Genomic DNA, 43,288 nt, shown 5'->3' on the forward strand with positions numbered 1-43,288 from the left:
CTGCTAAAAGCAGAATACATAAGCCCTATAAGGGTGACATTATTGCATTAAGGCAGGAGTTTGAAGCTATTACTAACCTAAATCCTAATATTGTTATCATAATTTTAACCCTACGGAGCAAAACAGTCTGCGAAGTCAGTACTTCAATGATATCATTAAAACTGTATTATCCTGTAAGATCACTATAATTGTAAATTTCCTATTAATAGATGTCCACCAAAGTCCAACGGGACGACACTTCGGTAACTTAGCTCATGGCACTGCATCCAAGCCCTGGAAGGGTGACATTATTGCGAAAAGTTAAAAGCTCGAAGTGGGAAGATAAGTCAGGATAGAAGGTCAGACTTTAGCCTAAGAAAATTAAATTCTTGTTTCACAACCACCCCGCCCTTCGGGCGTCCCTTCTTTTTGTAAGGAGGGAAACTGCTTCGAGCAAGCTAGGAATGTTTTGTAATTTCAGATGCTGTCGCCAGTTGGCAAAGAGCTTCCGCTAACTAGCGGATGATGGGTTTGTCTTAAATCTAGGCTCTCCCCTATACATACTCCTTCAAAATAGCCTTCCAAACTTTCTCCTGATCATATTTCTCTAAAATAGAGGCTCTGGATTTAGTTGCTAAGACCTGTCTCTTTTCCGAATTGCTTAACAACTCTTCCATAGCGGATTTGAGTTGAGCGGTATCTTTAACAGGCACTATCAAACCATTTTCATTGTGAGTAATGATTTCATTACTACCATTAATATCGGATACTATACATGGCAATTCCATAGCGGCTGCTTGCAATACCACATTTGGGAAACCTTCTCTGTAAGACGGAAATACAAAAACATCAGCTGCGGCTAAAAACGGGCGAATATCTTTTTGAAAACCTACATGAACAATGTGATCATTTGTTGAGATACCTTCTTTAATTTCAGCTTTTACGGGCTCTCTCTCATCTTCAAAAGCACCAACTAATAGAAGATAAACTTCTTCCTTTATGCCCAAAAACGCTTCCACTAATTCATGAATACCTTTGTCTTCCACTATTCTCCCTACAAAAGCAAACACTATTGCTTCTGAAGGAATACTATGCTCAGTTCTTAGATTTGAAATTATTTTTAGATCAATATTTTCCTTGGCAAAATATTCAGTATTAATTCCATTTGAACTCCCCTCTCCTTTAATCTTAAACTTCCTTTCATAAGCAGGGAATTCCTCAATCATATAGTCTTTGAGTTTATAGGAATTGGGATAAACTTTATGTGCACAGAAATAAGTAACTTTTTCAGTAATCTTTAAAATGATTTTAGTCAAACCAGTAGCTTCCATTAGCGGCATGCCTGCTACGGTATGCATCCTAAGCTTAACACCTGTGAAATTAGCTGCCATCATGCCCAATAGCCCTGCTTTTGGAGTGTGGGTGTGGACTATATCCGGCTTTTCTTTCTGAATTAATCGAATGAGTTGCCAAAGCGCTTTTAGGTCTTTAAATGGACTTAAAGTACGTGTAAAATCGATAGGAAAATGTTTAACGCCTTCCCTTTCTACTACTTCTTTAACTTCCGGACCATCAGCACTGGCGGTAATTACTTCATAGCCGTTTTCCTGCATATACTTCAGTTGTCCTTTCAATAGGATATTTAAGGATATTGGGACTGTAGTAATGCGGAGGATTTTCTTTTTCAAGTGCAGAGGTGTTGAGGTTTTGATGTTTTTAAGTTTTATTCTGCTAAGATGCTAATTTTTGATTTCTATAGAAACTATAATTAAATGAAAAGCATTTTTAAAACGACCAAAGGTCGTGATTGAACCGCAAAGACGCCAAGACGCAAAGAGCTATACTTAAGAATTAGTAATTTGATAATAATAAATTCTAGTCTTAGCATCCGATTCATGTTTAACTGTAAATAATAACTTTTATTTTCCTTTGCGCCTTTGCGGTTAGTCCACAGCCTTAGGCTGTAAAAGCTCCAAAATCTCCCCCATATTCAAACTCTCCATGCCGTATTCTTTCTGCAAAAAGCTATAATGACTTAAGATCTCTTTCAATCCAGCCATATTCTCCTCAGAATGATTCCCGAAATTATGCGGATGCCACCACAAATGATAAAACTCTCCATTTTGAGCGGCAAGGGTCATTTCCTTTTTAATCCTGTTGATTTTCTTTTGGTTCAAGAATGATTCCTTTGGATTATAAGGTCTCAGTAAGCGACTTGCTGGCAGCAAATAAACACCTTCCTGCTTTTTGATGGCATCTATTCCATAGGAAGTCTTGCCTCCAATATTGAAATAAGCATCTAAGCCACGGTTTAAGCGTTTCCATTTAGATTCATTTAAAGCTCCATCTGCTGTATTCCACCACCAATCAACAGGGTTTGAGCGTATAATTCCAATTCCATTATCTTTACAAACTTTCAAATAAGCTGCATTAAATTGATTTCGAGGAAATACTAAAGATTTCAATGACTTTCCGTATTTCTGAGCAGCTTTCTGGATAGCTTTTGAATCTGCATCAAATTGCTCGGTGCTTTGTCCTGCTTCATTGCAGTAATAGTGGGCAAAACTATGAGATGAAAGCTCCTGCCCTTTTCTTTTGACAATTTCTCCAATTAAGGAATCGGCATAATGGAAAGGATCTTCTTTTTCATTTTCGCCTATACCAGTATTTTGCATAAAATGATAAGCTGAAAGCGCTTCTTGAGCATAATTTGGTTTCAGTTCCGGACTATTTTCTTCTATTTCTGTTTTATTATGGTGCATTAGCAAACCAACCGTAGCCCAGCTCACATGCACTTCATGTTGCTCAAATAAACCCAAAAGCTGTGGAATGAGCTTACGGGTATTTAGAAAATACTGCTTTTTTGCTTCATCTAAGGGCCATTTTTCAAATCCGCCCCAATGCAGTTCAAAGTCTAGTGATATGGTGAATACTGATTTCAAATAGTTCTTTTACTACAAATCTATTAATTATTACCAGCAAAGCTGGTTTTTTGAACCACAAAGTCACAAAGAAATAAATTAGGAATTATGAATTTTGAAATTACGAATTGATATGTCATTACTAGCTTTTTAAAAATGAAAATACAGAACCGTAGCCATTTTAATATTTTTTCTTTGTGAAAACTTAGTGTCTTCGTGTCTTTGTGGTTAACCCTACAGCCTATGGCTGTCAAAACACCTCCAGGTCACCCAAAGCAGGATGCCAATTATTAAATCCCTGAAATTCAGTCAAATCTTTTTCTGCCAAGGTTCTTATAGTCACATCAGGGCCCAAGTTTTTGTTTTGCTTTAAGATTCCAGGTAGCTTTATTGGCTCGAAACCGCTGATGCTCATATAATCAAAATCGTTTTGATAGTATACTTCATCTAAGAGTTGTTCTATATCCTGTTTTTGACCAAATACATCACAAATTCTCAGCTCTACTCCTAGCCCTCCAGCTTTTAATCGAAAAATCACGCAGGCATTATCATTGAAATGCGCATAATATGGTATGATCGGAACTTCTTCATATCGCCATTTCAGATAGTTCAAACTGTAGGCCGTACCCCAAACAGTACTTTCTTTAAAATTAAATTGAAATTGATTCAAGGCTTTTTGCAGATCATATTCAGCCCCATTTGGCAGTTCTAAAAAACTTGTTTCGTTCTTTCCTTTTAGCTTTGCAATGGCAATTTTGATAGGTTTTTTAATGCTTATTTGAATAGGGAGTTTACCTGCTTCCTCCCAGCCCATTTTTAAATAACCTGGCTTACTTTGATTATTGGGGGTGTTAAATACCAGATGAACTCCGTCTTTTTCACATTGCTCCAGCAAACCTAGAGTCAATTTTTTGAATATTCCTTTGCCTTGATGCGCAGGATCTGTAGCAGTATCTACTGCTCTAATTGCTTTAAAGATTTGCCCTTCCTTTTCCCAATTCCATTGCATAAAAGCCCGCACTCCAATCAGCTTCCCTTCTTCCTCTGCGACCCAAACGGGTGAAGCACCAAAAGGATTATTGATGTGTTTCCATTGCCAATAGGCTTCAGATTTAGGCATAAGCGATTCGCCCAGACTGGATTTCAGTAGCTGGACGATGTTGGTAACGTCTGATTTTTTAGCAGGGCGTATGTTCATTTCTCTCTAGTAAGCAGCAAAGCTGCAGTATAACCACAAAGACACAAAGGCACAAAGTTTATTTTTAAAGAATCTATTAATTCTCATGCAATTATTCCATTAAAAAAAGTCTAAAGCTCTTGGTAGCATTTGGTAACCAGAATCTTTTTTTCTTAGTGCCTTCGTGTCTTTGTGGTTCAATCCAGCCTTTGGCTGTTTTTATAAATAACCATTGATGACTCTTTTGATCCCATCTTTGATCAGTGGGACATTAAAGTTCATTAATAAGCCTAATTTGTTATTGGTAAGTTTTAAATAAGTTAATAACTGTGCTTTATGGATAGGCATAAAAGAATCAACACATTTTATTTCAATTATTAGCTTATCTTCAACCAATAGGTCAATACGATAGCCTAATTCAATTTTTTTATTTTTGTAGACGACTGGTAAAACGACTTCCTTCTGTACCTTTAGACCAGCATCTGTTATTTCGGAAAACAAACATTCCTGATATACATTTTCAAGTAAACCAGCACCTAATTCTGTATGGACTTGATATGCTGCATTCACTACAATTTTAGATAATTCATTCTCGCTCATTAGAGATACAGTTTGGGTTGAAATAAATATTTCCGTAAACTTATTAATAACTTTAATCAATAAAAAAGCGGAAACTCTTAATTTTATTTCCTTTGTGCCTTCGTGTCTTTGTGGTTCAATTCAGCCTTTGGCTGTAGCTAAATAAACCTCTTCCAATTCATCCACCATCCTTTTCAAACTAAATGCCTCTTCAACCCTTTTTCTAGCATTTTTCGCCAATTCAATTCTCAATTCATCATCCCTCAGCATCTCTAATTTACCAGCCAGTTGTTCCCAGTCATCAACACCCACCATCAACCCACTTTCTCCATCTTCTACTACTTCTTTAACTCCACCAGCATCAGTTGTCACAATGGCGCATTCCATGCTCATAGCCTCAAGAAGTGCAATGGGTAAGCCCTCAAATTCTGAGCTCATCATAAAGACATCCATAATGGAGAACCAGTCTTTGGTATTAGTCTGCAGACCGGGCAGGAATAACTGCTTCTCTAAGCCTAATTCAGTTCGTAATTGCAATAATTCTGCTGCAAATGGCCCATTACCCACTATCACCCCTCTGAGGTTTGGGTTTTCTTTTGCAGCTTGATGAAATACCTTTATCCATTCCACTAAACGCTTCTGAAACCGGAAAACCGCAATCGTGCCCACAATCTGAAGATCATGGTTATCTCTTTTGTGTGAGATTAGCTTTTGTAAAACCTCTTTTCCATTGTCAAAAGGCAATTCCTCGGAAGCCTCTTGATTCGCTCGAAAAGTGATAGCCGTTGACTCCTCAGCTAGCGCTTCTACTTCCTCAGCAGTTTGATCTAAAGACTTTCGTTGAAAGTAATCAGTATTTACTCCATTGAGTACCGTTTGGACAGGCACTTTGGGATTTATATTCTGCTTAATAGAAGTTTCCACATCACTACTTACGGCAATAGCTTTAGATTGCCAGTTGAACGTCCATTTATTGAGGTAAAACGTAGCTTTATGATAGCGTTCTTGTTTATTATGCTCAGTATAAACAAGTGGAATCTTATTACTTTTATGCAGAAAACGAGCTAAAAAGCCGGCCCAGGGCAAATGCGCATGAATCAAATCGATCTTATGTTGTTGTACATAGCGATCCACCTTATCAATCTGCCGCATCAACTGCATATTGTTTTTAGCTGCAAAGCAAGTGACTGTCCCGCCAGCACTTTCCAAAGCCTCTACCATCTGGTCTTTCCAGGGCAGGAAATAGATATAATGGAATTCAAATCGCTCTTGATCGTGAAGCTTCAAGGTTTCAGGTAAAAGCATCTCTGCCCCACCTCTACCAAGGGATTTTATAATGTGAAGAACTTTTATTTTCATTGCAATTGCGACTTAAACCGCAAAGCTAAAGCTTTTTTTGAACCACAAAGACACTAAGTCACAAAGAAAAATTTAACCACAAAAGATAAAAAAAAGAAAACAACCTGTCCCGACCACTCGGGAATGTTTATCAGCTAAAGCTGATTGCCGGAACCACAAAGGCACAAAGACACTAAGGGATTTCAGAAAAGCTGAAACACATTTAATTTTTACATTAAGATGCCGTAATAAATTATGCGGTTAGTTCCAGAGCTTTATCTCTTTTTTTATTATTTTTCTTTGCGCCCCTGTCTGCCGTCAGGCAAGTTGGCGTCTTAGCGGTTAGTCACAGCCTTTGGCTCTCATCAAGATAGATTACTTTTTTTTAGCTAAATATTGTAATAAATATTCCACTACCCATTCAGGGGCATTTTTGTTGTGGAAAATTAATTGCATATCCTTCTTCTCCAAAATTACAGAATTTTTGAAGGAAGTACTGTCAATTACATAGGCTCGATCAGCTATTGAGAAAGCTGATTTTAAAAGAGCTAAACTTTTATAGTAACGGTCTATTATTTTTTGATTATCAACATCATGACCTCCTTTTTTCACTCTTTTTAGCACTCTTTACACGTTGATTTGAGGGTCTATACCCCTCATCCGCTAACCAGCGGAAGCTCCCCTAAAACAGGGGAGCATCAGTGCGTGCAAAATATCCATAGGTTTAATCTCTTAAAATGTTTGTTTTTAAACACCAAGACAATAAGGATGAAAATTGAAATATAGATTATTTCTTTGCTCGAAGCAGCTCCCCTCCTTAAAAAAGGAGGGGTGTCCGAAGGACGGGGTGGTTGTAAATAATTAAGTACTTCTCCCTAGGTTTTCAAAATAATTCTCTATTTTTTGGGCAACTGTTTTTGGAAGGTAAGACGATATTTCTAGAGAGTTATTCTTTCTTAAATCAACCTCTATTACATCAGCATTAATAAAATATCCTATGCTAAATTGTGAATTTATCTCTTCTATTAGAGTAGATTTACCAGAACCATTTGGACCGGCAAATAATCTGAATTTTGGTTGCTTATCTTTGATACTCAAATACTAAAATCTTCAATATTCAGTTCTTTATAACCAAACTCCGCTTTTTTTAACCGCTCTGTTCTACCATCAGGATAAATTTTTACAACGTACCCATCTCTTACAGTAATTCTGGCTAATTTATGAAGCTCCATGTCTTCTTTATTAATAGCCTTATAAGCCTTACTAATATTGCGTTTAAGTGCTTCTGTTGTTAATTTTTTCATGTGTATAGGTTTATTTTAAACGGTCACATGGAATCTTTGATAAAAATTCAGCTTTGTGATGTTAAATATTCAAAGCTGAATTTTTATGTCGATTTCATAATAATGTGTTCTTACTTGATGTATTAACAATTATATTTCAAATATAGTTTTTCAATCTGGATTATCAAGATGTTGACTACAAAGCTTTTTTTAACCACAAAGGCACAAAGACACGAAGTTGTTTTAGCTAAAGCAAAAACACAATTAATTATTACCTTAAGATGTGCAGATCAAATTGGGCGATTAGTTCCCGAGTTTCCCGATGAATACGGGACAGGTTAGCGGTTAGTCCAAGAGCTTTAGCTCTCCTTATTATTTTCCTTAGCGTCTTTGCGCCTCCCGACTTGCAGTACGGGACAGGTTATGCGGTTAGTTTTAGAGCTTTAGCTCTTCTAATTATTTTCGTTTGCGCTTTGGCGTCTCCCGACTTGCAGTGCGGGACAGGTTTGCGGTTACTAGCAGTTTTTTTCTTTGTGCCTTTGTGTCTTTGTGGTTAGTTACAGCCTTTGGCTGTTTTTATTATTTAAAAGCTTTGCTGTCTTAGCATTAAGACTGTATTTTTGTCTCATGTTATACGGCATCATCATCATTCTCCTCTCCTACTTTATCTCCATGCAGGTGATAGACCGACTGATGCCGGTCAAAAGAGGGAAAAGTTTATCCCGCATGCATCAGGAACTCGGTCTACCCAACCACAGCGCCCAAGACAATAAATTCTTAAAAAAGCTATTTTGGTATCATCTCTTTTTGTCATTGGTTTATTATGTATATGCAGTTTTCAACCCATCTGATTCTGCTTTTTACTATACAAAAGTGAGTGAATACAGAAAAGGTCCAGATTGGTTTGACTTTTATGGCACTTCTACCACTTTTATAGAATGGACTGGTTATCCCTTTATTAATTGGTTTGGATTTACCTATGAAGCCATGATGGCTTTATTTGCCTTCTTTGGCTTTTTAGGATTTATTTATTTCTATAAATTTTTTAGGGAACGTATAAATTTCAAAAGTACAATTTTCGGATTTGATATGCTACACCTCTTTTTCCTTATTCCTAACCTGCATTTTTGGTCTGGCTCTTTCGGGAAAGGTTCTTTTATATTTCTGGGAATTAGTTTACTTTTCTATGGACTCAATAATATCCCTAAAAGGTATTGGGTTTTACTCGTTGGTGCCTTAATCACATATCATATTCGGCCTCACATATTATTTGTTATTCTAGCATCTTCCTTAATAGGGTTCACTTTTAGTACCAAAGGATTAGGATACACTGTAAAATTCCTAATGATTGCAGTAGCTACTGTAGCTTTAGGGTTTATTTATCAGGATGTATTGAACTTAGTTGGACTTGAAACTGATACAATTTTCTCAGAAGGCTTAAATATGGATAATCGTGCCTCTGAATTAGCCAAAGCAACTTCCGGATTAGATATTACTACAATGACTTTACCAGAGCAGGTATTTACCTTTCTTTTCAGGCCGCTCTTTTTTGATGCTCCAGGAATGTTGGGCATCATCGTTTCTTTTGAAAATGTATTTTTATTGTTGGTAACGCTGGTGTTTATCTTTAAGGGTGGGATTTGGTATATTATCAGAGGGGACTTTGCTGTAAAAACTGCTTTCTTTAGTTTTATTACGGTTTCTATTGCACTAGCTCAGATTTCAGGAAATTTGGGGATTGCCATTAGGCAGAAAAGCCAGGTGATGATGTTGTTTCTTTTCGTGATCATTCAGATGTATGATGATAAAAAGAAGCAGGCTTTTAGGGCAAGAATGAGGGCTGCTAAAAGAAAGGCTGCAGCTGCTGAGCCGGCTAAAGCCGGTGGCTAACCACAAAGACACAAAGACACAAAGAAATTCTGCTAAAGCTGAAAAAACTAACTGCATAACTTATCCAGTACTGTATTCTAGTCATGAGGTGCCAAGACGCCAAAAAAAAAAATGGCTTAACAATTCTAGAATGATTGATTGCCATTCTCAATCTCAAATTCCTTACACTTTTAAAAAAAACTTTGTGTCTTCGTGTCTTTGTGGTTCCATCACAGCCTTAGGCTGTCTCAATCAGTTTAGCCAATCCTTCTTTTAGATTGAATTTGGGATTATAGCCTAACTCTTTCTTAATCAACTCAATATCTGCTGCGCTTTTTTTGATATCTCCTTTTCTGGCTTCTTGGTATCTTGGCTCTTTGGAGTAATTAGTTAGATTTTTTAACACATCATACAATTCATTTAGAGAAGTCGTTTGTCCGCTCCCTACATTATATAGACCGAAAGTCTTTTCAGATTGAGCTCCTCGTAATAAGGCTTGCACTACATCTCCTACAAATACAAAATCACGGATTTGCTCGCCATCACCAAAAATTTGAATATTCTCTCCTTTCTGCATTCTGCTTAAAAAAATCGAGATCACCCCGGAGTAAGGAGAATTAGCTCTTTGACCAGGGCCAAAAACATTAAAAAATCGAAAGCCCATACTCGAAATGGATTCCCATTCATAAAAGGCTTTCGCATATTGCTCATTTAGTAATTTACTCAGACCATAAGGAGATTGCGGATTCAACTGGGCTGTTTCGTAAATTGGCATTTGGTTTTGCTCGCCATAAACCGCAGAAGAAGAAGCGTAGCATATTTTCTTTACTTTTAAGCGCTTCGCCAACTCCAACATATTAATAAAACCACTTTCATTGGTTCGATGCGTTAAAAAGGGCATTTCAAAGGATTTAGGCACACTCACCACTGCTGCCAAGTGAAAAATATAGTCTAAATCGGTGATAGATTCCACTGCTGAAGGTTTAGCAACATCCTCATTGATAAATTCTACTTCTGGTAAAGCAAGGAACTCTTCAATATTGCTTAGCATCCCAGTTGCTAAATTATCGATGATGTAAAGTTTAGCAGGTTTCTGTTTGATGATTTTTTTAACAAGATGATGCCCAATAAAGCCTGCTCCACCTGTTACTAAAATATGTCTATCTTTTAAAAAACTATAATTCATTTAAATTGATTTTTAGAGCTAAAGCTCTTTTTTGAACCACAAAGACACGAAGACACAAAGGTTTCACAAAGAAAATTTTAATAAAAAAGTGGTTTTAGCGTAACGATGTATTTTTTGAACTGAATTATTAATTAACCAATTATTAATTAATAATTATTATTCTTAGTGGCTTTGTGACTTTGTGGTTAGTTCTATAGCCTTTGGCTATCAAGTATTTCTTTGTAGTAAGATGAGAATTTTTCCGCTATGACCTCATTCCTGTACTCCTTCTGCACTAATTTGTAAGCTTCTTTTACTCTTTTATTAGTTTCCTCTGGATTTTGTATCGTTTTTTTAATCTCTTCAACAAATCCTTCCTCATCTCCTTTCTTCACCAAAATACCTGTCTCTTCATTTTTCACTACTTCTCTTACTCCGCCCACATCATAGGCCACTACAGGAGTTTGGCCGTAAAAAGCTTCTAATACCACACCCGGTAAACCTTCAATTATGCTCGGCAAAACAAAGACATCAGCATTTTGGACGAATTGCATAGGATTAGTTTGAAAACCCAAGAATTCAACTGAATCAAAGATACCCAAACCTTTGGCTATCTCTTCAGTCTGTTTCCGTAAAGGACCATCTCCTATTAATTTTAGCTTTGCTTCAGGGTAATCAAGCAATAACCGCTTGAAAATATTTAATAAACCTTTATGATTCTTCTCAAAACTAAAGCCTCCCACATGCACTAGTTGTATTTCATCTTTTTTCCCGATTCTTACCTCTCGGGATCTACGCTGCGCTTCGATTTTATTTCCCGATTCGTTTGTCCCTAGACCTCCGCTTTGCTTCGACTCTATCCCTATCGGAATAACTCTAGACTTTCCTAAAGTCACTGGAAACAACTGATTCAAATCCTTCCTCGATTGCTGGCTAACAGAAGCAATGGCATCTACTTTTTTATACAAAAACCCATTTAATATTTTTACGATAGGATTTTTGATATACAAACTGACCATTGAAGCATTTCTGAAAACTATTGCTTGTTTCCAGCCAAATAATAATCGCGATAAGATCGCATATTTCAAGGTATCTCCTGCATTGGCTTGTATAAGATCAGGCTTTTCATTTTTAATCACATTAGTAAATGCTTTGAACCCACTATAATCTAACCAACGAACTTTGGCCCTTAAATTTAAATGAACTTGTTTCCCGCTAAAGCTCAACTGTCCTTCTCCTTTAAACAAGGAAACTAATATTACTTCATGGCCTTGGTCTTGCAAATGATTGCTCAGCTGGCTTGCAAACATCTCTGCACCACGTAGCTGGGGTTTTTGTATGATTTGAAGGATTTTCATGCTAATAGTTATTGAGAGCTAAAGCTCTACGGAACCGCAAAGACGCGAAGGCACAAAGAAAATTTAACCACGACTTGTCCCGAATTTATCGGGAAAAGACATAAAAGAAAACAAAAGTTATTTAGCTAAAGCTAAATTAACCTGAGGTGAAGAGGGTTTAGCTAAATCTGATTTGAATTCAGCATGCCTCACGAGGAATAGGATTTAAAATCTTCATAAACAGATGATATTCCATCTTGTAAATCAATTTTATAATTCCAGCCTAAAGCGTTTATTTTATCAACATTCATTAACTTTCTTGGAGTGCCATCTGGTTTAGAATCGTCCCAATCAAGTTCACCCTCAAATCCAACAATTTTCTTGATCAGTTCGCCCAATTCTTTAATTGTGATTTCTTTACCTGTGCCGATATTGACGAAACCTTTTTCATTAAAATTATTCATTAAAAAATAACACGCATCAGCCAAATCATTTACATGTAGAAACTCTCTTTTAGGCGTGCCACTACCCCATAATTGCACGGAACTTTTGTTGTTTGATTTACCTTCATGAAATTTCCTAATTAGTGCCGGCAGCACATGGGAAGTTTCCAAATCATAATTATCATTTGGGCCATATAAGTTCGTAGGCATTGCAGAAATAAAATTGCAACCATACTGATCTCTGTATGCATCACACATTTTAATTCCTGCGATCTTTGCAATAGCATAAGGCTCATTGGTTGGCTCTAGCTCCCCCGTCAACAAATATTCTTCTTTGAGCGGCTGTGGTGCCAATTTCGGATAAATACAGGAAGAACCCAGAAAAAGCAATTTAGTAACATCATTCAAGTAGCTTTGATGAATTACATTGTTTTGTATCATCAAATTATCGTATAAAAATTCCGCTCTATATTTATTGTTGGCTAAAATCCCACCCACTTTAGCTGCGGCTAAAAAAACATATCCCGGTTTTTCTATTTCAAAAAAATCAGCCACGGCAAGCTGGTTTCTTAAATCTAATTCTTTTGAAGTTCTTGTTACGATATTTTGAAAGCCTTCTTTTTGCAATTTCCTATGAATGGCAGACCCTACCATTCCTCTATGCCCGGCAATATATATTTTTGAATCTTTATTCATTATAATTATTCACTTTATGACCTCCTTCGATTAAAAGCATGTCCTTTCTAAATAGTTCCAGATCTGATTTCATCATATCTTTAACCAAAGAGTCTACGTCATGCTTTGGTTCCCACCCCAGTTTTTCTTTCGATTTGGTCGGATCTCCTAACAACAAATCTACTTCCGTAGGCCTGTAATATTTAGGATCAATTTTTAAAACGACACTACCCTCTTTTAAATTAAATTCAGACGTTCTGCACTTCTTAATTACCGCTATTTCATTTACCCCTTCGCCCTTGAATTCCAATTCAATACCGACATAATCAAAAGCTTTAATGACGAAATCCCTAACAGAAGTCGTTACTCCGGTAGCTATTACAAAATCTTCCGCAACATCTTGCTGCAATATCCTCCACATGGCCTCAACATAATCTTCCGCATGACCCCAATCTCTTTTAGCATCTATATTGCCCAAGTAAAAAGCTTCTTGTAATCCTAAAGCGATTCTCGATACGGCTCTGGTGATTTTTCTGGTAACAAAGGTTTCGCCTCGCAAAGGAGATTCATGATTGAATAAAATACCATTACATGTAAACATATTATAGGCCTCCCTATAATTAACTGTTATCCAATAGCCATAAATTTTAGCTACTGCATAGGGTGATCTGGGATAAAATGGAGTCTTTTCTGACTGAGGAGTTTCCTGAACTAAGCCGTACAACTCCGAAGTCGATGCCTGGTATATCCTGGTTTTATCTTGTAACCCTAAAAGCCGTACAGCTTCTAAGATCCTTAAGGTACCCATTCCATCTACATTTGCTACATATTCGGGAGTCTCAAAACTGACTTTAACATGAGACATTGCTCCCAAATTATAGATTTCATCTGGCTGCACCTCTTTAATGATTCGGGTAATATTCATACTATCTGTTAGATCCCCGTAATGCAATATAAACCTAACTTCTTTTTCGTGAGGATCTTGGTAGAGATGGTCAATTCTATCCGTATTGAAAAGAGAACTTCTCCTTTTGATCCCGTGCACTTCATAGCCCTTTTTTAATAATAATTCTGCTAAATATGCTCCATCTTGACCGGTAATTCCTGTGATCAATGCTTTTTTCATCTGTTTATATTTTGTTTTTTAATTGTCAGATGCAACCTTTGACGATTAAAATTATCATTTCGAATATATGGCAATGATAATTTTAATCGTGTCGGTTTCATAAATATATATTTCTTATTATCAGTAATTTTATTTAAAATATATCTTACCTGGATAATTCATTTTTAAAATAGTCAATATTTTTAATCTCAGATGCATCCACTTCATTTAATATTGCCAATTCCAGGGATACCCAATCACTAAAATGAATCAAATACAACAACTGAGATAATTTCGAATTTCCTTTGGCAGTTATTTCAATTACATTACTTTTTTTACTGATTATTTCCTGAGTGATTTTCAAACGTTTTTTATTACGTTCATTATCGAAATCGGAATGAAAAATTAACACTGCTATTTTTTCAAACAGGAAGTCAGGTTTATTCCATCCCATTATCTCATTATGGTTCATTTCCGGAGTAATATTAGAATGAGCTAATTGCTCACTATTTTCAGCTAATTGTTGAGTAAATCTTAAACTCACAGGCGATAAGAAATCAGAAGAATAAACTATAGCTAATCTATCTTTCAATAGTGTTGCTGTCTTTTTCGCTTCTGTTTGTATCTCTTCCTGATAAGAAATAAGTTCTTTAACAGCATCATTTACTAATGCTTCTACATTTCCTTGCTTTTCAAAGACCTCTAAGGTTTCTAATAAGAATAAAATTGCAACTATAGGATACCCTATTCCAGCTCTTGGACATTTTGAATCACCGGGAAAAACATGTTTTGGAATATCTAATATTTCAGAAATATCAAGCAATTCTCCACCGGTTGTGATGAAGAAACAATTCTTAGTTTTATCAATGGCTTTTTTTGTTATTGTAAGGGTCTCCTCAGTATTTCCGCTATATGAACATGCTATGAAAAGCGTATTTTCATCTACCCAGTAAGGTAATTCATATCCTTGAATCATTATGATAGGTAACCTACTGTATTCATTGGTAACCGCTTTCACTATGTGGCCTGCAAAAGCAGAACCTCCCATTCCACAAATTGCAATTTTATCAATTCCATTGAATTTATCCTTTACTGAATCTATCTGATTCTTTAAACTTAGTGCATCAGTTAACTGATTTGGGAATTCTTTTATTAAATTTTGCATCATTTTATTACAATTCTACTTGAAATTAAATTATTAGAGCTAAAGCTCTTTTCTTTTGAACCACAAAGGCACAAAGACACAAAAATGGCCAGCTAAAGCTGGTTTATAACCACAAAAGAAATGGAAGAAAACAAAGGCAGGTAAAGGTTCTTTAAAATATTTCGTCAAGACGCGAAGATTCTGTTTACGCCACGACAAATTAATCAACAAAATATCACTATCAATTCTGAGATAACTGTGATCAACTCCTAATTATAAAATTCGTAATTCTTAATTAGAAATCCTTTGTGCCTTCGTGTCTCCCGACTTGCAGTGCGGGACATGTTATGTGGTTATTCACAGCCTTTGGCTGTTTTTTTGTTTCCTTAGCGTCTTTGCGCCTTTGCGGTTAGTTCACAGCCTTTGGGGCTGTTTCTGTTTACCAATAGCTCATCATAAGTGCTTTCATATTCCTCCGCAATTTTATTGATATCAAAGTTTTCAGCTGCAAATTGATAAGCCTTTTCTATTTTTTGAGTCCAATCAATGCCTTGAGCCTCTAACATTGTGTTAGTTAATGCTCCTACATTGCCAACAGGAAATATTAAACTATTCTCCGTACTTACACATTCCAAATTTTCAGGAATATCAGAAGCTATGATTGGTGTTTTTGACATCATAGCTTCAATTAAAGCCCCTGGTAAACCTTCATAATGAGAAGGGAAAACAAAATAATCAGCTAATTGCAATAGTTCAGGTATATCGGATCGATTACCTAATAATTTTACTTTTGAATTTAGATTTAATTCATTGATTCTCTGCACCAAAGCATCTCTGTATTGCCCATCTCCTGCAATTAGGAGTACTGCATTTTTCTCTGTTCTCCTATACTGGTGAAAGGCTTCTATTAAATCTAGCTGCCCTTTTCTATCCAATAGACGACTGACATTTAAAAATACTTTTTCATTAGAAATTTTAAGGTCTCGCCTAATGTCATCTGACCTAACTTTTTGATTGAACACTTGAAGGTCTCTTCCCCTAAAAATCACCTTAATTTTATTTAGAGGAATATTTAAAGCTTTAGCATTTGATCGCTTTATGGCGTGAGAATTAGAAATAAATAAATTAACCTTATTTGCAGAACGTCTATCTAAATTTTCTATATATTTTAATTTCATCTTCTGAATAATAGTCAGTTTTTGATAACGAACTTTAGCATAAGAATTATTTACTAAGCTGTTAATTAGAGGTAAATCTAATTTCTTTGCTAATATGCGAGCTACCTGATCAGATCTAAAGAGTGTTGAATGAATTAAATGAACATCAAAGTTTTCAATAACTTTTTCAACCGATAGAGCCATGCTTTTGAAATTATAATCCGGCTTCAGGTTTAAAGAGATTATCTTTATTTCCTTTTCTTCAAATTGAGACTTTAGAGTATCCCCGGCAAATAATTGAATAAAAATGGGCTGGTATTTTTCAAAACGAGAAGTAATGGCTAATAGACTTTTTTCTGCTCCTCTTGTTTCCAATGTATCAATGATGAAAACTATCATTACTTAACAATATTATTTATATAATTCTTACTACCCTTATAATTAATTATTTTTGCAGGGTTACCACTAACTACTGCATCATCTGGGATGTCAAAATTCACAAAGGCTAAAGGAGCTATCAACACATTATCTCCAATTTTTATATTTCCAACAATAACAGAATTTGCACCTATCCACACTTGATTGCCTATTACAGGAGTTCCCTTTTTTATACCCCTATTTACTTCGCCAATTGTAACTCCTTGTGCGATATTACAATTATTGCCCAGAATAACTTTTTGATTAATCACAATATTACCAAAATGACCTATATAAAACCCATATCCTATTTTGGTTCTATGCGGAATTTGAAACCCATATTTTACTTTAGTAATTTTTAGTAATATTCGACCTACTAATCCTAATGGATTTATAATTGAAAAACTCTGAGACAATCGAAAATAAACACAAAAGCGAAAACCAGGACTTACGAATAGTGCTTTTAGAAATGAACTTTGATATCTATAAAGATCACCTATAAGAGCTAATTTAAATTTTTTCATAGGTATTCCATTTGGAGGAATCTAATGAAAATATAGTTTGAAATTTCGCAATATCCTCTTTAATATTAGATTTTATAAATAATTTTGATTTCTCTGTGAGAATTGGACGATCAATCTTAATAGACATAAAATACCAGAATAAATGATATAAATCTGTGAATTTATTATTCCCAAAAAGTTTATGAAAAGTATCATGAAATTTTATAAGGTATTTTTTGCTCGATATATTGTACGCCTTAAAATGTATCTCCTCATATTCAGCATTTAAGAAATTGCACAAATCTTTTAAAATTGCTGTTGGATTTTTAATAAAATCTTCAAACAAAACAACTTTAATATTTCTGCTATCGAAAGTCTCTAGATAAGGTTTTATCTGAAAAAAATAACTACTTGTCAAAATATAATCTTCATTGCCTATTAATTCCTTTTCAACGCTTTTACTATTCAATCTATCTCGATAAATATTGTGATGTAAATGAGAAACAATTCTATCTATTGGATCACGTACAATATAAATAATTTTCATATCAGGATTGAACTGTTTCATATTTCTGACTGTTTCCGGATACAAATGGAGTCTAGAATAATTTGGGGATGTTTCACCTAAAATAGGCTTATCACTAGGAAATTGATTTAAATACCAGTCAAACCCTTTATTAAAATTATTACTAAAAAAATTAGGCTCTTTGGTCACAGTAAAACCAATCTGAGAATGTACTATTAAATTTCTATCGATGGTAGAGGTTCCTGATTTCATTGCTCCAATTATTATAAATTCAGGTGTTTTATTCATGTTCATTCAATCCAATTAACCTAATAATTATTTAACTTCAAAACTATAAACAATTTTAATATACTTTCTATCTTAAAATCTTTTCATTAGTTCATCTTCGGTATTTTGATACCAGAAAAAAAACTGTATATATTGCTATAGAATTGAGTGTAACAATTATATATAATGAATATAAGATAAACAGAAAACCCCCTTTTTAAGCAAATCTTCTTCAACTATTTTTTTTTACTAAACTTCGAATCTTTTGCAGAAATGTCAGCTTAATTTTAGTCTTGTAATCATGCTGAGATAGATTTAAATAAAAAATATATAAATTTGAGATATAATTTAATATTTAGAGGATTGTATCTAATACTATTTTTAAGTAATTCAATTGATTTTTTTTTATCACCTAATTTAAAAGACGCATAACTGGCAACATTATAATAAGATGAAATCGTTTTTTTAGGCAAAACTGAATTTTTATACTTATCAATAATTTTTAAAGTTCCCATTTGTACAGCCCGCCAATCATTTTGAATTCTCTCACCAGAATGCTTATAAATAATAACTAAAGATTGAGTGGAATAAGTAGAAGATAAAAAATTAGTATTTAAGTATTCTAAAATCCTGATACCTAAATCTGTATGTTGTATTGATCTTAAATCACTATCAAACCCACCAATTTCAATAAAAATTAATTTTTTCAATAAGTAGGCTCCCGCATTAAATCGGGTTATATGCCCACCTTTGATATACTCATCGTTTGAAGGAGTATGATGAGATGTTTTGTCATTATATTTAATTGTAACGCCAACTGAATATAATACTGACTTAGGATTAGAAAGTATCATATTAGCAAAAACTTTTAACCAATCCAGTTTAACTTTATCATCACTATCAAGGAACGTAACCCAGTCATAACTTGCCTTTTCTACCCCCACATTTCTAGAATGAGCGGCACCTGTATTCTCCTTTTGAATATATTTTATTCTTTTATCTGCCAGATATAATTTAACCACTTCCTGCGTATTATCAGTGCTTCCATCATCTACAATGATTAACTCCCAACTTGAAAATGTTTGATTTTTAACACTTTCAATTGATTGGGTAATTAAGTGAGCCCTGTTGTAAGTAGGAATTATTATAGAAATCATCTTAGTTTATAAATAGTGATAAATATTTTACTATAATTTCTCATTCAGTAACACTTTGAACATTTTACTACTTCTTTCTAATTTTGAATAAAGAGCTGTTTATTCCGTTTTCTGCTTTTGATAAATTCTTTTCTTAATTTTAACATTTTAAAGAAGATGCGAAAAAAATCACGATTTGATACTATGCCTTTCAACAACTTTGCAATAAGAACTCTAGTATTAAAAAGATAGCTCTTTACTAAACTGGGGTTATTAATGTCCAAGAGACCCACCTGAAATTTATTTTGATGTTCTAATGCTAAACCTGTAGGGTTTTTGCTACCCTTTCGTATTTCACGATCGTGATAGATGACAGCATTTGAAACAATACCTAACTTAAACTGATGAAAACGCAATCTGCTAATGTAATTCGTGTCTTCTCCATATAGGAAAAACAATTCATCGAACAGCCCAACTTTTTTAATTGTCTCCCTTCTCAATAACCATGCAGCTGCATTGATAAATCTTACCTCATAAAGAGATTTCACCTTTTGAAGATACAGATCAGAAATAAAACCAGGACATTTTTGTGGATCAATATAATTAGCAAATTTAAAATCAAGGGCACCTCCTCTTCCATTGAGGTGCATTGGACTAAGAATACCAAAGCTGGGATTAGATTCAGCAACCTCTATAAGCCTAGATAACGTGTGAAGGTCAACCCAGGCATCTTGATTTAAAAGAAATATATAATCCGCATTTTTTTCATATGCTTTCTTGATGCCAACATTATTAGCTTTACCAAACCCAAGGTTATTTTCTGATTGAATCAAATCAACTTCAGGGAATTTAGTCTTAATGGCTTCTTGAGTACCATCAGTGGATCCATTATCAATTACAATAGTTTTAAATGGGGTATCAGGTGATTTTAAACTACCTAGACACTGATTGATCCACTTTAAACCATTATAAGTCACAATTATACAATAAATTCTTTTCATACTGTTGACATCATTAAATCAAGATTCTCTAATATTTTCTGCTAAGTTCAGAAATAAGATGATAAAGATCATAGACTAAAAATTGTGGCTTAAATATAATAAGTTGAAAAAATAAAAGGCTTTACAAGTGAATTCTTTTTCCGAAATTGAATTAGTTTGAAGAAACCATACGATTTTCTATATCTCTACAAAAGTTTTAGGTAATGAGAATAAATCAACTCTTTATTACAATTAATCCGAAGAGGCACAAAATACTTATCTTTTAGTAAAATCGCTCCCAATTTCATCCTATCTTGACGTGAAGTAGAAATTTCAGATTAAGAAGTGTTTTTAAAAGTACGAGATGCCATATGCAATCAAAATTTTACCATTGGTTCATCTAACTACTAAAATATGACAAACAATAGTAAGAATCTCTAATAAATTATAGTTATAAAAAAATATTTAAAGAAAGTTGTCCTGTTCAACTGGGAAGCTATTTATGAAAACTCATAATTTTTTTCAGTAAGTTTTACCACAAGCTACCGTAATATCTCTGTTTTTTACAAAAGTGCCTTTTATGGTGATATCAGAAATAATAATAGCTACCTTTTCTGGATTCTTGGCGTTCATATCAGTATAACGGGTAAATTGTCTGAGTAGTGCCGGCTTTCTTAAACATGACATTTCATACCGGTATAATGATTAAGTGGCCGCAAGGCTTGATGTTTGCTATTTTCCCTGACATTACTTCTAAAAAAATGTTGTTTACCCTAATTACCAATCCTTCTCAGTATAAAATTTTTTCCATACATCGCCAGTGCCAATCTTTATTCTTTTAATTTCATCATCTGTCAATCTATTTTTCCAATTTTTAATATTATCAACTGAATTTCTTTTAAATGCAGATTGTTCACTTCCACTGGTTGACTCTTTTATATAGTTCGCAACATTAGAGTCTAATGTTAAATTGAGCTTTGAGAACATTTCACTAAATTCGGCAAGTGGGTTGATCGATAAGTTTTCATGCTTAACAAAATACCAGTCATTTTTATATCTTTCCTGATAATACGCTATTGTGTCATGGATTGTATTCCAAAGTAAAATACCCTGGTCAATTATATCTCTTTTATTTTTCGAAAAATCTTCGATTACTGATTCATATTCTTTTAAATAGGTGTTCATCAAAACGGGTTGGTTCAAATAATTATTGAAATCAAATTGCCAATCTTTCACTTTCAAACTGGCAATAAAAGCCGCAGGGTGCCTAATTAGTACAACTATATCAATGTTATAATTCATATAAATCCATTCCGTTGACATTATTGCTATAGGATCTTTTATGATGGTTCGATCTGTTATCCTACGCTTCATGTCTGCAAAATAATGATAGAGCCCTTTCAATGACCTCAATGTAAGTAACCTTTTCAAGTTGTTTCTATGAAATACTTTATAAAAAGAATCAATATAGTAACTAGCCTTTTTTTGATTTTTAGTTGCACTATCGATTAAACATTCAAACCAGTAATTAAATGGTGACTTATGATTCTTGCGATGTATTCCAATATTAAAAGGTTCGTGTATATACCTTACATTTTGAGCCTTTGCAATTACATTTCCTGTCCATGTTGAACCCGAACGATGAGAACCTGTCACTAAAATATTTTTATTCATTTAATTTATTTTATTGTGTCTAACAGTAGGCTTACCCCCAATTAGAACTGTTTTAAAACACAAAACATTCATTAATTTTAACAGTTCGGTTTTAAGGGTAGATTACATAAGAACAATATTTTTCTAATTATTTAAAAAATTATAATTCCATGATTAAATTTTCAAAATTTTTAACATGAGAATCTTTGGTAAAGTATTTTCTTGCATGCTCCCAGGCATTATTTTCTATTATCTCCCTAAGATTTCTATTATCAATTATAATTTTCATTTGTTCTGCTAAACCAGCTTCAGCATTCTTATATAATAGCCCATTATACTGATGTGTTATGAGTTCAGATGTGCCTCTTCCATTATCATATCCAATCACAGCAATTCCAAATGCCATTGCTTCAATAATCACTCTGCCGAAGCCCTCGCTTTTGGAGCAGATTAATAATGAATTCGCATTGTAATATGCTGAAAATGGATCGTCCAAATAACCCGAAAAATGTACAAAAGATGATATTTTTAAATTTTCTGCAAGATCTTTTAAAGGTTTATAATTACCTCTGCCTACCACATTTAGACTGACATTATACCCTTGTTTTATCAACAAAGATAAAGCTTTAATAGCCTCCTTCTGATTTTTATTCTCGTCAATAATTCCTATAATTACGAACTTAAATATACCATCATGAATATTTACTTTTCTACGATTAAAGTCTTCTTTACTAACAGGTCCATCATAGATGACATAGCCTTTTTTATATTCAGGTAATGTATGACTCTTCAGCGAGAATGAGGTAAAAACAACCCCAGATGACAATTTCAGTAAAAAATAAAAAAAACTCTTAGGTACGATTAAATGCAAGCCATGATCCAAAAACTCTCTTAAATGCCATATGTGTTTTTGCCGATAAATTACTGAATAAACATAACCAAAGTAAATCACGGATGTATTTGTAATAATTAGGTCAGGGTTCCATGGTTTTAATAAACGATGAAGATAGAAAACGCTTCTGATGGTTATAAGCAACTTCTTCACGAATCTCAGATGCTGTTTTATATACTTTAGTGGTTGCTTTTTGAATAGGTATTTTGGTTGACCTGTCCATTTAGAATATCTCATTATAGAGTACTCTATCGATTTCTTTTCAAGCTCATTGCACAAAGGCCCTCTGGAAGGCAAAACTACCATACAATTTACATCATTGCCTTGCAAGCCATCAATTAACTCCACTAAAGCCCTGGAAGCTCCTCCTAAATTCGAATCATGATTAAAGAACAGTATTTTCAATTCTAATCTTTTAACTAAATTTATTTTTAAAAAATGTTAAAACCTTCCTGAATTTTAGCGCTTTCTTAACGACACGTGAACTCTGTATCTTTTTTAGATGATCCAACTCTTGAAAATTGGTAATCAACAATGGAAAGTGCTTATTGAAGAATGTTACCCTCTCCTGTTTTATCAGATTTCTATTCTCATCTTTTGAACTAATACCATCAAATTCAAATTTTGTAATAGGAAAATTGAGGTGCTTATAGGAAGCATTGCCTTTAATTAAAGCAGTTATGAAAAATTCTTGATCAGACACGATTTTGTTGTTTTCATTATATAATCCACAACGCTGAAACAATTCTTTTTTAATAAAGCTTGCAGGGTGAGGCAGGTGGGATTTCCATAAGTACTCAAATGTTAAAATGTCGGGATATCTTTTTTCGCGCAAAACACCTGATTTATTAATAACCAAATCTCCATATACAATATCCGCACAAAGTCCCTGAGATGCTTTTTCTATCGTACTATTTTCTAATAAAACATCCCCGCTATTTAAAAAGAGCAGATATTCACCAGAAGCAGCCTGAATTCCTTTATTCATGGCATTGTAAATGCCTTTATCCGATTCGGAAACCCAGTGATCAATGTCAGAATCATAAGATTTCAATAAATCTACAGTACCATCATTTGAGCCACCATCTATAACTAGATACTCTATATATTTATAGGATTGATTTAATACGCTATTTATAGTTTTACTTAGTCCCTCTTTATTATTATAAGAAATGGTTATTATTGAAATTTTCGACATTTAAAAAATTAACTAGTTACAACTATAGGCTGTGAAAATCAAAGGTTAGGATATCTATAGATATACATTCTCGCTCTCTTAGTATATATTTGATATAATATTTAAACCATATATCAAACTACCTCCTTGATTTTTAGAAGTCCTTTCGCAAAAGTTAGAATATCATCTTGATAAAAATAATCTTCTTTTTCAATATCAGACTTCCAGAACACAATCATCAATTGAGCTAATTCTTGCTAGTTTAAAGGATCAAAAAAGGATTTATTCTTATAATTTTGAAGTTGTTCCTTATGTACTTCAATATCAGAGACAATCAAGTATTGATTTAATGATTTACAATCTTCTACAACAGTACTCCATCCTTCAAACAATGACGGTTGTATATTCGCTTTTGCTCCTTTCAATAAATGAAGTTGATCTTCACGGTCCAAAAACCCTAAAAACTTTACATTTGACTCCAATTTATTTTGCTTAATAAAAGTTTGTAATTCATTAAAATACTCTGGACTTCGATAATCACTTTCTTTACCAGAAAAGATAATTTTAATATCTTCTGCTTCCTTCTTTGCTAAAACTAATGCTTCAAAAATAAGTTTGTGATTTTTATGTTTCCAAAACTGATTTGCACAAAAGAAGTAATCGCCTTCTACGCTATATTTCGACTTAACCTTTTTTATCGGCCATTTCAGATCAGGGTTAACAACTGCGAAAGGCAAAATCACTTCAGAAATATCTGAAGATGGAAATAAATTTTTAAAATCTGTATATGAATTAAAACTGCTTAAAACCAGCACCTCAGCATTCTTTGCAATACCTGAGAAATGCTCATTTCTTCTTTTTATTTCTGCTTCCGAAAAAAACTGAGGAAGGTGGATATGCTGAAAATCAGGTATCCAAGATACTCTTTTCAGATTTTGCAAAATGGGAACCTGAGGAGGATTTGGAAAAACGAAATCAATCTCATCTGAGCCAAATATTTTTCCAAAAAACTTTTTACCAAAGAGTCTCTCGGTCAACTTATTAGCTTTTTTTTGCCATTTATTAGTGTTAACAAGAAGCTCATGTTGCAAGTAAGGGTAACTAGTAACTTCTTGGAGCTGTAAAAACTCATCAATAGTCTTTGTAAATATTATTACTACTGGCTTTTCTTTCTCAGGCAAATAATTTAGAGACTTTACTATATTTAAGATATAATACGTCCCACCTATCCAATTTTCATTATAACTATAAATTAACCCTATTTTCGCTCTTCTGCTGGTAGCCATTCAATATATTTAATAAGTCCAGTTTTTAATTCATATTTCACTTCAAATCCTAAATTTTTAAGCTCACTTATGTCTGCACACCATCGTTTAGGATCACCCTCTCTACCTTCACCTTGAAAAGAATATGTACCATCCCACTTAAGCGCCTCAAAAAATAGTTTTACAGCATCGCTTATCCGAACTTCTCTTCCTGAAGCTAAATTTAATACCTCCCCATTAAATTCCCCTACTCTAACCACAATATCAATAGCAATGATGATATCATCAATAAATATGAAATCTCTGGTTTCCTCTCCAGTTCCAAATAATTCTAAATGAATATTTGATTTGCTTTTTTGATACAGATCCCAAAATAACTGCTTCTTCAATCCTGGTCCATAGGCCGAAAAAATCCTAAGATTACAAGTATTGATATTGAAATAATCATGATATTCAGCACATAATTGTTCTGCCATTTCCTTATGAAGCCCATATGGAGAGATAGGCTGCATAGGGGCACTTTCATTAATTGGTAACATGGGAGGGTTACCATAAACAGCAGCCGATGACAAATTAAGAAATTTACATAAAGGAGAATAATTTCTTATCGTTTCAAGAAGTTTGGCTACGTTTACAACATTTAACTGAAAATCACGCTGTGGACGTTGCATAGAATCAGGAACACTTGCAGCTCCTGAACAATTAATACATATATTGAATTCTGTTTTTCTAAATATTTCAGTAAAATCAGAATTTGATGCATCTACTTGAAAATACTTCGGATCATTATAGTCTACTACTACATCGCAACCAAAAACATTATAATCCAATGAATTAAAAAAACTGAATGCATGAGACCCAATAAAGCCTTTTGAACCTATAATTAATATTTTCATTAGTCTTTTTTCAAAATATATGAATACATTCTACCAGGTATCTTCATTTCGTTATTTTCAAATGAAACACCTCTAAATTTTAGATATGAAATGTAGACTTCGAATGCAAGAGGAAACCGACTTATAATTGAATATTTTGTTCTAAAAGTATCTTTAAGCTTGCCAAGCTTGACTTGTGGATCAACTTGTTCTTTTTTCGCCGGAAAATAATTAACAGGCGTATCAAAATATTTATATCGCTTTTTCATTGAAAAACCGGCTTTCTGAAAAGCTTCTTCATACTCCTTTGGATGATAAGCATTTTCTCCCCCGTAGAATTTATGTAACGGATGGCTTTCTAGAAACCACTCCTTATCCTTTTTATCAAAAACCACATGATCTCTTACAGTAATCATATATCCTCCCTGTTTTAGCACTCTATATGATTCTTCGACAAACTTCTGAAGCTCATTGGCATGGTGTAATGCCTGACGAACAAAAACCAAATCAAACGTACCAGATGGGAAACCAATATCTTCAGCAAAGCTTTCATGAACAGATAAATTACCTAAGCCATAATGATTTTTCAACCATCTGATTGCTCCAGCTCCTATAGTATCACTTGGATCAGGTTCAACCGCATCTACTTGGAAGCCATCCAAAGCAAAAGAAACGGCACTGATTCCGTTACCACTTCCAATATCAAGGATTTTACCTTGATTGAAGCCCAGCTCATTAAGCCATGCTTTTATTTCAGAATACTCTAAATCCTGCTTATATCTTTGAAGATTCAAAGATAAGTCCTCTTCAAAATAGGCATTCCTTACCAAGTCTTCGTAGAATGGATCCTTTCGAATCATCTTAATCGTATCTTCCCAAGTCATGAAATCATTGATTTAATCTTTGACTTTAATTTAATAATTATACTTTTCTTTTTTAATTTACCTCTTAGTTCGATCAGCTGTTTTTCCATCAGAGTGATTTGATTTGCAAAGTTTACTGATATAGTAGCATGGTCAGATTCAGAAGCCAGGTTAAAAGATTCGCGTTTTTCCCGTAAAGCTTCATAAAACTCTTCAGGTATCTTTATTACATCATAAATCTCAGGCAAAGGGATTTCAATCTGTTCAATAACACTAAAATTGCTTTTATCAAGAGCAACTATTTGTCCATTCAATCTATCTTTCTTTTTTCTATCCGCATTAACTCCAACCCAGACAGAATCATCCGTTTCTAACATACCCCGAGTAAAACCACCAAGATTGATTATTGCTAACAAAGAATTAGTAGCAAAGTCATATACATTTACGCATTGCTTATGGGAATCACAAACCCACCAATTCTTATCAATCAATCTGGGATGATGTGGCCCGCTGAGCCCCTTAATAATAGGAGTCATACCTTTTAACGAAAAGATAAACCCATTTTTTAAACTATTATTATTCCATTCTCTATGTGTATTAAATGCACCAAATGCCGTAAAATATAAATCATCTTGATAACTCTCAATGCAGTTAATATGCCAGGCATCTCCTTTCCCCCCAGGGTTAATCTCCTCGACAAAGTTCCCTAAAAAATCGTATACCTGAACCGAATTAATGCCTGTTGAAACAACATGTATTTTGTCATTTATAATCTGTATATCATGAACATCATTTGCTTCTCTTAGAAAAATGCGAGATCTAAACCCTTCTTGATCATAAATAATAAGGCACTTCATAGCTCTCACAAATCTAAAAACTAAATTTTTGTGAGCGGTGAGTCCGGTAGAATCCAGAAAGTCTATTGTATCTATTGTGCGACTTTCAGTATCAACAGCAACCAAACCGCCAGTACCTAATCCAGAGTTTTGATAGGCTCCTACACAAGAAATTAGTAGTTTCATTCAATAACCAAGTTTTCTTAACAACTGAAAATTTCTAGTGTCAAATTCATCGATAACCCTACCGTCTACTTCAGCAGAATATTCTCCAACTTTCCCTTTTCTAACAAAGAATGAACCTTTCTCAAATTTTTTAAGTTTCTTTCTTCTAGACCAACCAATACCATTCTCCATTTTTCTCATACTTTCAAAAGAGGTCAATTCTGCAATTAATTTAGCATCATAGTTCTCTATCCCTAAAAAAGAAGCTAAACCTTCAATTTCTTTTACCTTATCCGTTAACATATCTTCATACTTAATAAAAATAATGTTAGAGTCAAAAGGGTTATCTAACCAACTTTGTACATGTTCATTCCAATTCCCAAATGGAGTCTTCCCATCACTTTGATACAGGTCTGAAATCCTTAAATCCGACTTTCCCGTGTTTTTAAGCATGTGATAATAGGATAAAATAGCATCACGTCCATCTCTGATGCAATAAATCACATTTTTGTATTCTTTTTTAGGTAACTCATGATTTTTAAAAAAATGTCTTTCACCCAATCTCAAATAATAGGGGAAATTATACTCTTCCGTTACCAACTGATGCATTAAGTTAATATCGACAGGTTTTGTAATCCCATAGGCTAAATAGCCAACAATTACTTTCATCAAAGTCGTTCCGGATTTTGGATATCCCATTATATATACGTCATTTTCAGTCTTTTCTGATAACGCAGTAAAGCCCATTTTTCTAAATTGGTCGTCTAAACTAGTCTTGTCCCCAAAAAGTCTTTTTTTTATTTCTCTAATCATATGTTCATTTTCTATATGTATAGTGGCCGTATGTCAAGGTTTTGAAATCCAACCTGTTCCAATTGTTTTGAACTATGCAAAAATTGGGGCTCTGTTTCAATAAGTAACTGCTTTTAAGCACCGCTTGAATTCTAGTAACTGGCTTCTAACTCAGGAGCGAAGTACCCAGGCATCATAGGATTGTAATTGGAGCTCTTTTGAAATTTTTCCACAGAGAATGAACCTACTATATCAGGCTTCATTAATAGTTGAATACCTGGCTGACCAGCATGCAACCTTATTTTATAATTACCTGTGTTAAAAAGCTCTGGTTGAATGGTAAAGGAAACAACATATTCCCCTGGTTCTTTTAAGGCTGGCTCAATGCTGTGAGAAGAATAGGTAAATAATATCTGGTCATCTTGTGCCAGAATAGCAAGTACGATTCGCATATTATGAAGTTCTTCTGTGGTTCGGTAAGAGAACTGAATAAGAATGGCATGATCGCTGGAAAAAGTATTAGTCAATTCATCGGAACTTCTATTTTTAATCTGAAGTTGAATAGGTTGAAAAACGCCGTTGCTTTCTTTAAACTTTACTAGAGGTACTCCCAAATCACCTTTCCCTTCTGAGAGATAATTGTCAATTACTGCTTCAATATTCCCCGAATAACTAATTTCTCCATTTACTAATAATACTCCTCTATTGCATAACTTGCGTATACTGCCCATATTATGACTCACAAATAACACCGTTCTTCCACCTCCTGAAGAAATATCCTTCATTTTGCCTATGGCCTTTTTCTGAAATTCGGCATCTCCAACGGCTAATACTTCATCCACAATTAGAATTTCCGGCTCTAGGAACGCTGCCACAGCAAAGCCCAATCGCACTTTCATACCTGAACTGTAACGTTTTACAGGTGTGTCAGCGTACTTTGCACAACCGGCAAATTCCATTATCTCTTCAAATTTGGAATCAATCTCTTTTTTAGTCATGCCGAGAATCGTACCATTGAGATAGACATTCTCTTTCCCCGTCATTTCAGGGTGCATACCTGTTCCTACTTCTAATAAAGAAGCTACTCTACCTTTGATTTTTATATTTCCAGTAGTAGGTGCTGTAATTTTGGACAAGACTTTCAAGAGTGTACTCTTGCCTGCGCCATTTTTTCCAATGATTCCAAGCACCTCCCCTTTTTTTACTTCAAAATTAATACCCTTTATTGCCCAGACACTTTCACCTTTCTCTGCTTTTTGTGTTCTATCATTAGTGGAGCCGATCACACCAAATGGATCTTCATTACCCCTTATTTTAGCCCACCAACGATTGAGATCATGAGAAATGGTTCCAGTTCCTACTTCCCCGAGCCGGTAAAGTTTAGATAAATTTTCAACTTTTAATACGATATCTGACATTTGTGTTTACTTCTTATTATCTCATTAAAATAACCAAAAAAAATACTTAAACTGTATCCATAAAGTTTCGCTCAGTCCTATTAAAAATAATAATCCCAAAGAAAAGGACCACCACAGTAAATAAAAATGAATAGGCTAAATACAACCAACTAAACTGGCCCGTTCCCAGAAGAGCAAAACGAAAAGTTTCCACTATTGGCGTAATCGGGTTCATCAAAAGGAATATTTTATATTGCTCAGGAACTGAAGATAAAGGGTAAATTACAGGCGTGGCATACATCAGTAATTGCACCGCAAAAGTGATCAAAAATTTCAAATCCCTGTACTTGGCTGTTAAACTAGTAAAAATAATTCCAGAACCCAATCCTAAAAAGCCCATTAAAACAATCAATAACGGAATCAAGATGACATAATAGTTAGGTTCAATGGGTGTCCCAATTATCAGAAAGTAACTGTATACAGCTAAAAAAAACAAAAACTGAATCACAAATTTTAGAAGACCTGAGGTTATTTGACTCAATGGTGTGATTAAACGTGGAAAATACACCTTACCAAAAATTCCTTCATTTTCTTTAAAGGTATTAGAGGTTTTATTGAAAGACTCTGCAAAATACCCCCATATTACTATACCCGATAGGTAAAACAAAACTTTTGGTAATCCATCGGTAGATATTTTGGCTATGTTCCCAAAAACTAAAACATAGATAGCCGTAGTTAAGATAGGCTGTAACACGAACCAAACAGGCCCCAAAATGGTCTGTTTGTAAACAGTGATAACATCTCTTTTCACAAACATTAATAGCAAATCTCTGTATCTCCATAATTCCTTGAAATTAAGGGATATTGCTGAGGTTTCAGGCTTAATTTCTATGTCCCACTGCTCTTTATCCTGAATTTTTTCTTTTACCATTTTCACTTTGTTGAAGCCCTTTATACGTTAAATCTTACTTTATAATAGATTTATTTGATAATTCATGAACCAAGCCACGAATTCATGTATTCCTTTTTTAAGCTCTGTATTTGGCTGATAATGAAAATCATTGATCAAATCCTGCACATCTGCATAAGTTTTTTGCACATCACCCGCCTGCATGGGTAAGAATTCTTTATCTGCAGTTTTACCCATTGCATTTTCCAATGCCTCAATATAATCCATTAATTTAACAGGTTTGTTATTTCCTATATTGTATAATCTGTAGGGAGCATTTGAACTGCCGGCATCAGGCAAGCCAGTATCAAAATCTTTATTGCTTTGGGCAGGTTTATCCAATGCGGCCATCACTCCTTTTACGATATCCCCCACAAAAGTAAAATCTCTTTCCATATTACCATGGTTGAATACTTTTATTGTCTCCCCTTTCCAGATGGCTTCAGCAAATAGATACAAAGCCATATCAGGCCTTCCCCAACTGCCATAAACGGTAAAAAAACGAATGCCTGTTGTCGGAATATTAAACAAATGACTATAGGTGTGCGCCATCATTTCATTACTCTTTTTAGTGGCAGCATAGAGTGACAATGGATGGTCGGTATGATGGTGCACCGAAAATGGCATTTGCGTATTGCTTCCATATACAGAGCTCGAAGAGGCGTAAACTAAATGCTTTACAGGGTAATGTCTGCAAGCTTCTAAAATATTCAAAAAGCCTTGTACGTTAGCATCCAAATATGCTTGTGGGTTTTCTACTGAATAGCGAACGCCTGCTTGTGCTGCTAAGTTGATGACATGGTCAAATTGCTCTTCTTCGAATAATTGGTAGAGGTATTCTCTGTCGCAAAGGTCGGCTTTCACAAATTGGAAATTAGGATATTGCTCGCTGGGTACTAATTGATGATCTTCAACAAGTTCTCTTTTGATGCCGAGCTCGTTGAGGCGGCCGTATTTGAGGTTTACATCATAATAATCGTTGATGTTGTCGTAGCCGATAACGGTATCGCCTCGCTCAAGGAGGGCTTTAGTTAGATGGAATCCAATAAATCCGGCAGAGCCGGTAACAAGTATTTTTTTCAAATGTATATTTTTTTATTAACAGCAAAAGCTGTTTTTGATTAACCACAAAAGTGACAAAAAGAGAACAAAAGAACAGCTAAAGCTGTGAAAGGTTTAACCACAGAGTTTCTCTAAGATTTTCACTGAGGTCACAGAGAAAATATCTGCTAAAGCTGATTATTTTTTTTACCACCACTTGTCCCGATCTATCGGGAAAGGACAGCTAAAGCTGTGAAAATTTCTCGCTAAGACGCGATGGCGCAAAGTTTACGCAAAGAAAAATATAAATTTATAATTATTTTGGATGTATTCAAAAGCTCCTTTTTTATTAACGTTGCGAGGTCTCTGCGTCTTAGCGTCTCTGCGAGAGTCACCCAAAAGCCTTAGGCTTTCAAACCAATACAGCCAATTTATCCCGTATTTATCGGGAAAGCTGAGTGGTAGGAATAAAGCAAATTACAAGGAATTGAATAGCATTAATTAAGTTGACAAGTTATTAGGTTGACAAGTTATCGGGTTTTTAGGTTTTAAGGATTTTTAGGTTTTCGTTTACTTTTAAATTTCTTTTTTAGTAGAAGTTCATGAAGTTCTGAGGTGGAAATAGTCCTGAGATAACCTTTATCTTTTAATCCTTTTACCAGCACCTTGTCTCCTGTCCAAAGTAATGATTTTAAATGGTTATTTAGTGCGACAAAAAGTGTATCATCTTCATCAATATCAGATGTTAATTTGTATGCTTTCTTTAATGATGAATCAGAAAGAAGAACATCATCTACAAATCGAATTTTAGTAATAATTAAATCATAGATTTCCTCAAACTTGTCATTTGAATATCCAGTGATTTTTAAAATCTTTTGGGAATGATTTGATATCTCTTCCTTTAAATAATTAATTGAATAAAAATCAAAATACTTAGACCCATTAATTAAAATCTGTCCAATACTGCTATTTGGATTTAAAATTGCACTAAATACGATATTAGAATCAACCGTAATTTTCAATTTCTACAACTTTCTTTCTTTCTTTATTTTCTTCCACATAGAAGCATTGACTTCCTTTGCAAGCTTATCAACATCTGATTGTTTTGCTTTTGAAGTTGAAGTTAGCTCCTTATACCTCAAATAATCCAACATATCCTGCAATTCAGATAAATCTATATTTGATGGAAGCCTGACGAGTATCTCATCTTTTGTTCTTTCTATTTCCATGATTGAATATACTTAAATTCTATAATTAGAAGCTTGAATTACTGGGAAAAGTTCTGATTTACAAAAAGTAATAAGTAGTAGGTAATAAGTTTTAAGTGTTTTTAATTCTTTGTGTCTTGGTGACTTCGTGGTTCAATTCAGCCTTAGGCTGTTCTAGAATTAATTGATTTTCTTACAATCTCAACTTCCTCATCAATTGCTTTTAAATCCAATTCATCAGTTTTGAAAGTTTCAAGTAGGCGAGTTAGTTTAGAATCAATTACTTCCTTCTCTAACTCCTTAGATAGCTTAATTTTTTGTTTCTTTGGCAATTGCTTCACTAAAGAAAGAATTTGATCGAAAGTAAGATCTATTTGCAGTGCGGTTTTCATATTGCTTAAATTATTAATTTACGAATTACTAATAATTAATTATTCTCTCATCAGAAAGAGACTTTTCTTCCCAAGCTTTATCCGCTTCCTCTCTAGTTTTCTTAAGTAAAAATTTAGACATTTCTAACTTCAGCTCTTCAAGATGATGGTCAGGCACATCGGCAGCAAAAAGCTTTAAAAGCTCCTGTTGAACATTGCTTAGAGGTGTTTTCAATTTATTTTGCATAATTGAATATACTTAATTTTAAACTAATTACATAACTCAATAATATATTCATTTAGTTTCAATCCTTGGTAGTCTAATTATTAATTACAAAATTCCTAATTTTCAATTCCCTTTAGCCCATTCCTTCATTGTTTCTTCACTCCAGCCTTTTTCGTCCCAAAGTGCATCTACTTCTTTAGTGACTTTATCCGCAAAATATTGAGCAATCATTTCCCTAATTTCGTCCCATTGCTCTTGTGGCAAATCATAACGAAACATCTTAAGTATTTCATGTATGTATTTTACTTTAAGTTGCCACATGGAATTCAATAAATTTTATTAATTCTCTTTTTGTAAATTGAGAATTCTAAAATTTATGCTCATTTCAAATTGAGTATTATTTAATGAATTTTCCATGATTGAATATACTTAATTTCTATTAGATAGAAGCTAGATTAGCTTGGAAAAGTTCTGATTTAATAGAATTTATAAGTACTAAGTCGTAGGTATTAAGTAAGATGCTAATTCTTAAAGTGATAATCAATTAACAACAATTCGTAATTATTTTATCCCAATCAGTTCATTAACAGAATAAATATCATCTATAGCTAAAAAGGATAAATTTGTATCATCAATGATTTCAAAATCTTCCCTTTCACTATGCGTTAAAGCCTGAATTTTAGGGAATTCATTCAATGGAACAGTAAAAAACCTATTATTACTTAAATTAATAACCATTTCTGATTGTGTGAATTTCACATTTTGAATATTCGGTAAAGTGGTAGTAATTACGCTCATAATCTGATAGCTTTAACTTCTTTTTGATGATAAATTTCGCAAGGGAAAGTGTCAGACTTAGTCCATTTAACGGTCAGACGCCTTATGCGTCAGACCGTAGCTGACATATTTAAGTGATGCAATGATCCTTACTTTTTAATATTTTCTTTGTGTCTTTGTGTCTTTGTGGTTCAATACAGCCTTTGGCTGTCTTCTTTTCTTAGCGTCTTAGCGGTTTAAAAAGTTAATCCACAAAGGTTTCTTTTATAATACTTTTAACTTCTTTTATCTCGGGTTTTGATAGTCTTCCTAAAGGTTTAAGTATTCTTTGTTTATCAATTGTTCTTATCTGATCGAGCACAATCCAACCCATTTTGTTATCATGTTTTATTTCCACTCGCGTGGGATAATTTTTTGAACTTGTAGTCATGGGAGCAATGACTATGGTCCTCAGGTATTTATTCATCTCATTTGGAGAAATCACAACGCAAGGTCTGGTTTTATGGATTTCACTTCCGATTGTAGAATTCAAATTGACTAAAACGATTTCATACTGATTTATTTCCATTCGTTCAGACCTTCATCTTCAAAGACATCATTAAATAGTAATTTGTCATCTTTATTCTCAGACATTTCCTTAAATGCTTCCTCCCATCCTTTCCGAGGTTTTGCGAGCGGTTTAATAATAATCTGTCCTTTTTCTAAAATTAAATCAACCTTATCTTTTATATTATATTTCTCTAAAATAGTCTTACTAAACCTGATTCCTTTAGAATTGCCAATCTTTACAACTGAAACTTCCATAAGTTCTTATCTTTATTGTAATTACAAAGTTACTACATTATTTCACCAAAAGAAGTCTAATCGGAGAAAGGTTTTTACAGCTAAAGCTGTGAAAGTTAACCACTAAGTTACTCTAAGTTTTTCACTAAGGGCACTAAGGACAGCCGAAGGCTGATTATTTTTCTCGCTAAGCCGCGGAGGCGCAAAGTTTACGCAACGTTATTAAATTGCGAAAATGTAAATGCTGTTTAAATCTCAAAATTTTTCCTTTTAACCTTTCTTTGTAGGGGCTCTGCGTCTCCCGACCTACTGTGCGGGACAGGTTATGTGGTTCAATAAATCAAATCGAATTCATATAATCTTGATGGACTTTCAAAATTTTAGATTTTACTTCTTCCCAACTTAAGTCATATAGTAATTCAGGTTCAGAATCAGGGTATTCTTTAACCTGCTCTTCTGCATCATCAAAATAGATTAAACTTTTAAGGGCTAAATAAACCGATCCATCTTTATATTTTTCCTTGTAAAACTCAATCATTTGTTTCAATGAAAAATGCTTTAACAATTCATACAAATCAATAAAGTCTTTTTTGCTACCTCTTCCTGTTATTGCACCAATTTTCATGGCAGCTATATCTTTTAAGCCAGCAAGTTTTATATTATCCCAAACTATCGCTTCCTCCAGCCAAGGATAATTGTATTGTACCAAATCCAATTTAATGGAATTGCAATTATATATCTTTATTAATTTGCTGACTTTTAGAGGATAGGTTTCTCCAAAATCATTTAGAATACCTTCAATTTCAAATGGCTCAAGATTTATATTGCCAAAGAAATCCAAGTCCACTGATATTCGATGTCCCAATTGTAATGCAAGTGAAGTACCTCCTACTAATCTTGTCTCAGTACCTAAATCCGAATTAGCAATAGATTTTAGTAATTCCAGGGTATCTCCTGTGATTGTCTCAAGATGTAGCATCTAAATTTTTCTAATGGAACATTTGCCACTGTGGCGATAAAGTTGGCACTTATTTTATCTAAATCCCTTAATTTCATGGCAATCTCAGCAATCTTAGGAATGCCATATTTCTTTTGGATGATTTTCCAGTCTTCCAGCATGCCGTATTCCAATACCCTATGAATCACCAAAGGGGCATTTTTCTCAAAGCTCAGTTTGGAACGGTCATATTCCCAAAACAAATGTTTGCTGAGCTGCTCAAATTCCGGGTCTGGGTTTACTTTATGCATTTAATAAAGATACTAATTTCTGCTTAACTAGTGAAACAGCCTAAGGCTGATTTAATTTTAACCGCAAAGCTACACTAAGTTATACACCAAGGAAACTAAGAAATAGCCGAAGGCTATAAAAACTCTCGCAAAGACGCGAAGACGCAAAGTTTTACGCTAAGGAATTGATTAAATTCATTAATCAATTTTTTATTTGGATAGCTATTGCAAAATTGTTCAATGTAACGAACGATTTTAATTGATTTTGTTCAGTCTAACGGAAATTATTAATTCTATAATTATTAATTACTAATTAACTCTCATTCGTAATTCCAAAATTCGTAATTATCTCCCTTTGTGAAACTTAGTGAAAAACTTTGTTTACTTTGTGGTTAAACTAGCAGCCTTTGGCTGCCAATCAGCTTTCCCAAAGCAATAAACCCGCCTCAGCAGTCGGCACTTGCCCCATAAACTCCTGCGGGTTCATATATAGAAACCTGATTTTACGATCAATTTTCTTTTCCGCTATGCCTGTCATATTCGCTATATAATCGTGATTAAAATGATTGCCTACCAATAAGAAATCAATAATACCGCTGTCCACTCCTTTGGCATACTCCCCTATCAAATACACTTTATCCAACTCTCCTACCTTACCAATGATTTGTTCGATAATACGGTCAATACCAATATATTTTTTAATGATGCTATGAATATCTTCAAATAAAGGATGTTGGGTATTGGCTTGATACACTTTTTTATTGCCTTTCACATCAGCCTTGAGCATACCGGCTTCCTCAAATTTATTAAGTTCCAGACGAATGGCATTAGTGCTTTCTCCAAATTCCCCCTCCAAAGAACGCAAATAGCTCTTAGTCTGAGAATTCAAGAAGAATTTCAGTAGAAGCTTTATACGGGTTTTAGAAGTGATGAGAGTGTCTAGCAATTTATGTTGTCAAGTTTACAAGTTTTCAGGTGTTTAGGTTGTCGTAGCGCAGCGGAGATCCCGAGAGGAACGAATCGGGAGAAGTTGGAAGTCAGCCCCCTAGCCCCCAAAGGGGGAATAAAGCCCTAAGTCGACAGCTTATGGAGGATTCTAGTGAAGTTTTATTTTTTATTTAGGTTTTTGGCAGGAATATTTATTCAATCTGCTTTTGTCCTGCTTTGTGCCTATAGGCTGTTAAAAATTGATATAAGGTTGAAGAATCAATTATTAATTACTAATCAAAAAAGGTCCGACCTAGTTACCTGCTATCCAATTCTGTCCCTGATGCTATGATTAATACACAGGCTGCAAACTCCCCCGCCAGCTGGCGGGCTGGGGGGCCACAGCTCCGCCCTTTCAGTCCCATTGAGGAACCTAGCAAAGCGCTATTTGACTGCTATATCAAGATTTAATCCTTCCATAGGCCTTACTGAAGCAACACCCCTATGGTCCCCTCAAGGGGACAGCCTCACAGATTAATATTTGCATAAAACAATGAGATTATGGCTACTCTTTATTTTAGCAAAATCCTTGTAATCTCTATTGCTGTTCAGTTTAAGAGACTGCGAAGACTTGATATAAATCGAGTAGAATAACTACTCAATTATAAATTTATGAGAATAATTTTTGATTTGCAATAGGAAATAAAAAAATATAATCAAATAGTGGAATATTAGGGTGAAAGAGAATAGCTGAGCGATAACAATATAGGTATAAAAACCCCTCATCCGCTGGCTAGCGGAAGCTCCCCTAAAACAGGGGAGCAACAGGCCTGTGATTCAAAAGAACCGTTTGTGCACAGAGTTTATTTTTAGGCCCGAAGGGCTGATATATCATAAAGTAGGGTGAAGCCCTACGTAAAAAAAATCGAGATACAAAAGCCCTGAAAGGGCTTCGGGGTCAGTTTGTTTATACACAGGGATTCACCCTGTGTTAAAATATGACGTCTTATCAGGACTAAATTAAGAAAAATAAATGTCACTCAAGTAAGACAAGAATTTAAAAAGGATTCAATTTTATACAAAGCGTAACTTAACGACATTGAGCTCGCGGAAGATCCCCTAAAACAGGGGAGCAGCAGGCCTGTGGTTCAGATGAACAGCTTGTGCACAAAGTTTATTTTTGTTAAAAAGGATAAAAAGAATACAAAACTAGCTAGAAGCAGTGTCCTGCTCCCCTCCTTACCCAAAGGAGGGGTGTCCGCTAGCTAGCGGACGGGGTGGTTTCTACTGGCTGGAAGATGAAGTTTTAGAGATGTAATCAAAAGTTAACAACTTGGCTATTTCCGTTTAACGGTCAGACGCGAGATTCGTCAGACCGTGGGCTGGCTTTTATTTGCTTTGCGAAACTCCGTGAAAAGCTTTGTTCCCTTAGTGGTTAATAACACAGCCTTTGGCTGTCAGATTGCTTCATTTCTCTCGCAATGAGGTATAAGCTAACTTTTTCGTGATTATTTCGGTTAATCATAGCCTTATGCCAACATTTTTCTTTGTGAAACTTCGTGAATAGCTTTGTTTTCATTGTGGTTAAAAGCAGGGGCTGGCTAATGCAGTAAACGGTCATATGCCAAATGCGTCAGACCGTGGGCTGGCTTTTATTTGCTTTGCGAAACTCCGTGAAAAACTTTGTTTTTCTTTGTGGTTAATTACATAGCCTTAGGCTGTCATTTAGTTTTCTTTGCGTCTTGGCGCCTTAGCGGTTAGAACAGCCTTTGGCTGCCTGTCACTTCTTCTTAAAAAGCCCTTTCTTTTTCTTCAACCTATCCTCATCATAATACCCATACCCATAACCACCATAGCCCATACCGTAGATATAACCACCATAGTAACCATAGCCCCTTCTGCGCAATTCAATATCATTAAAGATCACAGACATCGGCTTTATTTTACCTTCATTATAAAGGCCATTGACCATGCTCAGGGCTTGTTTCATACTTACCCCTTGTCTTACAATCAAAAGTGTATGATCAACATGCGGAAGTAATTCCATTGCATCAGCAACCAAACCAATAGGGGAAGTATCAATTACAATGGCATCAAATTCCTTTCGCAATTCAACCATCAAATCATTCATTTTATCACCAGCTAAAAGCTCAGATGGATTAGGCGGAACAGCTCCAGCCCCTACAAACCATAAATTATTGGTCTGTCCATTGATTACCACTTCATCTTTCTCAGCATACCCCGCCAAATATTCACTTAAACCTTTATCAGGATAAGCCTCAATGAAATCAGTCAGATTAGGCTTTCGCATATCCGCACCTATCAATATGGTTTTTCTTCCGGATGCAGCTAGCGTATAAGCCAAATTCAAAGAACAGAAAGTTTTTCCCTCCCCACTTACTGAGGAAGTCACCATAAAGGATTTGGCCTGCTTTTTATCTTTGCCCTGTAGATATTTTAAGTTAGCTCTCAATGCCCTGAAGGACTCTGCTACCAATGATTTAGGCCTATCTTTTACGATGGTATTGGTATCGTCAATTTTATGGGCAATATTTCCTAACAATGGCATATCGGAATTTCTATCCAAATCATCTTTGTCCATGATACGTGGATTTGTAAAGTCTTTAAGGAAGAAAAATACCACGGGCAGCAATAACCCCAAGGCCATGGCCACCAATAAATTTCGTTCAGAATTTGGCCTAACCGGATTATTAGAATAAGAAGGTGCCTCAATCAATTGATAATCTGAGGTGGCTGATGCTTTAGAGATAGCCGCTTCCGTTTTTCGCTGAAGGAATAAATCAAAAAGATTCTGATTCAATTCAAAAAGTCTTTTTGCTCGGCTCAATTCCCGCATTTCTCCTTGTAGCTCACTCATAGAACCCATTAAGAAATTGCTCTTTTGATTGATTTCCTGGAGCCTTTCTCTATTAACTTCTTTATAGCTCCTTAAAGCCTCAAAAATATTCTTTTCAAGCCTTTTCCGCATGCTATCTTCCCTATTGACCAGCGGGTTTTTATAGTTTTCGGAATTACGATAAACTTTATCTTCCTGCTTTTGCTGAATGTACTGGTTGACTAAATCATTTAAAAGCGGGGCATCCAATCCTATTAAACTTGGAGCAAATACGCCAGATGATCTTTTTTGATTAATATAGCTTTTTAGATATTCGTAATAACGCTCTTGCAGCAGTACTTCAGCTTTTTGTTCATCCAGTTCGTTTAACTTCATGAAGATCGTTTGGCTCCCCAAAGTCAATTCACGGTTCTCCATCTGCAAATCATCAATAGTTTCCTGAAATTGGATGATAGAATCTGAAATCATAGCCATTTGTTCATCAATGAAATTGATGGTGTTTTCCAGATTTTGGTTCTTTTCTTTCAAGCCCAGCTCCTCCACTACCTCATAATAGGTATTCATGAACTGAATGTCTTTTTCAGGAATAACACTTTCCATGTACATATTCAAAATAGCAGACCCTTGTTGCTGCCATGAAATATTTAAGCGCTTTTTATATTCACTGACTAAATTTTCATTTCTGTTGATGACAAAGAAAAACTTATTCTGGACCATCGAGGCTGAACCATTACCCCCTCTTATTTCAAATATCCAGTCTCCTACCTCGTAAGTTTGATTGTAATTGAAATTCTTATCTTCCAACAATTTTTCCCACTGATCAGAACCTTCGACATTAAATCTGAATTGATTATCAGATTTTTTATTTACAAAAATATTAAAGCCATAAGGGACAGTACTTCCTGTTAAAGTGTCTATCACCACCTGATAACCATTCCCATTTTTTTGCTCTACCGTTTTTACATAGCCTTGAGCAAAATAGCTTACCCTAAAATTTAAGCGGCTAATCGTTTCTGCTATTTTTTGATTGGACTTTAATAGTGGAATCTCCTCATATACTTCTTGAGTACCCCCTAGAAAATAACCCGCATCTACTAATCCGGGGATAACCGATTTATTCTCACTAAATTTTTTTGTGATAAACTGACCTTTAATGGAATAAACAGGATTTGCATAACGATTATATAGAATTCCTAAAGTAGTGAAAAAAGCAAAAAAGAGAATGATAAAAGGCCATCTCCTTAATATTTTTAATAAATATTTAAGAAAATTGATAGGTTTCTCTTCTTTTACTACCTCGTCTTGAAAGTCAAATCCGTTCATTAATTGGTTTGATTTAAGATGATTAAAACAAGCGAAAGTGTAGAAGCTGCTACGCCAACAATAGTTGAAGTAGCGGGTAATAAATAATTTCTTGTTTGTCTGGCTCTAAGTGGTGGTACAACGATTAAATCATTAGGTTGTAAATAAAACCCCTTTTGAGCCAGCATATCTTCTCTAAGCGTATTTATGTAGTAAACTTTGGCCTCGCCTTCTTCAAATCTTACTACTTTCAAACGAGTTCTATCTGCAAAATCAGTTAAATTTTCAGCTAAGCTGATGGCATCAATCACATTAGTTTCCGGATCAAAAGAAGTGTATCGGCCTTCATTATTGACTTCTCCTAGAATTGTAAAATGGAAACTTAACAATTGAATTCTAATAACAGGAGTCTCAAAATAGTTCTTCAGTTTCTCTTTTATTAAATCTTCTGCTTCCGGTAAACTTAAACCTGATAATTGCACTCTGCCGATTTCGGGTAACTCAAGATATCCTTCTCTGTCCAATACAAAACCGGTTTGTTGTCTGTCGAGCATTATTGGAGCAAGCCCAGAACCTTCTTCACCTCCGCCACCAACACCTTGCATACGCATATTTTGACCACCACCACTTGCATTTCCTTGATTGTATTGGTTTAACCTTCTGATTATACCCAATTGTTCTTCGTATTTTTTTACAAAATCAAATTCAGCTGGGGTCAAACTGGCAATTCGGAGCGAAATAATGTCCTCAGGCTGTAATTCGTAGGCTTTATTGTAAGTCTGATAAGTACGGATAATACTGTCAGATTCCATCACCTCACCCTTTTCAGGGTCATTGGGGTGCTGTAAATAGACAATATCTCTATTAGGAACACAAGAACTGAAAAATATTCCTATTACAATTATATATAGTAAATTTCTAATCAACATTTCTTTTTTCAAATAACAAAAATAGGGATTTAAATTAGTAATTAATAATTAGAGAATTAATAATTGGTGCAAAATTTCAGTAGCTAGTATTAAGATTATAAATTTTAGATCCAAGAAACAAGATGCAAGACATTCACACTTTATACTTCCAGTTATTCATTTCTAATTCTAACCTTTTTAACCACTAAGTTTACTAGAAGCCAAATGATTAATGTCCGGCATTTGCAATGTCTGACATAAGCACGGATTAATTAAACCACAGAGAACTCAATTTATACTCAGAGTTTCACAAAGATGGAATATTGGTTTATATACAACCCCTCATCCACCAGCTGGAGGAAGAGCAGCAGTGAGTGTAATAAATTAGTAGTCTGCCTAAGAAAATCACCTTGTGCGACATATGTCAAGAATTGATAAGAAAATTGAAATTCTAAACTGGCTAGCAGCAGTTCCCTATTCCCCTCCTTTTTTTTAAGGAGGGGTCGTAGGACGGGGTGGTTGTAGTTAATTTATAAAATTAGCCCATGTCAGACATATTACTAAAGCAGTCTTTTTCAGAAATCTCCTTTTTCTGTTCACACACCACAAGATTTATTGATAATCTTAGCCTATGTCGGACATTTTATTGACTAGGGTAGGAATTTTGAGATAGCTTCCTAGAAGCCAAATGATTAATGTCCGGCATTTGCAATGTCTGACATAAGCACGGATTAATTAAACCACAGAGAACTCAATTTATACTCAGAGTTTCACAAAGATGGAATATTGGTTTATA

Annotated in this window: 45 protein-coding genes; 2 read left to right on the forward strand and 43 right to left on the reverse strand. The window is 34.5% G+C overall.

The features are described 5' to 3' along the window. On the forward strand, positions 1-188 hold a 188-nt coding region (locus Q0L29_RS17215; RefSeq protein ID WP_296623688.1), incomplete at its 5' end, for a hypothetical protein. 345 nt (positions 189-533) lie between these two features. On the opposite strand, the gene Q0L29_RS17220 is transcribed toward Q0L29_RS17215, so the two are convergent. The 8 genes from Q0L29_RS17220 to Q0L29_RS17255 all read right to left on the reverse strand — a co-directional run bounded on the left by Q0L29_RS17220 (position 534) and on the right by Q0L29_RS17255 (position 7,298). Beyond that, positions 534-1,667 carry a glycosyltransferase family 4 protein gene (locus Q0L29_RS17220; RefSeq protein WP_296623690.1) on the reverse strand — a complete coding sequence of 378 codons (1,134 nt, stop codon included), beginning with the start codon at positions 1,665-1,667 and terminating at the stop codon, positions 534-536. 255 nt (positions 1,668-1,922) lie between these two features. Then, positions 1,923-2,921 (reverse strand): polysaccharide deacetylase family protein, encoded by a 999-nt coding sequence (locus tag Q0L29_RS17225; RefSeq protein WP_296623693.1) that lies wholly within the window; start codon positions 2,919-2,921, stop codon positions 1,923-1,925. A 229-nt stretch (positions 2,922-3,150) separates the two neighbouring features. Continuing rightward, positions 3,151-4,098, reverse strand: a complete 948-nt coding sequence (locus tag Q0L29_RS17230) for a GNAT family N-acetyltransferase (RefSeq protein WP_296623695.1) — start codon at positions 4,096-4,098, stop codon at positions 3,151-3,153. Positions 4,099-4,296: 198 nt separating this feature from the next. After that, a complete protein-coding gene (locus Q0L29_RS17235; RefSeq protein ID WP_296623697.1) occupies positions 4,297-4,677 on the reverse strand; it encodes a GxxExxY protein in 381 nt (126 codons plus the stop codon). Positions 4,678-4,797: 120 nt separating this feature from the next. After that, positions 4,798-6,015: a glycosyltransferase gene (locus tag Q0L29_RS17240; protein WP_296623699.1), complete on the reverse strand. Its 1,218-nt coding sequence runs from the start codon at positions 6,013-6,015 to the stop codon at positions 4,798-4,800. Positions 6,016-6,369: 354 nt separating this feature from the next. Next, a complete protein-coding gene (locus Q0L29_RS17245) occupies positions 6,370-6,606 on the reverse strand; it encodes a hypothetical protein (protein WP_296623701.1) in 237 nt (78 codons plus the stop codon). A 249-nt stretch (positions 6,607-6,855) separates the two neighbouring features. Further along, positions 6,856-7,092, reverse strand: a complete 237-nt coding sequence (locus Q0L29_RS17250) for a hypothetical protein (RefSeq protein ID WP_296623702.1) — start codon at positions 7,090-7,092, stop codon at positions 6,856-6,858. Continuing rightward, on the reverse strand, positions 7,089-7,298 hold the full coding sequence (locus Q0L29_RS17255; protein WP_296623704.1) for a hypothetical protein: 210 nt from the start codon (positions 7,296-7,298) through the stop codon (positions 7,089-7,091). Before Q0L29_RS17255 ends, Q0L29_RS17250 begins: the two co-directional genes overlap by 4 nt. Before the next feature lie 606 nt (positions 7,299-7,904). On the opposite strand from Q0L29_RS17255, the gene Q0L29_RS17260 reads away from it, so the two are divergent. Next, positions 7,905-9,167: a hypothetical protein gene (locus tag Q0L29_RS17260; protein WP_296623705.1), complete on the forward strand. Its 1,263-nt coding sequence runs from the start codon at positions 7,905-7,907 to the stop codon at positions 9,165-9,167. A gap of 217 nt (positions 9,168-9,384) precedes the next feature. Here the strand turns inward: Q0L29_RS17260 and Q0L29_RS17265 are convergent, their stop codons facing one another. The 35 genes from Q0L29_RS17265 to Q0L29_RS17435 all read right to left on the reverse strand — a co-directional run bounded on the left by Q0L29_RS17265 (position 9,385) and on the right by Q0L29_RS17435 (position 42,525). Further along, entirely contained in the window at positions 9,385-10,332 is a 948-nt protein-coding gene (locus Q0L29_RS17265) for an NAD-dependent epimerase/dehydratase family protein (RefSeq protein ID WP_296623706.1), read from the reverse strand. 191 nt (positions 10,333-10,523) lie between these two features. Further along, a complete protein-coding gene (locus Q0L29_RS17270) occupies positions 10,524-11,669 on the reverse strand; it encodes a glycosyltransferase (RefSeq protein ID WP_296623707.1) in 1,146 nt (381 codons plus the stop codon). Positions 11,670-11,857: 188 nt separating this feature from the next. Beyond that, a complete protein-coding gene (locus Q0L29_RS17275; RefSeq protein WP_296623708.1) occupies positions 11,858-12,787 on the reverse strand; it encodes a GDP-L-fucose synthase in 930 nt (309 codons plus the stop codon). Further along, positions 12,780-13,892 carry a GDP-mannose 4,6-dehydratase gene (gene gmd, locus Q0L29_RS17280; protein ID WP_296623709.1) on the reverse strand — a complete coding sequence of 371 codons (1,113 nt, stop codon included), beginning with the start codon at positions 13,890-13,892 and terminating at the stop codon, positions 12,780-12,782. The genes Q0L29_RS17275 and gmd overlap by 8 nt, the downstream gene beginning before the upstream one ends. 145 nt (positions 13,893-14,037) lie before the next feature. After that, positions 14,038-15,039 carry a bifunctional phosphoglucose/phosphomannose isomerase gene (locus Q0L29_RS17285; RefSeq protein WP_296623710.1) on the reverse strand — a complete coding sequence of 334 codons (1,002 nt, stop codon included), beginning with the start codon at positions 15,037-15,039 and terminating at the stop codon, positions 14,038-14,040. A 362-nt stretch (positions 15,040-15,401) separates the two neighbouring features. Further along, a complete protein-coding gene (locus tag Q0L29_RS17290; RefSeq protein WP_296623711.1) occupies positions 15,402-16,571 on the reverse strand; it encodes a glycosyltransferase family 4 protein in 1,170 nt (389 codons plus the stop codon). After that, positions 16,571-17,113, reverse strand: a complete 543-nt coding sequence (locus Q0L29_RS17295; RefSeq protein WP_296623712.1) for a serine acetyltransferase — start codon at positions 17,111-17,113, stop codon at positions 16,571-16,573. Before Q0L29_RS17295 ends, Q0L29_RS17290 begins: the two co-directional genes overlap by 1 nt. After that, positions 17,100-17,912, reverse strand: coding sequence for a sulfotransferase (locus tag Q0L29_RS17300; RefSeq protein ID WP_296623713.1), 813 nt, complete (start codon positions 17,910-17,912; stop codon positions 17,100-17,102). The genes Q0L29_RS17295 and Q0L29_RS17300 overlap by 14 nt, the downstream gene beginning before the upstream one ends. Positions 17,913-18,184: 272 nt before the next feature. Beyond that, positions 18,185-19,042 (reverse strand): glycosyltransferase family 2 protein, encoded by an 858-nt coding sequence (locus Q0L29_RS17305; RefSeq protein ID WP_296623715.1) that lies wholly within the window; start codon positions 19,040-19,042, stop codon positions 18,185-18,187. Positions 19,043-19,119: 77 nt separating this feature from the next. After that, positions 19,120-20,022 (reverse strand): glycosyltransferase family 2 protein, encoded by a 903-nt coding sequence (locus Q0L29_RS17310; RefSeq protein ID WP_296623716.1) that lies wholly within the window; start codon positions 20,020-20,022, stop codon positions 19,120-19,122. Positions 20,023-20,523: 501 nt separating this feature from the next. After that, positions 20,524-20,688 carry a hypothetical protein gene (locus Q0L29_RS17315; RefSeq protein ID WP_296623717.1) on the reverse strand — a complete coding sequence of 55 codons (165 nt, stop codon included), beginning with the start codon at positions 20,686-20,688 and terminating at the stop codon, positions 20,524-20,526. A gap of 90 nt (positions 20,689-20,778) precedes the next feature. Further along, the gene (locus Q0L29_RS17320) at positions 20,779-21,675 is read right to left on the reverse strand and encodes a sulfotransferase domain-containing protein (RefSeq protein WP_296623718.1); all 897 of its coding nucleotides are present in this window, start codon (positions 21,673-21,675) and stop codon (positions 20,779-20,781) included. Positions 21,676-21,814: 139 nt separating this feature from the next. Continuing rightward, on the reverse strand, positions 21,815-22,951 hold the full coding sequence (locus Q0L29_RS17325) for a glycosyltransferase (RefSeq protein ID WP_296623720.1): 1,137 nt from the start codon (positions 22,949-22,951) through the stop codon (positions 21,815-21,817). Between the two features lie 10 nt (positions 22,952-22,961). Continuing rightward, the gene (locus Q0L29_RS17330) at positions 22,962-23,744 is read right to left on the reverse strand and encodes a glycosyltransferase family 2 protein (protein WP_296623721.1); all 783 of its coding nucleotides are present in this window, start codon (positions 23,742-23,744) and stop codon (positions 22,962-22,964) included. Between the two features lie 236 nt (positions 23,745-23,980). After that, a complete protein-coding gene (locus Q0L29_RS17335) occupies positions 23,981-25,009 on the reverse strand; it encodes a glycosyltransferase (RefSeq protein ID WP_296623723.1) in 1,029 nt (342 codons plus the stop codon). Continuing rightward, on the reverse strand, positions 24,982-25,884 hold the full coding sequence (locus Q0L29_RS17340; RefSeq protein WP_296623724.1) for an NAD(P)-dependent oxidoreductase: 903 nt from the start codon (positions 25,882-25,884) through the stop codon (positions 24,982-24,984). The genes Q0L29_RS17335 and Q0L29_RS17340 overlap by 28 nt, the downstream gene beginning before the upstream one ends. Beyond that, positions 25,884-26,747, reverse strand: coding sequence for a bifunctional 2-polyprenyl-6-hydroxyphenol methylase/3-demethylubiquinol 3-O-methyltransferase UbiG (locus Q0L29_RS17345; RefSeq protein WP_296623725.1), 864 nt, complete (start codon positions 26,745-26,747; stop codon positions 25,884-25,886). Before Q0L29_RS17345 ends, Q0L29_RS17340 begins: the two co-directional genes overlap by 1 nt. Beyond that, entirely contained in the window at positions 26,744-27,748 is a 1,005-nt protein-coding gene (locus tag Q0L29_RS17350; RefSeq protein WP_296623726.1) for a DUF4915 domain-containing protein, read from the reverse strand. The genes Q0L29_RS17345 and Q0L29_RS17350 overlap by 4 nt, the downstream gene beginning before the upstream one ends. Next, on the reverse strand, positions 27,749-28,540 hold the full coding sequence (locus Q0L29_RS17355; protein WP_296623727.1) for a sulfotransferase domain-containing protein: 792 nt from the start codon (positions 28,538-28,540) through the stop codon (positions 27,749-27,751). Positions 28,541-28,671: 131 nt separating this feature from the next. Further along, positions 28,672-29,937, reverse strand: coding sequence for an ABC transporter ATP-binding protein (locus Q0L29_RS17360; protein WP_296623728.1), 1,266 nt, complete (start codon positions 29,935-29,937; stop codon positions 28,672-28,674). A gap of 46 nt (positions 29,938-29,983) precedes the next feature. Next, entirely contained in the window at positions 29,984-30,847 is an 864-nt protein-coding gene (locus tag Q0L29_RS17365) for an ABC transporter permease (protein WP_296623729.1), read from the reverse strand. Positions 30,848-30,886: 39 nt separating this feature from the next. Beyond that, entirely contained in the window at positions 30,887-31,948 is a 1,062-nt protein-coding gene (locus tag Q0L29_RS17370) for an NAD-dependent epimerase (RefSeq protein ID WP_296623730.1), read from the reverse strand. 506 nt (positions 31,949-32,454) lie between these two features. Next, on the reverse strand, positions 32,455-32,928 hold the full coding sequence (locus Q0L29_RS17375) for a PIN domain-containing protein (protein WP_296623731.1): 474 nt from the start codon (positions 32,926-32,928) through the stop codon (positions 32,455-32,457). 3 nt (positions 32,929-32,931) lie between these two features. Beyond that, complete coding sequence (locus Q0L29_RS17380; protein WP_296623732.1) at positions 32,932-33,135, reverse strand: hypothetical protein; 204 nt, start codon at positions 33,133-33,135, stop codon at positions 32,932-32,934. 143 nt (positions 33,136-33,278) lie between these two features. After that, entirely contained in the window at positions 33,279-33,506 is a 228-nt protein-coding gene (locus Q0L29_RS17385) for a hypothetical protein (protein WP_296623733.1), read from the reverse strand. Positions 33,507-33,534: 28 nt separating this feature from the next. After that, entirely contained in the window at positions 33,535-33,732 is a 198-nt protein-coding gene (locus tag Q0L29_RS17390; protein WP_296623734.1) for a hypothetical protein, read from the reverse strand. 102 nt (positions 33,733-33,834) lie between these two features. Then, positions 33,835-34,032 carry a hypothetical protein gene (locus tag Q0L29_RS17395; RefSeq protein WP_296623735.1) on the reverse strand — a complete coding sequence of 66 codons (198 nt, stop codon included), beginning with the start codon at positions 34,030-34,032 and terminating at the stop codon, positions 33,835-33,837. Positions 34,033-34,272: 240 nt separating this feature from the next. Further along, positions 34,273-34,509: a hypothetical protein gene (locus tag Q0L29_RS17400; RefSeq protein WP_296623736.1), complete on the reverse strand. Its 237-nt coding sequence runs from the start codon at positions 34,507-34,509 to the stop codon at positions 34,273-34,275. 223 nt (positions 34,510-34,732) lie between these two features. Next, entirely contained in the window at positions 34,733-35,056 is a 324-nt protein-coding gene (locus tag Q0L29_RS17405) for a type II toxin-antitoxin system PemK/MazF family toxin (RefSeq protein WP_296623737.1), read from the reverse strand. Further along, positions 35,047-35,292, reverse strand: a complete 246-nt coding sequence (locus tag Q0L29_RS17410; protein ID WP_296623738.1) for an AbrB/MazE/SpoVT family DNA-binding domain-containing protein — start codon at positions 35,290-35,292, stop codon at positions 35,047-35,049. Before Q0L29_RS17410 ends, Q0L29_RS17405 begins: the two co-directional genes overlap by 10 nt. Positions 35,293-35,611: 319 nt before the next feature. Then, positions 35,612-36,250 carry a nucleotidyl transferase AbiEii/AbiGii toxin family protein gene (locus Q0L29_RS17415; protein ID WP_296623739.1) on the reverse strand — a complete coding sequence of 213 codons (639 nt, stop codon included), beginning with the start codon at positions 36,248-36,250 and terminating at the stop codon, positions 35,612-35,614. Beyond that, positions 36,205-36,519 carry a hypothetical protein gene (locus Q0L29_RS17420; RefSeq protein ID WP_296623740.1) on the reverse strand — a complete coding sequence of 105 codons (315 nt, stop codon included), beginning with the start codon at positions 36,517-36,519 and terminating at the stop codon, positions 36,205-36,207. Before Q0L29_RS17420 ends, Q0L29_RS17415 begins: the two co-directional genes overlap by 46 nt. Before the next feature lie 397 nt (positions 36,520-36,916). Continuing rightward, the gene (locus Q0L29_RS17425) at positions 36,917-37,444 is read right to left on the reverse strand and encodes an ArsR family transcriptional regulator (protein WP_296623741.1); all 528 of its coding nucleotides are present in this window, start codon (positions 37,442-37,444) and stop codon (positions 36,917-36,919) included. A 1,761-nt stretch (positions 37,445-39,205) separates the two neighbouring features. Beyond that, the gene (locus Q0L29_RS17430) at positions 39,206-41,605 is read right to left on the reverse strand and encodes a polysaccharide biosynthesis tyrosine autokinase (RefSeq protein WP_296623742.1); all 2,400 of its coding nucleotides are present in this window, start codon (positions 41,603-41,605) and stop codon (positions 39,206-39,208) included. Then, entirely contained in the window at positions 41,605-42,525 is a 921-nt protein-coding gene (locus Q0L29_RS17435; RefSeq protein ID WP_296623743.1) for a polysaccharide biosynthesis/export family protein, read from the reverse strand. Before Q0L29_RS17435 ends, Q0L29_RS17430 begins: the two co-directional genes overlap by 1 nt. Positions 42,526-43,288 lie beyond the last annotated feature (763 nt).

Source organism: Marivirga sp. (assembly GCF_024636815.1).
Classification (GTDB): Bacteria; Bacteroidota; Bacteroidia; order Cytophagales; family Cyclobacteriaceae; genus Marivirga.

What these genes read in the sequence shown, in the direction of transcription:
- Q0L29_RS17405 (WP_296623737.1), bottom strand. Translation starts at nt 35,056, where the DNA reads ATGGAAATAAATCAGTATGAAATCGTTTTAGTCAATTTGAATTCTACA.
- Q0L29_RS17235 (WP_296623697.1), bottom strand. Translation starts at nt 4,677, where the DNA reads ATGAGCGAGAATGAATTATCTAAAATTGTAGTGAATGCAGCATATCAA.
- Q0L29_RS17365 (WP_296623729.1), bottom strand. Translation starts at nt 30,847, where the DNA reads ATGGTAAAAGAAAAAATTCAGGATAAAGAGCAGTGGGACATAGAAATT.
- Q0L29_RS17420 (WP_296623740.1), bottom strand. Translation starts at nt 36,519, where the DNA reads ATGCATAAAGTAAACCCAGACCCGGAATTTGAGCAGCTCAGCAAACAT.
- Q0L29_RS17340 (WP_296623724.1), bottom strand. Translation starts at nt 25,884, where the DNA reads ATGAAAATATTAATTATAGGTTCAAAAGGCTTTATTGGGTCTCATGCA.
- Q0L29_RS17300 (WP_296623713.1), bottom strand. Translation starts at nt 17,912, where the DNA reads ATGAACATGAATAAAACACCTGAATTTATAATAATTGGAGCAATGAAA.
- Q0L29_RS17260 (WP_296623705.1), top strand. Translation starts at nt 7,905, where the DNA reads ATGTTATACGGCATCATCATCATTCTCCTCTCCTACTTTATCTCCATG.
- Q0L29_RS17360 (WP_296623728.1), bottom strand. Translation starts at nt 29,937, where the DNA reads ATGTCAGATATCGTATTAAAAGTTGAAAATTTATCTAAACTTTACCGG.
- Q0L29_RS17310 (WP_296623716.1), bottom strand. Translation starts at nt 20,022, where the DNA reads ATGAAAAGAATTTATTGTATAATTGTGACTTATAATGGTTTAAAGTGG.
- Q0L29_RS17415 (WP_296623739.1), bottom strand. Translation starts at nt 36,250, where the DNA reads ATGCTACATCTTGAGACAATCACAGGAGATACCCTGGAATTACTAAAA.
- Q0L29_RS17275 (WP_296623708.1), bottom strand. Translation starts at nt 12,787, where the DNA reads ATGAATAAAGATTCAAAAATATATATTGCCGGGCATAGAGGAATGGTA.
- Q0L29_RS17290 (WP_296623711.1), bottom strand. Translation starts at nt 16,571, where the DNA reads ATGATAGTTTTCATCATTGATACATTGGAAACAAGAGGAGCAGAAAAA.
- Q0L29_RS17335 (WP_296623723.1), bottom strand. Translation starts at nt 25,009, where the DNA reads ATGGCTACCAGCAGAAGAGCGAAAATAGGGTTAATTTATAGTTATAAT.
- Q0L29_RS17230 (WP_296623695.1), bottom strand. Translation starts at nt 4,098, where the DNA reads ATGAACATACGCCCTGCTAAAAAATCAGACGTTACCAACATCGTCCAG.
- Q0L29_RS17350 (WP_296623726.1), bottom strand. Translation starts at nt 27,748, where the DNA reads ATGAAACTACTAATTTCTTGTGTAGGAGCCTATCAAAACTCTGGATTA.
- Q0L29_RS17320 (WP_296623718.1), bottom strand. Translation starts at nt 21,675, where the DNA reads ATGAATAAAAATATTTTAGTGACAGGTTCTCATCGTTCGGGTTCAACA.
- Q0L29_RS17270 (WP_296623707.1), bottom strand. Translation starts at nt 11,669, where the DNA reads ATGAAAATCCTTCAAATCATACAAAAACCCCAGCTACGTGGTGCAGAG.
- Q0L29_RS17240 (WP_296623699.1), bottom strand. Translation starts at nt 6,015, where the DNA reads ATGAAAATAAAAGTTCTTCACATTATAAAATCCCTTGGTAGAGGTGGG.
- gmd (WP_296623709.1), bottom strand. Translation starts at nt 13,892, where the DNA reads ATGAAAAAAGCATTGATCACAGGAATTACCGGTCAAGATGGAGCATAT.
- Q0L29_RS17380 (WP_296623732.1), bottom strand. Translation starts at nt 33,135, where the DNA reads ATGGAAATAGAAAGAACAAAAGATGAGATACTCGTCAGGCTTCCATCA.
- Q0L29_RS17255 (WP_296623704.1), bottom strand. Translation starts at nt 7,298, where the DNA reads ATGAAAAAATTAACAACAGAAGCACTTAAACGCAATATTAGTAAGGCT.
- Q0L29_RS17295 (WP_296623712.1), bottom strand. Translation starts at nt 17,113, where the DNA reads ATGAAAAAATTTAAATTAGCTCTTATAGGTGATCTTTATAGATATCAA.
- Q0L29_RS17265 (WP_296623706.1), bottom strand. Translation starts at nt 10,332, where the DNA reads ATGAATTATAGTTTTTTAAAAGATAGACATATTTTAGTAACAGGTGGA.
- Q0L29_RS17315 (WP_296623717.1), bottom strand. Translation starts at nt 20,688, where the DNA reads ATGTCATGTTTAAGAAAGCCGGCACTACTCAGACAATTTACCCGTTAT.
- Q0L29_RS17410 (WP_296623738.1), bottom strand. Translation starts at nt 35,292, where the DNA reads ATGGAAGTTTCAGTTGTAAAGATTGGCAATTCTAAAGGAATCAGGTTT.
- Q0L29_RS17395 (WP_296623735.1), bottom strand. Translation starts at nt 34,032, where the DNA reads ATGTGGCAACTTAAAGTAAAATACATACATGAAATACTTAAGATGTTT.
- Q0L29_RS17385 (WP_296623733.1), bottom strand. Translation starts at nt 33,506, where the DNA reads ATGAAAACCGCACTGCAAATAGATCTTACTTTCGATCAAATTCTTTCT.
- Q0L29_RS17285 (WP_296623710.1), bottom strand. Translation starts at nt 15,039, where the DNA reads ATGATGCAAAATTTAATAAAAGAATTCCCAAATCAGTTAACTGATGCA.
- Q0L29_RS17330 (WP_296623721.1), bottom strand. Translation starts at nt 23,744, where the DNA reads ATGTCGAAAATTTCAATAATAACCATTTCTTATAATAATAAAGAGGGA.
- Q0L29_RS17355 (WP_296623727.1), bottom strand. Translation starts at nt 28,540, where the DNA reads ATGATTAGAGAAATAAAAAAAAGACTTTTTGGGGACAAGACTAGTTTA.
- Q0L29_RS17345 (WP_296623725.1), bottom strand. Translation starts at nt 26,747, where the DNA reads ATGACTTGGGAAGATACGATTAAGATGATTCGAAAGGATCCATTCTAC.
- Q0L29_RS17400 (WP_296623736.1), bottom strand. Translation starts at nt 34,509, where the DNA reads ATGAGCGTAATTACTACCACTTTACCGAATATTCAAAATGTGAAATTC.
- Q0L29_RS17390 (WP_296623734.1), bottom strand. Translation starts at nt 33,732, where the DNA reads ATGCAAAATAAATTGAAAACACCTCTAAGCAATGTTCAACAGGAGCTT.
- Q0L29_RS17430 (WP_296623742.1), bottom strand. Translation starts at nt 41,605, where the DNA reads ATGAACGGATTTGACTTTCAAGACGAGGTAGTAAAAGAAGAGAAACCT.
- Q0L29_RS17305 (WP_296623715.1), bottom strand. Translation starts at nt 19,042, where the DNA reads ATGATTTCTATAATAATTCCTACTTACAACAGGGCTCACTTAATTACC.